This window comes from Halopseudomonas bauzanensis, assembly GCF_900114735.1.
GTDB classification, from domain to species: domain Bacteria; phylum Pseudomonadota; class Gammaproteobacteria; order Pseudomonadales; family Pseudomonadaceae; genus Halopseudomonas; species Halopseudomonas bauzanensis.
In genome coordinates this window covers 1,066,824-1,123,189 of sequence record NZ_FOUA01000001.1, presented here as the reverse complement: position 1 = coordinate 1,123,189, position 56,366 = coordinate 1,066,824, and the positions used below count along the sequence as shown (strand labels likewise).

Annotated in this window: 54 protein-coding genes and 1 pseudogene (2 of these 55 cut by a window edge); 23 read left to right on the top strand and 32 right to left on the bottom strand. The window is 62.0% G+C overall.

Going from position 1 to position 56,366, the window contains the following annotated elements; genetic code table 11:
- The 10 genes from trpE to BM267_RS05185 form a co-directional block, all read left to right on the top strand.
- On the top strand, positions 1-702 hold the 3' end of the coding sequence (gene trpE / locus BM267_RS05230; protein WP_036990160.1) for an anthranilate synthase component I. It extends 777 nt beyond the left edge of the window; 702 of the gene's 1,479 nt are visible here — the last part of the coding sequence; the start codon falls outside the window, past its left edge; it ends in the stop codon at positions 700-702.
- 10 nt (positions 703-712) lie between these two features.
- The gene (locus tag BM267_RS05225; RefSeq protein WP_074777551.1) at positions 713-1,309 is read left to right on the top strand and encodes an aminodeoxychorismate/anthranilate synthase component II; all 597 of its coding nucleotides are present in this window, start codon (positions 713-715) and stop codon (positions 1,307-1,309) included.
- Positions 1,310-1,329: 20 nt separating this feature from the next.
- A complete protein-coding gene (gene trpD, locus BM267_RS05220; protein WP_074777553.1) occupies positions 1,330-2,379 on the top strand; it encodes an anthranilate phosphoribosyltransferase in 1,050 nt (349 codons plus the stop codon).
- Positions 2,376-3,170, top strand: a complete 795-nt coding sequence (trpC, locus tag BM267_RS05215) for an indole-3-glycerol phosphate synthase TrpC (RefSeq protein ID WP_074777555.1) — start codon at positions 2,376-2,378, stop codon at positions 3,168-3,170. Before trpD ends, trpC begins: the two co-directional genes overlap by 4 nt.
- Positions 3,171-3,465: 295 nt before the next feature.
- Entirely contained in the window at positions 3,466-4,020 is a 555-nt protein-coding gene (locus tag BM267_RS05210; RefSeq protein WP_074778673.1) for a cytochrome b, read from the top strand.
- Between the two features lie 26 nt (positions 4,021-4,046).
- On the top strand, positions 4,047-4,622 hold the full coding sequence (locus tag BM267_RS05205) for a YceI family protein (protein WP_036989160.1): 576 nt from the start codon (positions 4,047-4,049) through the stop codon (positions 4,620-4,622).
- Between the two features lie 189 nt (positions 4,623-4,811).
- Positions 4,812-5,747, top strand: a complete 936-nt coding sequence (locus BM267_RS05200) for a siderophore ABC transporter substrate-binding protein (RefSeq protein ID WP_074777557.1) — start codon at positions 4,812-4,814, stop codon at positions 5,745-5,747.
- A 32-nt stretch (positions 5,748-5,779) separates the two neighbouring features.
- A complete protein-coding gene (locus BM267_RS05195; RefSeq protein WP_083392351.1) occupies positions 5,780-6,790 on the top strand; it encodes an iron chelate uptake ABC transporter family permease subunit in 1,011 nt (336 codons plus the stop codon).
- Complete coding sequence (locus BM267_RS05190) at positions 6,781-7,746, top strand: iron chelate uptake ABC transporter family permease subunit (protein ID WP_074777559.1); 966 nt, start codon at positions 6,781-6,783, stop codon at positions 7,744-7,746. Before BM267_RS05195 ends, BM267_RS05190 begins: the two co-directional genes overlap by 10 nt.
- The gene (locus tag BM267_RS05185; RefSeq protein WP_074777560.1) at positions 7,743-8,501 is read left to right on the top strand and encodes an iron ABC transporter ATP-binding protein; all 759 of its coding nucleotides are present in this window, start codon (positions 7,743-7,745) and stop codon (positions 8,499-8,501) included. The genes BM267_RS05190 and BM267_RS05185 overlap by 4 nt, the downstream gene beginning before the upstream one ends.
- A 36-nt stretch (positions 8,502-8,537) precedes the next feature.
- Here the strand turns inward: BM267_RS05185 and BM267_RS05180 are convergent, their stop codons facing one another.
- Positions 8,538-9,449 (bottom strand): LysR family transcriptional regulator, encoded by a 912-nt coding sequence (locus BM267_RS05180; protein ID WP_036989169.1) that lies wholly within the window; start codon positions 9,447-9,449, stop codon positions 8,538-8,540.
- 235 nt (positions 9,450-9,684) lie between these two features.
- On the opposite strand from BM267_RS05180, the gene BM267_RS05175 reads away from it, so the two are divergent.
- The gene (locus BM267_RS05175) at positions 9,685-10,869 is read left to right on the top strand and encodes an acyl-CoA dehydrogenase (protein ID WP_074777562.1); all 1,185 of its coding nucleotides are present in this window, start codon (positions 9,685-9,687) and stop codon (positions 10,867-10,869) included.
- Between the two features lie 47 nt (positions 10,870-10,916).
- Here BM267_RS05175 and BM267_RS05170 read toward each other — a convergent pair whose 3' ends face one another.
- From BM267_RS05170 to BM267_RS05160, 3 genes are all read right to left on the bottom strand, one after another.
- Entirely contained in the window at positions 10,917-11,717 is an 801-nt protein-coding gene (locus BM267_RS05170) for a universal stress protein (protein WP_074777564.1), read from the bottom strand.
- Positions 11,718-11,783: 66 nt separating this feature from the next.
- Positions 11,784-12,392, bottom strand: coding sequence for a DUF3617 family protein (locus BM267_RS05165; protein WP_074777566.1), 609 nt, complete (start codon positions 12,390-12,392; stop codon positions 11,784-11,786).
- Between the two features lie 85 nt (positions 12,393-12,477).
- Positions 12,478-13,242 (bottom strand): FCD domain-containing protein, encoded by a 765-nt coding sequence (locus BM267_RS05160; RefSeq protein ID WP_036989176.1) that lies wholly within the window; start codon positions 13,240-13,242, stop codon positions 12,478-12,480.
- Positions 13,243-13,448: 206 nt separating this feature from the next.
- On the opposite strand from BM267_RS05160, the gene BM267_RS05155 reads away from it, so the two are divergent.
- Genes BM267_RS05155 through BM267_RS05145 form a run of 3 tightly spaced genes read left to right on the top strand, consistent with a single transcriptional unit; the run spans position 13,449 to position 19,170 of the window.
- Entirely contained in the window at positions 13,449-15,143 is a 1,695-nt protein-coding gene (locus BM267_RS05155) for an L-lactate permease (protein ID WP_036989177.1), read from the top strand.
- A gap of 42 nt (positions 15,144-15,185) precedes the next feature.
- Positions 15,186-16,340 (top strand): FMN-dependent L-lactate dehydrogenase LldD, encoded by a 1,155-nt coding sequence (gene lldD, locus BM267_RS05150; protein ID WP_074777568.1) that lies wholly within the window; start codon positions 15,186-15,188, stop codon positions 16,338-16,340.
- Between the two features lie 13 nt (positions 16,341-16,353).
- Positions 16,354-19,170: an FAD-binding and (Fe-S)-binding domain-containing protein gene (locus BM267_RS05145; protein WP_074777570.1), complete on the top strand. Its 2,817-nt coding sequence runs from the start codon at positions 16,354-16,356 to the stop codon at positions 19,168-19,170.
- Between the two features lie 12 nt (positions 19,171-19,182).
- Here BM267_RS05145 and BM267_RS05140 read toward each other — a convergent pair whose 3' ends face one another.
- The 7 genes and pseudogenes from BM267_RS05140 to ahcY all read right to left on the bottom strand — a co-directional run bounded on the left by BM267_RS05140 (position 19,183) and on the right by ahcY (position 26,180).
- On the bottom strand, positions 19,183-19,836 hold the full coding sequence (locus BM267_RS05140; protein ID WP_074777573.1) for a lysophospholipid acyltransferase family protein: 654 nt from the start codon (positions 19,834-19,836) through the stop codon (positions 19,183-19,185).
- Between the two features lie 14 nt (positions 19,837-19,850).
- Positions 19,851-20,807 (bottom strand): phosphatidate cytidylyltransferase, encoded by a 957-nt coding sequence (locus tag BM267_RS05135; protein ID WP_218144697.1) that lies wholly within the window; start codon positions 20,805-20,807, stop codon positions 19,851-19,853.
- A 2-nt stretch (positions 20,808-20,809) separates the two neighbouring features.
- On the bottom strand, positions 20,810-21,466 hold the full coding sequence (locus BM267_RS05130) for a CDP-alcohol phosphatidyltransferase family protein (RefSeq protein ID WP_074777575.1): 657 nt from the start codon (positions 21,464-21,466) through the stop codon (positions 20,810-20,812).
- Positions 21,463-21,855 carry a hypothetical protein gene (locus BM267_RS05125; RefSeq protein ID WP_051610768.1) on the bottom strand — a complete coding sequence of 131 codons (393 nt, stop codon included), beginning with the start codon at positions 21,853-21,855 and terminating at the stop codon, positions 21,463-21,465. The genes BM267_RS05130 and BM267_RS05125 overlap by 4 nt, the downstream gene beginning before the upstream one ends.
- Positions 21,856-22,051: 196 nt before the next feature.
- Positions 22,052-23,506 (bottom strand): annotated as a pseudogene (locus tag BM267_RS05120) (DEAD/DEAH box helicase); the annotation flags it as partial.
- Between the two features lie 328 nt (positions 23,507-23,834).
- A complete protein-coding gene (metF, locus tag BM267_RS05115) occupies positions 23,835-24,674 on the bottom strand; it encodes a methylenetetrahydrofolate reductase [NAD(P)H] (protein WP_036989183.1) in 840 nt (279 codons plus the stop codon).
- Between the two features lie 99 nt (positions 24,675-24,773).
- Positions 24,774-26,180 carry an adenosylhomocysteinase gene (ahcY, locus tag BM267_RS05110; RefSeq protein ID WP_074777577.1) on the bottom strand — a complete coding sequence of 469 codons (1,407 nt, stop codon included), beginning with the start codon at positions 26,178-26,180 and terminating at the stop codon, positions 24,774-24,776.
- A gap of 72 nt (positions 26,181-26,252) precedes the next feature.
- On the opposite strand from ahcY, the gene BM267_RS05105 reads away from it, so the two are divergent.
- Entirely contained in the window at positions 26,253-26,714 is a 462-nt protein-coding gene (locus BM267_RS05105; RefSeq protein ID WP_074777579.1) for a c-type cytochrome, read from the top strand.
- Positions 26,715-26,737: 23 nt separating this feature from the next.
- On the opposite strand, the gene metK is transcribed toward BM267_RS05105, so the two are convergent.
- Both metK and BM267_RS05095 read right to left on the bottom strand, forming a co-directional pair.
- A complete protein-coding gene (gene metK / locus BM267_RS05100) occupies positions 26,738-27,928 on the bottom strand; it encodes a methionine adenosyltransferase (protein ID WP_036989185.1) in 1,191 nt (396 codons plus the stop codon).
- A 46-nt stretch (positions 27,929-27,974) separates the two neighbouring features.
- Positions 27,975-28,964 (bottom strand): ArsR/SmtB family transcription factor, encoded by a 990-nt coding sequence (locus tag BM267_RS05095; RefSeq protein ID WP_074777582.1) that lies wholly within the window; start codon positions 28,962-28,964, stop codon positions 27,975-27,977.
- Between the two features lie 229 nt (positions 28,965-29,193).
- Here BM267_RS05095 and tkt point away from each other — a divergent pair, with 229 nt between their 5' ends.
- From tkt to BM267_RS05065, 6 genes are all read left to right on the top strand, one after another.
- Entirely contained in the window at positions 29,194-31,191 is a 1,998-nt protein-coding gene (gene tkt / locus BM267_RS05090; protein ID WP_074777584.1) for a transketolase, read from the top strand.
- Between the two features lie 96 nt (positions 31,192-31,287).
- Positions 31,288-32,334, top strand: coding sequence for an erythrose-4-phosphate dehydrogenase (epd, locus tag BM267_RS05085; RefSeq protein ID WP_074777586.1), 1,047 nt, complete (start codon positions 31,288-31,290; stop codon positions 32,332-32,334).
- A 26-nt stretch (positions 32,335-32,360) separates the two neighbouring features.
- Positions 32,361-33,521, top strand: coding sequence for a phosphoglycerate kinase (locus tag BM267_RS05080; protein ID WP_074777588.1), 1,161 nt, complete (start codon positions 32,361-32,363; stop codon positions 33,519-33,521).
- A gap of 152 nt (positions 33,522-33,673) precedes the next feature.
- On the top strand, positions 33,674-34,738 hold the full coding sequence (fba, locus tag BM267_RS05075; RefSeq protein WP_036989190.1) for a class II fructose-bisphosphate aldolase: 1,065 nt from the start codon (positions 33,674-33,676) through the stop codon (positions 34,736-34,738).
- 51 nt (positions 34,739-34,789) lie between these two features.
- The gene (locus tag BM267_RS05070) at positions 34,790-35,056 is read left to right on the top strand and encodes a hypothetical protein (protein ID WP_036989191.1); all 267 of its coding nucleotides are present in this window, start codon (positions 34,790-34,792) and stop codon (positions 35,054-35,056) included.
- A 15-nt stretch (positions 35,057-35,071) separates the two neighbouring features.
- Positions 35,072-35,539, top strand: a complete 468-nt coding sequence (locus tag BM267_RS05065; RefSeq protein WP_074777591.1) for a hypothetical protein — start codon at positions 35,072-35,074, stop codon at positions 35,537-35,539.
- 574 nt (positions 35,540-36,113) lie between these two features.
- Here the strand turns inward: BM267_RS05065 and dbpA are convergent.
- Positions 36,114-37,493 carry an ATP-dependent RNA helicase DbpA gene (dbpA, locus tag BM267_RS05060; RefSeq protein WP_074777593.1) on the bottom strand — a complete coding sequence of 460 codons (1,380 nt, stop codon included), beginning with the start codon at positions 37,491-37,493 and terminating at the stop codon, positions 36,114-36,116.
- Between the two features lie 740 nt (positions 37,494-38,233).
- Here dbpA and lnt point away from each other — a divergent pair.
- Complete coding sequence (gene lnt, locus BM267_RS05055) at positions 38,234-39,901, top strand: apolipoprotein N-acyltransferase (protein WP_074777595.1); 1,668 nt, start codon at positions 38,234-38,236, stop codon at positions 39,899-39,901.
- Here the strand turns inward: lnt and BM267_RS05050 are convergent.
- The 4 genes from BM267_RS05050 to BM267_RS05040 all read right to left on the bottom strand — a co-directional run bounded on the left by BM267_RS05050 (position 39,849) and on the right by BM267_RS05040 (position 43,017).
- Complete coding sequence (locus BM267_RS05050; protein WP_083392355.1) at positions 39,849-41,069, bottom strand: BaiN/RdsA family NAD(P)/FAD-dependent oxidoreductase; 1,221 nt, start codon at positions 41,067-41,069, stop codon at positions 39,849-39,851. The two genes, lnt and BM267_RS05050, sit on opposite strands and share 53 nt — an antisense overlap.
- Before the next feature lie 81 nt (positions 41,070-41,150).
- Positions 41,151-41,324: a hypothetical protein gene (locus BM267_RS16780; protein ID WP_177173369.1), complete on the bottom strand. Its 174-nt coding sequence runs from the start codon at positions 41,322-41,324 to the stop codon at positions 41,151-41,153.
- Between the two features lie 14 nt (positions 41,325-41,338).
- Entirely contained in the window at positions 41,339-42,295 is a 957-nt protein-coding gene (locus tag BM267_RS05045; RefSeq protein WP_074777597.1) for a cation diffusion facilitator family transporter, read from the bottom strand.
- Positions 42,292-43,017, bottom strand: coding sequence for a transporter substrate-binding domain-containing protein (locus tag BM267_RS05040; protein WP_074777601.1), 726 nt, complete (start codon positions 43,015-43,017; stop codon positions 42,292-42,294). Before BM267_RS05040 ends, BM267_RS05045 begins: the two co-directional genes overlap by 4 nt.
- A 155-nt stretch (positions 43,018-43,172) precedes the next feature.
- On the opposite strand from BM267_RS05040, the gene BM267_RS05035 reads away from it, so the two are divergent.
- Entirely contained in the window at positions 43,173-43,889 is a 717-nt protein-coding gene (locus BM267_RS05035) for a YebC/PmpR family DNA-binding transcriptional regulator (protein ID WP_074777603.1), read from the top strand.
- A 3-nt stretch (positions 43,890-43,892) separates the two neighbouring features.
- Here the strand turns inward: BM267_RS05035 and BM267_RS05030 are convergent, their stop codons facing one another.
- From BM267_RS05030 to nosR, 14 genes are all read right to left on the bottom strand, one after another.
- On the bottom strand, positions 43,893-44,696 hold the full coding sequence (locus BM267_RS05030) for a metallophosphoesterase family protein (RefSeq protein WP_074777605.1): 804 nt from the start codon (positions 44,694-44,696) through the stop codon (positions 43,893-43,895).
- Positions 44,693-45,664 carry a diacylglycerol/lipid kinase family protein gene (locus BM267_RS05025; protein WP_074777607.1) on the bottom strand — a complete coding sequence of 324 codons (972 nt, stop codon included), beginning with the start codon at positions 45,662-45,664 and terminating at the stop codon, positions 44,693-44,695. Before BM267_RS05025 ends, BM267_RS05030 begins: the two co-directional genes overlap by 4 nt.
- 26 nt (positions 45,665-45,690) lie before the next feature.
- Positions 45,691-45,957: a DksA/TraR family C4-type zinc finger protein gene (locus BM267_RS05020; RefSeq protein ID WP_074777609.1), complete on the bottom strand. Its 267-nt coding sequence runs from the start codon at positions 45,955-45,957 to the stop codon at positions 45,691-45,693.
- Positions 45,958-45,972: 15 nt separating this feature from the next.
- Positions 45,973-47,619 carry an alpha-glucan family phosphorylase gene (gene glgP / locus BM267_RS05015; RefSeq protein ID WP_074777611.1) on the bottom strand — a complete coding sequence of 549 codons (1,647 nt, stop codon included), beginning with the start codon at positions 47,617-47,619 and terminating at the stop codon, positions 45,973-45,975.
- A 69-nt stretch (positions 47,620-47,688) separates the two neighbouring features.
- Positions 47,689-48,138, bottom strand: a complete 450-nt coding sequence (locus BM267_RS05010) for a hypothetical protein (RefSeq protein WP_074778677.1) — start codon at positions 48,136-48,138, stop codon at positions 47,689-47,691.
- A gap of 143 nt (positions 48,139-48,281) precedes the next feature.
- On the bottom strand, positions 48,282-48,527 hold the full coding sequence (locus BM267_RS05005) for a glutaredoxin family protein (RefSeq protein WP_074777613.1): 246 nt from the start codon (positions 48,525-48,527) through the stop codon (positions 48,282-48,284).
- Between the two features lie 81 nt (positions 48,528-48,608).
- A complete protein-coding gene (locus BM267_RS05000; protein ID WP_074777615.1) occupies positions 48,609-49,709 on the bottom strand; it encodes a methyl-accepting chemotaxis protein in 1,101 nt (366 codons plus the stop codon).
- 96 nt (positions 49,710-49,805) lie between these two features.
- The gene (gene tatA, locus BM267_RS04995; RefSeq protein ID WP_177173370.1) at positions 49,806-49,994 is read right to left on the bottom strand and encodes a twin-arginine translocase TatA/TatE family subunit; all 189 of its coding nucleotides are present in this window, start codon (positions 49,992-49,994) and stop codon (positions 49,806-49,808) included.
- Between the two features lie 61 nt (positions 49,995-50,055).
- On the bottom strand, positions 50,056-50,646 hold the full coding sequence (locus BM267_RS04990; protein ID WP_036989205.1) for a nitrous oxide reductase accessory protein NosL: 591 nt from the start codon (positions 50,644-50,646) through the stop codon (positions 50,056-50,058).
- A gap of 27 nt (positions 50,647-50,673) precedes the next feature.
- Entirely contained in the window at positions 50,674-51,501 is an 828-nt protein-coding gene (locus BM267_RS04985; RefSeq protein WP_036989206.1) for an ABC transporter permease, read from the bottom strand.
- Entirely contained in the window at positions 51,498-52,424 is a 927-nt protein-coding gene (locus tag BM267_RS04980) for an ABC transporter ATP-binding protein (RefSeq protein ID WP_036989207.1), read from the bottom strand. The genes BM267_RS04985 and BM267_RS04980 overlap by 4 nt, the downstream gene beginning before the upstream one ends.
- On the bottom strand, positions 52,424-53,725 hold the full coding sequence (locus tag BM267_RS04975) for a nitrous oxide reductase family maturation protein NosD (protein ID WP_407920262.1): 1,302 nt from the start codon (positions 53,723-53,725) through the stop codon (positions 52,424-52,426). Before BM267_RS04975 ends, BM267_RS04980 begins: the two co-directional genes overlap by 1 nt.
- 143 nt (positions 53,726-53,868) lie before the next feature.
- Positions 53,869-55,794, bottom strand: coding sequence for a TAT-dependent nitrous-oxide reductase (gene nosZ, locus BM267_RS04970; protein WP_074777617.1), 1,926 nt, complete (start codon positions 55,792-55,794; stop codon positions 53,869-53,871).
- 40 nt (positions 55,795-55,834) lie between these two features.
- A protein-coding gene (nosR, locus tag BM267_RS04965) for a transcriptional regulator NosR (RefSeq protein WP_083392356.1) crosses the window boundary here: on the bottom strand, positions 55,835-56,366 show its final stretch. Its footprint extends 1,637 nt past the window's final position; only the last 532 of its 2,169 coding nucleotides appear in the window; its start codon lies off the right edge, out of view — the gene reads right to left on this strand; its stop codon occupies positions 55,835-55,837.

The window sequence follows — 56,366 nt, the reverse complement described above, 5'->3', positions numbered from 1 at the left end:
ATTGACCTCTACCGCGCCCTGCGCAGCCAGAATCCAACGCCCTATCTGTACTTCTTCAACCTGGACGACTTCCATGTGGTCGGCAGTTCGCCCGAGGTGCTGGTGCGGGTGGAGGAGGGTGAGGTGACGGTGCGGCCGATCGCCGGTACCCGCCCGCGCGGAGCCACCGAAGAGGCTGACCTGGCGCTGGAGCAGGATCTGCTGTCCGACGCCAAGGAGCTGGCCGAGCATCTGATGCTGATCGACCTGGGGCGCAATGACGTGGGCCGGGTGGCTGCCATCGGCCAGGTGCAGGTGACCGAGAAGATGGTCATCGAGCGCTACTCCAATGTCATGCACATCGTTTCCAACGTCCGTGGCCGGTTGCGCCCCGAGTTGACCGCCATGGATGCCCTGCGTGCGATCCTGCCGGCGGGCACTTTGTCCGGTGCGCCGAAGATCCGCGCCATGGAAATCATTGACGAGCTGGAGCCGGTCAAGCGCGGCGTCTACGGTGGCGCGGTGGGTTACTGGGCATGGAATGGCAATATGGACACCGCGATCGCCATCCGCACCGCGGTGATCAAGCATGGTGAGCTGCATGTGCAGGCTGGCGGTGGCATCGTCGCCGACTCGGTGCCCGAGCTGGAATGGGAAGAAACCATCAACAAGCGTCGCGCGATGTTCCGCGCCGTGGCGCTGGCCGAACAATCGGCCGAGTGAGGAGCTGAGCATGTTATTGATGATCGACAATTACGACTCCTTCACCTGGAACGTGGTGCAGTACCTTGGTGAATTGGGTGCCGAGGTCAAGGTCGTGCGCAACGATGAGCTGAGCGTGGCGCAGATCGACGCGTTGCAGCCTGAGCGCATCGTGATATCGCCCGGCCCCTGCACGCCGAACGAAGCCGGTGTCTCGGTACCTGTTCTCCAGCACTTTGCCGGCAAACTGCCGATTCTGGGCATCTGCCTGGGCCATCAGAGCATCGGCCAGGCCTTCGGCGGCGAGGTGGTACGCGCCCGTGAAGCCATGCATGGCAAGACCAGCCCGGTCTACCATCGGGGCATGGGCGTATTCGTCGGGCTGGCCAATCCGTTGACCGTGACCCGCTACCATTCCCTGGTAGTGCAGCGTGATACCCTGCCCGATTGCCTGGAGATGACTGCCTGGACGCAACATGCAGACGGTACGGTGGATGAGATCATGGGTGTGCGCCATCGCCAGTACATGATCGAGGGGGTGCAATTTCATCCCGAGTCCATTCTCAGCGAACAGGGCCATGAACTGCTGGCCAACTTTCTCAAACAGCAGGGCGGAATGCGCAGCTGACGATTCAGGAGATTCTAACAATGGATATCACCACAGCGCTGGCCAGGGTTGTCGAACAGATCGACCTGTCCACCGAGGAAATGCAGGACGTGATGCGGCAGATCATGACCGGCCAGTGCACTGATGCGCAGATCGGCGGCATGCTGGTGGCGCTGCGCATGAAGAGTGAAAGCCTGGATGAAATCACCGGCGCGGCCCTGGCCATGCGTGAGCTGGCATCCAAGGTGGCGATTCCGGGGGATAACCTGGTCGATACCTGCGGTACCGGTGGTGATGGGGCAAACATTTTCAATGTGTCCTCGGCGGCGGCCTTTGTGGTGGCGGCTGCTGGCGGTCAGGTGGCCAAGCACGGCAACCGTGCGGTATCCGGCAAGAGCGGGAGCGCCGATCTGCTGGAGGCGGCGGGCATCAACCTGAACCTGACGCCGGAGCAAGTGGCGCGCTGTGTGGAGCATGTGGGCGTCGGCTTCATGTTTGCCCCGGCGCATCATGGGGCGATGAAGCATGCGGTCGGGCCGCGGCGCGAGCTGGGCATGCGCACCTTGTTCAATATGCTTGGGCCGATGACCAACCCGGCTGGGGTCAAGCATCAGGTGATCGGGGTATTCAGCAAGGCGCTGTGCCGGCCGATGGCCGAGGTGATGGGCCGCCTGGGCAGCCAGCATGTATTGATCGTGCATTCGCGCGATGGTCTGGATGAGATCAGCCTGGCCTCACCGACGCATATTGCCGAGCTGAAAGATGGCACGGTCACTGAGTATGAGGTGAGCCCGGAGGATCTGGGTATCAAGAGCCGCAGCCTGATCGGGCTGACCGTGGAAGGCCCGGAGGCATCGCTGAAGCTGATCCGTGATGCGCTGGGCAAGCGCGAGACCGAAGTCGGCGAGAAGGCGGCGGATATGATCATCCTGAATGCCGGTGCTGCGCTCTATGCAGCCGACGTGGCGAGTACCTTGAAAGAGGGTGTTGAGTTGGCCTCCGATGCACTCTATTCGGGCATGGCCCGGGAAAAGCTGGCCGAACTGGCGTCCTTCACTGAAATCTTTCGCGAGGAGGCGCTGCAGAAATGAGCCTGCCGACCATTCTGGAAAATATCGTTGCGCGCAAGTATGAAGAAGTGAAGGAAAACCGTGCGCGCATTTCAGTGGACGAGCTGCAACGGCTGGCCACCCGAGCTGATGCACCGCGCGGTTTTGCCCAGGCGCTGCGCCAGCGGGCGGCAGCGCAGCAGCCGGCGGTGATTGCCGAGGTGAAGAAGGCGTCGCCGAGCAAGGGGGTAATTCGCGCGAACTTCAACCCGGGGGAGATTGCGGTCAGTTACCAGCAGGGTGGTGCGGCTTGCCTGTCAGTACTGACCGATATCGATTTCTTCCAGGGTAGTACGGAGTATCTGCAGCAGGCTCGTGCGGCCTGCGATCTGCCGGTTATCCGCAAGGATTTCATGGTCGACCCCTATCAGGTGGTCGAAGCCCGGGCGATGGGCGCTGATTGCATTCTGCTGATTGTGGCTTCGCTGGAAGATGGGCAGATGGCTGAGTTGAATGCCGCTGCGGTCGAGCTGGGGATGGATGTGCTGGTTGAGGTGCATGACGGTGCCGAGCTGGACCGGGCGCTGCAACTGGATACGCCGTTGGTAGGTATCAATAACCGTAATCTGCATACCTTCGAGGTGTCCCTGGATACCACGCTGCAATTGCTGAGCCGTGTGCCGGCGGATCGTCTGGCGGTTACCGAGAGTGGCATTCTCACTCGTGCCGATGTGGAGTTGATGCTGGGCAATGATGTTTATGGTTTCCTGGTGGGCGAGGCGTTTATGCGGGCGTCTGATCCGGGGGCTGAGTTGAAGCGATTGTTTTTCTGATTGTTTGGTACACCCCTTGTTGCGGTTAGTCCGTGCAGCGATGCGCGGGCGACCAGCTCCTGCCCGGACCCGCTCTAGCCATCCATGGGCGCTCGTGTGGTGACCTTCCCTGGCCGCCACAGGGGCCGGTCGGAGGCTAGCCTCCCCCGGGGTGGTTGTTAGAGAAATGCAGGTATTCAGAGACGTTGTATTCAAGACGTATCTATAAATCAGATATTTCCTACCCAATATTTCCCCTTTTTGTTTTCCTGTGTCGATGTATGATCTTCGCATCATCGGTACCGGACATATTCAAATGCAACTGAGAAATTCACAGCAACGCTACGGCCTGGTGGCCATCGTGTTGCATTGGCTGGTGGCTCTGGCGGTGATCGGGCTGGCGATACTCGGCTTGTGGATGACTGACCTGAGTTACTACAGTCCCTATTACCGCAGCGCTCCGTTCTGGCACAAGAGTATCGGCATCACCCTGGCCGCCGTGCTGGTGTTGCGGCTGCTATGGCGCTGGGGCAATCCGCGTCCGGCGCATCTGCCCAATCATAAGCGCTGGGAAATCAGCGTGGCGGGTGTGGTGCATGGGCTGCTATACCTGATGCTGTTGGTTATCGTGCTCAGTGGTTATCTGATTTCTACGGCCACGGGGCAAGGTATCAGTGTCTTTGGCTGGTTTGAGATACCGGCTTCGATAACCGGTCTGCCCAGTCAGGCTGACCGCGCCGGAGCAGTGCATTACTGGGTAGCGATAGCGGTACTGGGATTGGCGGCGTTGCATGCGTTGGGCGCCCTGAAACATCATTTTCTTGATCGTGACGATACATTGCGCCGCATGCTGGGCATGCGAGCGCGGTAATTGACGGATTCATAGGAGAAACAGGTATGAAAAAGATTTTTGCTGGGGTCGCTCTGGGTGGTTTGATGGCTCTGTCCGGCTCGCTGTACGCAGCTGACTACCAGATCGACAAGGAAGGCCAGCATGCCTTCATCAACTTCAAGACCGGGCACATGGGTTTCAGCATGTTGCATGGCCGCTTCAACGATTTTGATGGCACCTTCAGCTGGGATGCGGAAAATCCGGAAAACAGCAAGGTGAACGTCACCATCAATACCGCCAGCGTGGACTCCAACCATGCCGAGCGTGACAAGCATTTGCGCAGCGATGACTTCCTGAATGTGGCCAAGCATCCCCAGGCCACCTTTGTTTCCACTGGCGTGGAAGTGACAGGTGAGAACACGGCCAAGGTCACCGGTGACTTCACCTTCAACGGCGTGACCAAGCCGGTGGTGATCGACGCCCGCTTCGTTGGCGAAGGTGATGATCCCTGGGGCGGCTACCGTGCCGGTTTCGAGGGCACCACCAGCATCAAGCTGGCGGACTATGACGTGTCCATGGATCTGGGGCCGGCCTCTGCGGTGGTCGAGCTGGATCTGACGATTGAAGGCATCCGCCAGTAAGATCGGCGCGATACTGGAAAGCGAGCCTGCGGGCTCGCTTTTTTTTGTCTGTTCGATTGCGCTGGCCAGACGCTTCCGCTAGCATCGTAAACAATAACTATTCTTAATAATCGGGGATCCCTGATCAGTGCCGACAGTGCTTTGTGACTGTTGCGGGCGCGGCTTGTGGGTCTGCAAAAAGGAGTTGTCATGCTGTCAGGTCTGTCCCGTTTTGCTGCTGTTTCGAGCGTGTGTCTGGCTTTGGCCATGGGCGCTGGTGCGTCTGTTGCTCATGCCGAGAGCATCGCTGTGACCCATTCCAGTGGCGAGACCCAGGTGCCAGTGCAGCCGCAGAAGGTGGTGGTACTCGACTGGTCAACGCTCGATACCCTGGCGCAGCTGGGCGTTACCGTCAGCGGCATTCCTTCTTCCAACCCGCCGGAAGTGCTCAAGCAGTATCGTGAGGGTGAATTCATTCGTGCTGGCAGTTTGTTCGAGCCGGACTTCGAGGTGCTGAAGAATGCCGAACCGGATCTGATCATTCTTGGGCGCCGGGCGCAGGGTAAGTACGCGGAAGTGTCCCGGTTCGGTACTAGCATTGACCTGACCCCTGATCCGAACGATCTGCTGGGAAGTGTCGAGCGCAACACGCTGTTGCTGGGTGAGGTGTTCGGCAAGCAGGAGAAGGCTGCCGAGCTGGTTGCCGAGTTGAAGTCTTCCGTGGCGCAGCTGCGTAGCCTGACGGCGGAGCAGGGCGACGGTCTGCTGTTGCTCACCACCGGTGGCAAGATGGCCGCCTTCGGCAAGGGTACCCGCTTCGGTCTGATCCACGATGTGTTTGGTGTCGAGCAGGCGGTAGCTGATCTCAAGACCGGCCGCCATGGCCAGGCGGTGTCCTTCGAGTTTCTGCTGGAGGCTGATCCCGATTGGCTGTTCGTGATGGACCGTGATGCCGCGATCGGCCGCGAGGGTACTGCTGCGGCGGAATTGATGGACAACGAACTGGTCGAGGCTACCACCGCCGGCAGCAAGGACCAGATCGTCTACCTGGACCCGGCCAGCTGGTATCTGCTGGATAACAGCGGTATCGGTGTGATGCAGAACAGTGTCGATGAACTGATTCAGGTATTCTCTGCGGCACGCTGAGTAGTCGCCCTTTCGCTGGCCAGGCAGGATGCATGTCACATTCCCTTTCTTCATCTCCAGGGGCGCCCGATAGGGGCGTCCTCTGGTTGTTTCTGCTGCTCGCGCTGGTGGTGGTGCTCGGGCTATGCAGCCTGAACGTCGGCGCCAGCCGCATGAACCTGTTGAATGTCCTTACCGCCGACCCGGATGACCGGATCTCGAAGATCCTCTTCGTCAGTCGACTGCCTCGTACCATTGCGCTGATTCTTGCTGGTGCGGCCCTGGCTGTGGCTGGGGCGATTCTGCAGATGATGGCGCGCAACCGGTTGGTGGATACCTCGACTACCGGCCCCATGGCTGCAGCGGCGCTGGGTATGCTGGTGCTGGCCATCGTGCTGCCCCAAGGCTTGCCATTGTGGGGGCGGTTCCTGGTGGTGAGCGCTTTTGCGGCCGGCGGCATTCTGCTGTTTCTTGGTGTATTGCAGCGCATGCCGCTGCGCTCGGCGTTGATCGTTCCCCTGGTTGGACTGGTCATGGCTGGGGTGGTGCATGCAGCCAGCGGGTTGATTGCCCATCACTTCGATCTATCGCAATCGCTGCGCGCCTGGAACAGTGGCGACTTCTCGGCGATCTTGCGTGGACGCTACGAGTTGCTGTGGGTCGCCGCCGGGCTGACGGTGGCGGCGATGGTGCTGGCGGATCGTTTTACCGTGATCGGCATGGGTCGGGATTTTGCCACCAATATCGGCGTGAACTACGGACTGTTGATGGCCGCTGGCGTAGCACTGGTAGCGATGATCGTCGGTAGCGTGGTGGTAACCGCCGGGGTGATTCCCTTCATCGGGCTGGTGGCGCCGAACCTGGTGCGGTTGATTGCCGGGGATAATCTGCGCCGTGCGGTGCCGCTGATGGCGCTGCTGGGTGCGGCGTTGCTGCTGGCGGCGGATTTGCTGGGGCGGCTGCTGATCCATCCCTACGAAGTACCCTCGTCCAACCTGCTGTCGATCATCGGCTGCGTGATTTTCCTTGCCGTGCTGCTGCAGGGGAGGGCGAAATGGTCCTGAATCTGTGGCGTCGTCCGGCCACTCGGGTGCTGTTGTTGGGCGTGCTGGCGGCGCTGTGCGTGATTGGCTTCATGACGGTGAATGTGCAGACCGATTGGGACTTCATCCTCGAATACCGCGGTAATCGGCTGCTGGCGCTGCTGCTCACCGCCGTTGCCATCGGCGTGTCCACCGTGCTGTTCCAGACCATCACCCACAGCCGCCTGTTGACGCCATCGCTGATGGGTTTTGATGTGCTCTATGTGCTGGTCAATACCCTGGCGCTGCTGGTGCTGGGCGGCGGTGCCCTGGCCGAGTGGGCGCCTGCGCTGCGCTTTGCGTTGCAGGTCGTGCTGATGGTGGCGTTGGCGCTGCTGTTGTTTCGCCTGCTGTTCTCCGGCTCGGTGCGCAGCCTGCATCTGATGATTCTGCTGGGTATGCTGGCCGGCATCCTGTTTCGTGAGTTGTCCGCACTGGGTGCGCGGGTGCTCGATCCGAGCGAGTTCGGCATCAGCACCAGCGTGGCGCAGGCCAGTTTCAGCCGGGTGAACACCGAACTGCTCGGCGCGGCGGCGATGGCTCTGGTGCTGGGTGGGTTACTGCTGTGGCGCTGGTGGCGTTGTCTGGATGTGCTGAGTCTGGGCCGGGATATCGCCATCAACCTGGGCGTGGCCCATGGTCGGGTGGTGCTCGGCATCATGGCGGTGATCGCGGTATTGGTATCGGTAGCTACGGTGCTGGTCGGGCCGACGTTGTTCTTCGGCTTGCTGATCGCCAATCTGGCCTACTGGTTCATCGGCTCCCAGCGCCATTGCTGGACCCTGCCGGCCAGCGTGCTGGCGGGCATCATCTGCCTGGTCGGGGGCCAGCTATTGCTGGAGCACCTGCTGGCCTCAACCCTGCCGCTGGCGCTGGTCATCGAGTTGGCCGGCGGCCTGCTGTTCATAGCGCTGCTGATGCGCGGAGTCAGACAATGATTGAAACCCGGGGTGTATCCAAACGCTATGGCGATGTGTTGGTCGTCGATGACGTCAGCCTGAGCATTCCCCGAGGTGGCTTCACCTCGATCATCGGCCCCAACGGTGCCGGCAAGTCGACACTGTTGTCGATGATCAGCCGGCTGACGCCGATGAGCGCTGGCTCTGTGCAGGTCGATGGCATGGATGTGACCCGCACACCGGGCAATGTGCTGGCGCGCCGGCTGTCGATCCTGCGCCAGGACAATCAGACGTCCCTGCGCCTGACCGTGCGGGATCTGGTCGCCTTCGGGCGCTTTCCCCACTCCGGCGGCCGGCTGACCGCCGAGGATCTGCGCCATGTGGACGAGGCTATGGACTATCTACGGCTGGGCGACTACCGGGACCGGCCGATCGACGAGTTGTCCGGCGGTCAGCGCCAGCGTGCCTATGTGGCCATGGTCATGTGCCAGGATACCGAGTACGTGTTGCTCGACGAACCGCTGAACAACATCGATATGCGCTTTGCCGTGGACATGATGCAGCTGCTGCGCCGCGCAGCCGACGAGAAGGGCAAGACGGTGGTGGTGGTGCTGCACGACATCAATTTTGCCTCGTGCTATTCGGATCACATCATTGCCATGCGCCAGGGCCGGCCAGCCTATCAAGGGTCGCCGCAGGAGATTATCCGCGACGAGGTGCTGCGGGACCTCTATGAGATGGATATCCAGGTCCACGAGGTCAACGGCCAGCGGGTCTGCACCTATTACCGCTGAGCTTGTGGAAGGGGGTCTACCAAGCCGGTCCGGACGTTACGAGACGGTGCCGACCGCTTGCCCATACGCCTGTGCTTCACCGATCACCCAGTCCCGGAACCCCTGCAGCGTCGCTGATTCGGCCTTGCGCTCGGGGATCACCAGATAATAGGCGTTGCTGCTGTCGAAACTGTGCGGACTGGCCACCGCCAGTCGGCCGCTGGCCAGCTCGTCGCGAATCAGAAAGGGGGGAATCAGTGCCACGCCCAGCCCGTGCATGGCGGCCTGGGCCAGCATGGAAAACAATTCCAGGCGAGTACCATTCAGGTCGTGCTCCACGCGCAAGCCAGCGGCGGCGAACCACTGGCGCCAGGCATAGGGGCGAGTGGATTGCTGCAGCAATGGCAGCCGGCTGATCTGCTCTGCGGTCAGCTCGACCTGCTCGCCCAGTAATGCGGGGCTGCACACCGGTACTGGCGATTCGTTCATCAGAAAATGCACCTCGGTACCGGACCACTCCCCATCACCAAAATAGATCGCTGCGTCGAACTCGGTATCGGCGAACAGGAAGGGACGGGTACGGTTGGTCATATTGATGGTCACGTGCGGATGTCGCACAAGGTACCGGTTCAGGCGTGGCAGCAGCCACTGGGTGCCGAAGGTGGGTACCAACGCCAGTTCCAGGGTCGCGGTACCATGGTTGCCCATCACCGACAGGGTGTCCCGCTCCACCGCGTCCAGGCGATTGGCGATGCGCCGACTATAGGTTTCGCCGGCCTCGGTCAGGCGTACGCCCCGGCGGGTGCGGCGGAACAACTGGATATCGAGAAAGCTCTCCAGGTTGGCAATCTGACGGCAGACGGCGCTCTGGGTCAATGCCAGCTCTTCGGCGGCCTTGGTGAAGCTTTCATGCCGGGCGGCAGACTCGAAACAGACCAGCGCCTGGGTCGGCGGTATCTTGCGACGCATGGGGGGCTCCTGTGAAACGGCGGCAAACCATTCGTGCCGAGGGCAAGCCGGCCGGGCCGGCGACATGGGTCTGTCGCGCTGCGCGAGATCGCTTGCACTCGGTAGCTTGATGCTTGTAGTTGATTGTTCGGAGTTCCAATCTAGCACAATGGATTGAAAAAAACGCGCTTGCCCCGTCGCCCTCTGCGGACTAGCCTTGCTTACAGTTCACACAACAATCACCGATGGAGTATCCATGGCCAATAGCAAAGCAAGTTTCAACTGGACAGATCCGCTGCTGCTGGACCAGCAGCTCACCGAAGAAGAGCGCATGGTGCGGGACTCGGCAGCGCAGTATTGTCAGGACAAGCTGATGCCGCGGGTACTCAACTCGTTCCGCAACGAGAATACCGATGCCAGCATCTTCCGCGAAATGGGCGAGTTGGGCTTGCTGGGTGCGACCATCCCTGCCGAATACGGCGGTAGCGGTCTGAACTACGTGTGCTACGGCCTGATCGCCCGTGAAGTGGAGCGTGTCGACTCCGGTTATCGCTCGATGATGAGTGTGCAGTCCTCGCTGGTGATGGTACCGATCAACGAGTTCGGCTCCGAGGAGCAGAAGCAGAAGTACCTACCGAAACTGGCCAGCGGCGAATATATCGGCTGCTTCGGTCTTACCGAGCCTAACCACGGTTCCGATCCGGGGTCCATGGTCACCCGGGCGCGCAAGGTCGACGGCGGCTACCGTCTCAAGGGCGCCAAGATGTGGATCACCAACAGCCCGATCGCCGATGTGTTCGTGGTCTGGGCCAAGACCGAAGACGATGTCATCCGCGGCTTCATCCTCGAGAAAGGTTGGGAAGGTCTGAGTGCGCCGGCGATCAAGGGCAAGGTCGGCCTGCGTACTTCTATCACCGGTGAAATCGTGATGGACGATGTCTTCGTACCGGAAGAGAACCTGCTGCCCGGTGTGACTGGTCTGCGCGGGCCCTTCACCTGCCTCAATTCAGCTCGCTATGGCATCGCCTGGGGCGCTTTGGGTGCGGCGGAGTTCTGCTGGCACACCGCGCGCCAGTACACCCTGGATCGCACACAGTTCGGCCGTCCGCTGGCCCAGACCCAGCTGGTACAGAAGAAGCTGGCAGACATGCAGACCGAGATCACCCTGGGTTTGCAAGGTTGCCTGCGGCTGGGCCGGATGAAGGATGAGGGCACCGCTGCGGTGGAGATTACCTCGATCATGAAGCGCAACTCCTGCGGCAAATCGCTGGATATCGCCCGGGTGGCGCGGGACATGCTCGGTGGCAACGGTATCTCCGACGAGTACGGCGTGATCCGCCATGTGGTGAACCTGGAGGTGGTGAACACATACGAAGGTACTCACGATGTGCACGCGCTGATTCTCGGCCGGGCGCAGACCGGATTGCAGGCATTCTTCTGAGGTTGATCGTTACCTTGGCAACGGCCCCGTGAGGGGCCGTTGTCGTTTCAGAGCGCGGTATTGACGGGAACCAACAGGACCGGTTGCTCACTTTCCCGGGCGACGCCCTCGGCGGTACTGCCGATCATCAGGTCGTGAATCGGTGTGGTACCGCGTTTACCGAGGATGACCAGAGATACTCGCTCGGCGGCGGCGGCCTTGACTATTTCGCGTACGGCCGAGCCCTTCACCTGACGGGCGACCACCAGCTCATGGCGGCGGGTGAGGTCCTCGATCTGCTCGTTGATGACAGCGGTATTGTCTACCTCGTCGGTTTCCACCCAGAGTACCAGCCCGTGCCGACCGCCGGTGAGGAAGCGTTCGAACACACGCTGGGCGACCTGGGCTGGGCGCGAGCCGTCGGTTGCCAGCAGGACCGGGGCGCTGGGTTCCGTGACAGGGCCACTGGCCGGTAGGATCAGCAGCGGCAGGTGGGTAATGCGGGCCAGGTTCAGGGTGACATTGCCATAGAACAGGGCTCGTCCAGCGGAATGACTCTGGTTGAGAACGATGATGCCGTCGGCCTTGTGTCGGCGCGCGGCTTCGTGCAGTTCGCTGGCGGCGAAGCCGCTGCGCACTTCGTAATCTACCGTGATGCCAAACTCGCCGGAAAGCTGGCGCGCCAGGTCACCGAGATGGCTGGCGGCTGAGGCTGCACTGTCCTCCACGTGCATTCGCCGGGTGGTGTCCACCACATGCACCAGGGTGAGCCGCTGTACCGCAGTCAGCTGCAGCATTGGCGGTAGCCGCTCGCAGGTCTTCTGCCAGCTTTCCGAATAATCGAAAGCGAGAATACAATGATTGAGCATGGACATTCTCCCGTCGTGATATGGGTTCCAGTCTAGCCCACTGCCGACAGCCGTGACGGTGGGCAATCAAAAGGATAGCCGCTCCCGGGGGGGAACCGCGCCGCAATCCGGTTGGGTCCAGCGGGAGATCTCCTGCAGCTGGATGCTGACGGGGTTGCCCGCTGCGGCTTCGCTGATGTCTGCATCGAGCTGCACATTGCCACGCCCGAGAAAGGAAGAGCGGATCTCGTAACTACTGATGATTTCGAGATGGCCGCGCATGTCACCATCGAAGCCGTGTTCGGCCTGACAACGACCATGGATATTCAAGGTGGAGCGGTCCACCGGGTGCACTGTCAGCTCGCACTCGGGCACGTCGCGCTGAATCTCCTGCTGCAGGGTTTCCAGTCGGACCAGTTCCACTGCCTGCTGGGGAGTGAGGCACTCCATTTCGACGGTCGGATTGCTGCGACTGATGGCAGCTTCATCCAGCAGTGCCCGACGTTGGGCGGCGGTGTCTTGGGGTAATTTCTGCTGAGCCTCTTGCAGCGTCTGCAGGCGCTCCTCCTTGTCGATCAGGACGCGTTTTTCGATGCGCCACAGACCTGCCTCCGGCGTGGGACTCAATTCATAGGCGTGAGCGGACAGGGCGAGCGGAACCAGCAGCATGAGCGCGGATGGGGCGCCTTTCTTCATCGAAATCTCCTGTCAGATGAACGGTCCTTCATTTGGGATTAATCACTATAGCCGCTCCGGTGGAAATCGCCCGGGATTGAGGGGTTCAGTGTTTCTCGCGTCGTTTAGCTCGGCTGCGGCGTTGCTCCTCCTGTTGGCGTTCGGCCAGTACTTCACGTACGAAATCGATATGCTCGCTGGCATGACGCCGGGCATCCTCGGCGCGGCCCTCGATGATTGCTTCCAGCAACTCCTGGTGTTGGCGCATCAGCATGGTGCGGGTGCTCGGGCGCAGGGCATACATGCCACCAATATTGGTCACCACGTTGCGCTTGAGTAGATCGAACAGACCACGAATGGTATGCAACAAGATGATGTTGTGACTGGCCTCGGCAATGGCCAGGTGAAAGCGCGCATCCGCGGCACCTTCCTCGGCCCGGCTGCCACCTTCCCGAGCGTAGCAGGCCTGTAGTACTTCGTAAGCCTCACGCAGATGCTGATGATCTACTTCGGTAGCGCGCAGCGCGGCGAAATAGGCGCAATCGGCTTCCAGCGTATGGCGAAACTCCAGCAGGTCCCGGTGGGCCTCGGGGCGGCCTTCGAGCAGGTCGAGCAGCGGGTCGCTGAAGCTGGAGCCCAGGGATTCGGTGACATAATTGCCTCCCCCCTGGCGGCTGACCAGCAGACCGCGGGCCGCCAGTTTCTGGATCGCCTCGCGCAAGGAAGGTCGGGAAACGCCGAACTGTTCAGCCAGTTGGCGTTCCGCTGGCAATCGTTCCCCCGGCTTCAATATGCCGTCGAGCATCATGGACTCCAGCTGTTCAACGATATTGTCTGACAGCCGGCGTTGTTGGATCTGGCCAACCTCCATCGTTCGCTCCTATTGGTCTGACCAATGATTCCAGAAGTATGCCGGCTAAACGCCGTCTCGAAAAGTTTTTCTCCGGTAATAAGACGAAGGTATAGGAAATTCTGTTTGACATGCTGACGGTGCTTTTTTACGCTGATCGACATCGCCGGATAATTGGTATGACCAATTTACCCGAAGCCTTTCCAATAACAATGACGGAATACTGTATGTCTTCTGCACTTCTCGCTGTGCTGGCCTTTGCTCCTATTCTCCTGGCCGGTGTCTTGCTTATCGGGCTGCGCTGGTCAGCCAGGACCGCGATGCCGGTGGTCTACGGTGCCACTGTGTTGATCGCGCTGTTCGGCTGGGATATGAGCTTCAACCGCGTGCTGTCTTCGAGCTTGCAGGGGCTAATCATTACCCTCAGCCTGCTGTGGATTATTTTCGGCGCCATTCTGCTGCTCAATACCCTTAAATATTCCGGTGGCATCGCCGCCATTCGTTCCGGCTTCGCGGTTATCAGCCCCGACCCGCGCATTCAGGTGGTGATCATCTGCTGGCTGTTTGGCTGCTTTATCGAGGGAGCTTCCGGCTTCGGTACACCGGCGGCGATAGTCGCACCTCTTCTGGTGGCGATGGGCTTTCCGGCAATGGCGGCGGTGTTGATGGGCATGTTGTTGCAGAGCACGCCGGTGTCCTTCGGTGCGGTGGGCACGCCGATTATTGTCGGGGTTACCGCCGGGGTAGATAACGTGGCGCTCGGCGAGGCGCTGGCGGTTCATGGCTACGCCTGGACCGATTACATGCAGTGGGTAGCGGTGAAGGTGGCCATTATCCATGCCATGGTGGGCGTTGTTATGCCGGCACTGATGGTGCTGATGCTGACCCGCTATTTCGGTCGGGACAAGAGCTGGAAGGCCGGCTGGGAGGCAGTGCCCTTTGCCCTTTTCGCCGGGTTGGCCTTCGTGCTGCCCTATGTGTTGACCAGTATCTTTCTCGGGCCGGAATTCCCTTCGCTGCTGGGCGGGCTGGTAGGTCTGTCGATAGTGACCCTGGCGGCTCGGGCCGGCTTTCTGGTGCCGAAGAACCGCTGGCAGTTCGCCGACCGCAAGGACTGGCCGTTGAGCTGGATGGGCACCATCGAGATGCGTGCCGAGGACCTCGGCAACCGGCCGATGAGTAGCCTGCGGGCCTGGATTCCCTATGTGCTGGTGGGTATTTTGCTGGTGGTCAGCCGGGTGTTCCCGGAGGTGACCGCGGCGCTGAAGAGTGTTGCGCTCACCTTCACCGGCATTCTCGGTGAGGCGGGCATCAATGCCGGCCTCGATCCGTTGTACCTGCCGGGTGGTGTGCTGGTGGCGGTGGTGCTGGCAACCTTCTTCATTCACCGCATGCGTCTGAGTGAGCTCGGCCGGGCGGCGCGCGAATCCGGGGGTGTGTTGCTCAGCGCCGGCTTCGTGTTGCTGTTCACGGTGCCGATGGTGCGCATTCTGATCAACTCGGGGGTCAACGGCGCTGACCTGCCGAGCATGCCGGTTGCCCTGGCGCACTTTGTTGCCGATAACGTGGGTGGAATCTATCCGCTGTTCGCTCCGGCCATCGGTGCGCTGGGGGCGTTCCTGGCGGGTTCCAATACCGTGTCCAACATGATGTTCAGCCAGTTCCAATACGGCGTGGCCACCAATCTGGGGCTGTCCACGGTGCTGGTGATCGCTGCCCAGGCAGTGGGCGCCGCCGCCGGCAACATGGTGGCAATTCATAATGTGGTAGCCGCTTCGGCTACAGTGGGTATGCTGGGGCGTGAGGGCCTGACCCTGCGCAAGACCATCTGGCCGACACTCTATTACGTGACCCTGGCCGGCGTCCTTACCCTGATCGGCTGTTATGTACTGGGCCTGACCGACCCTGTGCCCCTGGGTTGATGGCGGCGCTCACCACTTACGATACAACATGGGATTAACACGATGATCATTTCTGCCTCTACCGATTACCGCGCCGCTGCTCAGCGCCGGCTGCCGCCCTTCCTGTTCCACTATCTCGATGGCGGCGCCTATGCCGAGCACACGCTCAAGCGCAACGTCGCGGACCTTGCCGACATCGCGTTGCGCCAACGGGTGCTGAAGAACATGTCCGAGCTGAGCCTGGAAACCCGACTGTTCGATGAGACCCTGGCCATGCCGGTGGCATTGGCGCCGGTGGGTCTGGCCGGTATGTACGCTCGCCGGGGTGAAGTGCAGGCGGCGCAGGCAGCGGCAGCCAAGGGCATTCCCTTTACGCTGTCCACCGTATCGGTATGTGCGATCGAGGAAGTGGCCCCGGCGATTGACCGTCCCATGTGGTTCCAGTTGTACGTGCTGCGCGACCGCGGCTTCATGAAGAACGCCCTGGAGCGAGCCAAGGCTGCAGGGGTAACCACCCTGGTATTCACCGTGGACATGCCGGTACCCGGCGCCCGCTACCGCGATGCCCATTCCGGCATGAGCGGTGCCAATGGTCCTATGCGCCGGGTGCTGCAGGCAATGACGCATCCGCGCTGGGCGCTGGATGTGGGCCTGCTGGGCCGGCCGCATGACCTGGGCAATATTTCTACCTATCGCGGCAACCCGACCGGGCTGGCCGACTATATCGGCTGGCTGGGTGCCAACTTCGATCCTTCGATCAGTTGGAAGGACCTGGAATGGATCCGCGAGTTCTGGGATGGCCCCATGGTGATCAAGGGCATTCTCGACCCCCAGGATGCCAGGGATGCGGTGAGTTTTGGCGCCGACGGCATCGTGGTGTCCAACCACGGCGGCCGCCAACTGGATGGTGTGCTATCCAGCGCCCGCGCGCTGCCGGCCATCGCCGATGCGGTCAAGGGGCAGATCAAGATTCTCGCCGACTCCGGTATCCGCAGTGGGCTGGATGTGGTGCGCATGCTGGCTCTGGGTGCCGATTGCACCCTGATCGGCCGGGCCTTCATCTACGCTCTGGCGGTGCATGGCGGGGCGGGAGTGACCAATCTGCTGGAGCTGATTGAAAAGGAAATGCGGGTGGCCATGGTGCTGACTGGCGCCAAGTCGATCAGCGAGATCAGTCCCGAGCTGCTGGCGCGCGAGCTGGCGCACCTGACGCAATAACGACGGAGCGCCGATGAGCCTGCCCGCTGACTTTCTGATTGCCGTTCGCCAGTTGATTCCTGCTCAGCGGTTGTTCGACGATCCGCTGTCGACCCTGGCATTCGGGACCGATGCCAGTTTCTACCGATTGATTCCCCAGTTGGTGGTAAGGGTCGAGGCGGAGGACGAGGTGGTTGCCCTGTTGCAGCTGGCCACGCGGTTTGACGTGCCGGTGACCTTCCGCGCTGCGGGTACCAGCCTGTCCGGGCAGGCGCTCAGCGACTCGGTATTGATTGTGCTCGGCGATCAGTGGAATGGCCGTGAGATTCTCGATGGCGGCGAGCGCATCCGCCTGCAGCCGGGCGTGATCGGCGCCAACGCCAATGCTGCGCTGGCACCGCTGCAGCGCAAGATCGGTCCTGATCCGGCATCGATCAATGCGGCGAAGATTGGCGGTATCCTCGCCAACAACTCCAGCGGCATGTGCTGCGGCACTGCCCAGAACAGCTACCACACGCTGGCCGGGTTGCGCCTGGTGCTGGCCGACGGCAGCGTGCTGGATACCGAGGACACAGTCAGCGTGGCCGCGTTTCGCCACAGCCATGCCGCGCTGCTGGAGCAACTGGCGGAACTGGGCCGGCAGACCCGTGCCGATACCGCGCTGGCCGAGCGCATTCGCCATAAATACCGACTGAAAAATACCACTGGGTTGTCGCTCAATGCGCTGGTGGATTTCGACGAGCCGCTGGAAATTCTCAGTCATCTCATGGTGGGCTCCGAGGGCACCCTGGGGTTCATCAGTTCGGTGACCTATCACACCGTGCCCGAGCATCCGCACAAGGCCACCGCGTTGTTGGTATTCCCCGATGTGGAGACCTGCTGCCGGGCGGTGCCGGTGCTCAAGCGCCAGCCAGTGGCTGCGGTGGAACTGCTCGATCGCCGCAGCCTGCGCTCGGTGCAGAATATGCAGGGCATGCCGGCCTGGGTACGCGAGCTGTCCGTCAATGCCTGTGCGCTGCTGGTGGAAACCCGAGCCGCCAGTCCCTCTCTACTGGACGAACAGATCGGCCAGATCTTGCACGCCCTTGCCGATTTTCCCCGGGAGAAGCAGGTCGATTTCAGTACCGATCCGCAGGTGTGCAACCAGCTATGGCGCATCCGCAAAGACACCTTTCCGGCGGTCGGCGCAGTGCGCCCGGTCGGGACCACGGTGATCATCGAGGATGTGACCTTCCCGGTCGAGGCGCTGGCCGAGGGCGTCAATCGCCTGCTCGAGCTGTTCGACCGTCACGGCTATACCGAGGCGATCATCTTCGGTCATGCGCTGGAGGGCAACCTGCATTTTGTCTTCACCCAGGGGTTCGACGATCCGGCTCAGGTGGCGCGATATGAAGCTTTTATGGGGGATGTGGCGCAACTGGTGGCGGTGGAATTCGGCGGCGCGCTGAAGGCCGAGCACGGCACCGGACGCAACATGGCGCCCTTTGTCGAGCTGGAGTGGGGCGCCGATGCCTATGCGTTGATGTGGCAAATCAAGCGGTTGCTCGATCCGACCGGCATTCTCAACCCTGACGTGGTCCTGTCCGAGAACCCGCGCATCCATCTGCAGAATCTCAAGCCGCTGCCGGCCGCCGACGCCATCGTCGACAAGTGCATCGAATGTGGTTTCTGCGAGCCGGTGTGTCCGTCCAACGGCCTGACCCTGACGCCGCGCCAGCGCATCGTTATCTGGCGCGACATTCAGGCGAAAAAGCGTGCGGGCATCGATACCCGTGAGCTGGAGCAAGCCTACCAACAGCAAGGCATCGACAGCTGCGCTGCCACCGGCCTATGCGCCCAGCGCTGCCCGGTCGGCATCAATACCGGCGACCTGGTGCGCCAACTGCGCACCGGGCAGGCGCGGCAGGTCGGGCGAGCCGACTGGCTGGCCGGGCATTTCGCTACTGCGCTCAAGGGCGCGCGGCTGACCTTGACTGCGGCGGGTACCGCGCGGCGGCTGCTCGGCACACCGCGATTGCAGCGCCTCAGCCGGAGCGCGCAGCGGTTGTCCGGCGGCCGCCTGCCGCAGTGGACGCCCGCCATGCCACAGGCAGTGAAGTGGGTCGATATCCCAGCGTCCATGGCCAGCGACAAGCCCCGGGTGGTTTACCTGCCGGCCTGCGTATCGCGGGTGATGGGGCCGGCAGCGGGCAGCGGCGAGCAGATGTCCCTGTTCGACAAGACCCGCGCGCTGTTGGCAAAGGCCGGCTTCGAGGTGATCCTGCCCGCCGGACTGGACGATCTCTGCTGCGGCCAGCCGTTCGCCTCCAAGGGTTACCCGGAGCAGGCCGAGCGCAAGCGTGGAGAGCTGCTGGCTGCCTTGATGCAGGCCAGCGAGCAGGGCCGCTATCCGGTCTACTGCGATACCAGTCCCTGCACCCTGCGGCTGCTGCAGGGCGAGCCGGATACGCGCCTGCAGTTGCATGACCCGGTGCGCTTCATCCGTGAGCATCTGCTTGACCGGCTGGAATTCCAGCCCGTCGATACCCCGGTGGCGGTGCACGTGACCTGCAGCACCCAGCATCTTGGCGAGGCCGACGCATTACTTGCCATCGCCCGGCGCTGCAGTACTCAGGTGGTGGTGCCCGAAGGCATCCACTGCTGCGGCTTCGCCGGCGACAAGGGCTTCACCCTGCCGCAGTTGAACAGCCATGCGCTGCGCACACTCAAGAGCGCGGTAGGGAGTTGCGAACAGGGAGTATCCACCAGCCGGACCTGCGAGATCGGTCTGAGCAGCCACAGTGGCATTGATTATCAGGGGTTGGTGTATCTGGTGGATCGAGTGACGCGGGCGCGGACTCCGGCGGTGTGATGACCGCCTTGGCTAGCCTTCCTGCTTCTTGCTCCGGGTAATGCATTGCGTCAGCAGGTCTTCCAGCGCCGTTTGCAGCTCGTTCATGAACGCGTCGCAGTCTTCTCCCGGCTCCAGTGGATCGCCGACCACGGCATCGCAGTTGAAAGGCACTATCATCGACCCGCCTCTGGGTAATGCCTTGCCCAGACCGTGCAGGGCAACCGGTGTGACACGGGTGCCGGGCTGGCTGCGAGCCAGATGGTAGATGCCCTTGCGCAGGGGTTGCAGTTGCTCCGGATCGCCCCGGCTGCCCTCGGGGAACAGCAGCAGGATCTGATCATCGGCCAATGCCCGCTGACACAGTTCGAAGACCTTGTCCTTGCCTACCTCGCCCTGGCGATCCAGCGGAATGATGCCGATCAGGTTGAGCGATAGCCAGGCGGTGAAGCGATTGCGCAGGAAGTAGTCCGCCGCGGCCACCGGGCGCACACGATGCAAGGTGGTCAGTGGGTAGAGTGACATCAACACCAGCGTATCGAGATGGCTGTTGTGATTGGCGGCCAGGATGGCCGGTCCGTGAACGGGCAGTTTTTCCCGCTGCAGCAAGTTGAGCCCCAGCATCAGATACACCACCGGGCGGACGATCAACAGAAAGAACAATACTTTTGGCAGCGCTTTGATCATGGCTTCTAGCTCGCTCAATACGCTGTATATCGCAGGAAGTGGAAAAACAGCGGGGCGGTATACATCAGGCTGTCGATGCGATCGAGAATACCGCCATGCCCTGGAATCAACTGACCGGTGTCCTTGATCAGCAGATCACGCTTGACCGCTGAAATGGTGAGATCACCGACGAAACCCGCTATACCTATCAGTAACCCTGCAAGCAATCCCAGGGGCCAATGCAATGGAGTCAGCCACGGAGCCAACAGGCCGCCGAGCAGGGTGGTGGTGGCAATACCGCCAAGGAAACCTTCCCATGTCTTGTTCGGGCTGATGCCGGGGACGATCTTGCGGCGTCCGAAGGTCTTGCCCCAGATGTACTGGGCAACATCGTTGAACTGAGTGAGGAATACCAGGTACAGCACCAGGCCGACACCGCCGCCGGCCGGGTTGGTCTCTGCCGGCAGCATCAACAGATAGGCGACATGGCTGATCGCGAATACCGTTGTCATTACCGCCCATTGATAGGATGCCACTGCGCGAATGAAGCCCTTGGTCTCACCCAGCAGCAACAATCCGAAGGGTATCAGCAGGAAAAGATAAACCGGAATGAAGATGGTGAACATGCCGTACCAGTCGGTGGCGATCCAGTAGTAATGCACCGGCACCAGCAGATAGAGCGCCAGGATCAATCGCCGATCCGTCAGGCGCACCGGCAGAATCGAGAAGAACTCGCGCAGGGCGATGAAGCTGAGGATGGTGAAAAAGATCAGCGAGGCGGTATGACCGATGACCAGTGCAGTGAATACCACCAGCACCATGATCCACCAGGACCTGATCCGCTGCTGCAACTCGATATGGGTTCCAGCGGGCAAGCGGCTGACCAGCAGCCGCTGGATGATTGAAGCGAGCACCAGCAGCGCCAGCACCAGCACCATCGCGGTAAGCGTGTTGGGCGTCAGCTCCAGCATGAATGGCAGGCCGAGATCCATCTTCAAGCTCCGGTATTCAGTTGACGGTAGGCGCCGAATAGCCGGCGCAGGTAAGTCAAGGCGCTGCCGACGACCAGGACAATGAGGGCCAGCCACAGCAGCTCACCATGGCCATCCCAGAGGAACTGCAGTGCCGAAGCCAGGCAGGCCAGGGTGAGCAAGGCCATGCGTTGCTGCTTGGCCATCGGCCCGCGGAAGTCTGCCGGCAGCCCCAGTGAAGCGCCCAGCACGCGGATATAGGCTGTCAGCACTGCGAGCAATGCACCGAGCCATGCCAGCCAGATGGCGGAGGGGTATTCGGGTACGGCGAAGCCGCAGGCGACGATCAGCAGCGGGTCAGCGATGCGGTCGGGTACATCATTGAATAGTTCCCCGGCCGGAGTCTGCTTGCCGCCCTCCATCGCCACCATGCCATCGAACAGATTGCAGAGCAGGCGACATTGGATCATCAGCGCGGCGCATATCAAACTGACTACCTGGTAGGCATCGCCGGTATGCCCTGCGGCGACTAGCGCGACGGCCCCAGCGGCGGCAAATATCACACTGCATACAGAGATCTGATTCGGTGTCACGTTGCGCTGGCTGAGCCAGGCGGCGATGCGATTGACCGTCCTCTGGTCGCGGATCTTCAGTGGACGCCGATTACTGGCTTCGCTCATGGGCTGGGCTCGCTGGAGGGGGTGGGAGACGGAGATTGGTATGCCAGTCGCAGGGTCAGATAGATACAGAAAATGAGGGCGGTGCAACTGGGTGGGGCAATGGTGAGCCACAGGTTCGGTGTCTGGCTGAGCCAGTGAAGCAGATACAGCGCACTGGTGCTTACCGATACCACCAGCAGTGGGGGCAACGAGATTGCCAGTGGGCGAGACGAGATTCGGTGAAAGAGTCGTGTGACGATGGCAGCCATCAGCAGGGTGATGATGGCACTGGCAGCGCCCTGCAGCAGGCCGGCCAATAATGCATGAGCAGGGTCACTGGTCTGGTTGGCCAGCCAGGCCCAACTGCCCCAGAGCAGGAACGCCAATCCGGCGGTAATCATGTTGTGCATGGTGGGCGTGACATCAGTCCGTGAGTCAGGCCGCAAGGATAGGCTGCGCCCGGCGGTGAGGCGAGCGAAGGATCTGCTTATTGTGGACTAGCTCACATTCCGGCAACGCAGCGGAGAGGGGTGATCAGGAATCCGGAGCCGTGAATCGGCTCCGGACCTCGTCCTGATAGCTTGGGTCTCAGCTACCCAGCAGCGCCGGCTTTTCCCGCTGGCTGCGCTGGCGGTTTTCTTTGGGTGCATCCGGTACGGCGCGATTGCCCATAGCCTGCAGGCGACGTTCGCGGGCGACGGCATCTTCCGGCTCGGCAATACCCGGACGGGCCTGCTGCGGGCGGCGCGGCTTGTTATTGCTACCGCCGTTGCTGCTGCGCGGCTTGTCATTACGACCGCCCTGGCCGCGGGGCTGTCCGCCAGCATTGTTGCTACGACGCTGGTTGCGGCCATTGGCCGGGGCAGCGCCACGTGGGCGCTCCGGACGGTCGCTGTTGAGCTCGGCCTGGGCCGGCGGGACAAAACCCTCCAGGCTGCCTTCCTCGAATTTCTGCCGCGTCAGGCGTTCGATGGCCTTGAGCAGCTTCTCCTCGTCGGGGCTGACCAGCGAGACTGCCTCGCCGCTGCGACCGGCACGGCCGGTACGGCCGATACGGTGCACGTAGTCTTCCGAGACGTTGGGCAGCTCGAAGTTGACCACATGGGGCAACTGGTCGATATCCAGGCCGCGGGCGGCAATATCGGTGGCAACCAGCACCCGGATCTTGTTGGCCTTGAAGTCGGCCAGTGCCTTGGTGCGTGCGCTCTGGCTCTTGTTGCCGTGAATGGCTGCAGCGGGCAGGCCATTCTTGTCCAGATACTCGGCCAGGCGGTTGGCGCCGTGCTTGGTGCGGGTGAAGACCAGCACCTGTTCCCAGGCGCCCATGGTGATCAAATGAGCTACCAGCGCGCGCTTGTGACCGGCTTGTACGCGGTAGACGCGCTGCTCGATACGCTCGACGGTAGTGTTCAGCGGGGTGACCTGAATGCGCGCCGGGTTGTGCAGCAGGCGGTTGGTCAGCTCGGTGATTTCGGCCGAGAAGGTGGCGGAGAACAGCAGGTTCTGGCGCTTGGCCGGCAGCTTGGCGATGACCTTCTTCACGTCATGAATGAAGCCCATGTCGAGCATGCGGTCGGCTTCGTCCAGGACAAAGAACTCGACGGCGGACAGATCGACCGCGCGCTGGCCGACCAGATCCAGCAGGCGACCGGGGCAGGCCACCAGGATATCCAGACCCGGGGCGATGGCCTTCATCTGCGGGTTGGCGCCGACACCGCCGAAGATGCAGGCGCTGTGCAGCTGCAGCTCGGTGGCGTAGGAGCGGATGTTGTCGTGCACCTGGGCTGCCAGTTCACGGGTCGGCGTCAATACCAACGCGCGGACCTTGCGCGGGACGCGCTTGTAGTCAGCGGGGCGCTGGCCGTTGGGGAACAGCAGTTCCAGAATCGGCAGTGAAAAACCGGCGGTCTTGCCGGTACCGGTCTGGGCGGCGACCATCAGGTCGCGGCCTTCCAGAACGGCCGGGATGGCCTGGGTCTGGACGGGAGTGGGGGTGGTATAACCAGTGGCAGCCACGGCGCGCACCAGCGCGTCGGACAGGCCGAGAGAGGCAAAGGACATTCAGATAAACCCTGTGATGGCCGTTTGCGAACAAGGACTGTCCGTGCGGCCGAAAATGAAGAGGCTGGAGTGTAACAGAAATGAACCAGTCTCGCAGAAAAAAGCTTCCCGGCGGTCGCCGGAGGCGCTGGAACAAGCCGGAGATATATCGCCCAGCGAGGCGGCCTGGAGCGGCGCTGGCCGAGGCCGAACGCAGCCCGCTTGGGAAACAACACCGTCCGACGGAGGGGCGGGTGCCATCCCGGCCAGGGGTGTTCCAGGCGGCCGGGATGGAACTCGACACTCCAATAGCAGATATGGAGAGTGTGTTTCTATATCGGCTGTTGGGTTACAGATTATCCAGAATCGCCAGGCTTGGTTGCGCCTGATTCAGCGTATAGAAGTGCAGGCTCGGTGCGCCGCCGTCGAGCAGGCGTTGGCACATGTCGCTGATCACTTCAGTACCGAAGGCCGCAATACTGGCGCTGTCATCGCCGTAGGATTCCAGCTGCTTGCGGATCCAGCGCGGGATTTCCGCACCGCAGGCATCGGAGAAACGCGACAGGCTGGTGTAGTTGGTGATCGGCATGATGCCGGGCACGATCGGCAGATCCACGCCGGCCTTGCGCACCCGGTCGACGAAATGGAAGTAGCAGTCGGCATTGAAGAAATACTGGGTAATCGCGCTGTCGGCGCCGGCCTTGGCCTTGCGTACGAAGTTCTCCAGATCCGCTTCGAAATTGCGTGCCTGTGGGTGCGCCTCGGGGTAGGCGGCGACCTCGATGATGAAATGGTCACCGGTTTCCTCGCGGATGAACTCGACCAGCTCGTTGGCGTAGCGCAGCTCACCGGAGGCGCGGCCCATACCGGAGGGCAGGTCGCCACGCAGCGCAACGATACGGCGGATGCCGGCTTCGCGGTATTCGGTAAGCAACTGACGCAGGTCTGCCTTGCTGTCGCCCACGCAGGACAGGTGTGGCGCGGTCGGGACCTTTACCTGCTGATCCAGCTGCAGCACGGTATTGATGGTGCGGTCGCGGGTGGAGCCACCGGCGCCGTAGGTCACCGAGAAGAACTCGGGTTGCTGGTCGGCCAGTACATGGGCCGCCGCGATCAGCTTCTCGTGACCGGCTTCGGTCTTGGTCGGGAAGAACTCGAAGCTGACGGGAATCTCTTTGCTGGTCGTCATGACTCGTCTCTTATCAAACTCATCTGGTAGGAGCCTCGCCTCGCTGCGATAGCGGATTGCCGATCGCAGCGAGGCGCAACGCCTGACTTGCCGCTGTGCTTAGTAGCGATAGGTATCCGGCTTGAACGGGCCATTGACCGGTACGCCGATATAATCGGCCTGGACCTGGGTCATCTGGGTGACCACGCCGCCGAAACCCTTGACCATTTCCAGCGCCACTTCCTCATCCAGCTCCTTGGGCAGTACTTCCACGCGCAGCAGCTCGGCTTTGGCCGCGGTATCCAGGCCGGCGTAGCCCTGCTTGAACAGGTGGATCTGCGCCAGTACCTGGTTGGCGAAGGAGCCGTCCATGATGCGGCTGGGGTGGCCGGTGGCGTTACCCAGGTTGACCAGGCGACCTTCGGCCAGCAGGATCAGGTAGTCATCGTTGGCCGGGTCGAAGTTGTCCTTGCCGGTGCGGTGGATCTTGTGCACCTGCGGCTTGACCTCTTCCCAGTGCCAGTGCTGGCGAGTGAAGGCAGTGTCGATCTCGTTGTCGAAGTGACCGATGTTGCACACCACGGCACGCTTCTTCAGCGCCTTGAGCATGTTGGCGTCACAGACGTTGACGTTACCGGTGGTGGTGACGATCAGGTCGGTGTTGCCCAGCAGCTCGCGGTTGATGCAGGCTTCGGTGCCATCGTTGATGCCATTGATGTAGGGCGACACCACTTCGTAGCCGTCCATGCACGCCTGCATGGCGCAGATCGGATCGGCCTCGGCGACGCGCACGATCATGCCTTCCTGGCGCAGGGACTGGGACGACCCCTTGCCCACGTCGCCATAACCGATGACCAGTGCCTTCTTGCCGGACAGCAGGTGGTCGGTGGCGCGCTTGATGGCATCGTTCAGGCTGTGACGGCAGCCGTACTTGTTGTCGTTCTTGCTCTTGGTGACCGAGTCATTGACGTTGATCGCCGGCACCTTGAGGGTGCCTTTCTTCAGCATGTCGAGCAGGCGGTGGACGCCGGTGGTGGTTTCTTCGGTGACACCGTGCACGCTTTCCAGCACCTGGGGGAATTTCTCGTGCAGGATCAGGGTCAGGTCGCCGCCGTCATCCAGCACCATATTGGCATTCCACGGCTGGCCATCCTTGAGGATGGTCTGCTCGATGCACCATTCGTATTCTTCCTCGGTTTCGCCCTTCCAGGCGAATACCGGCACGCCGGCTGCGGCAATGGCGGCGGCGGCGTGGTCCTGGGTGGAGAAGATGTTGCACGAGGACCAGCGCACTTCGGCGCCCAGCTCGACCAGGGTCTCGATCAGCACCGCGGTCTGGATGGTCATGTGGATGCAGCCGAGGATGCGCGCACCCTTGAGCGGCTGCTCACCGGCATACTTGCGACGCATGGCCATCAGCGCCGGCATCTCGGATTCGGCAATGATAATCTCGCGGCGGCCGTAATCGGCCAGGCTGATATCAGCCACCTTGTAGTCGGTGAAATTGCTCTGGATAACTGCGCTCATACTTTTCTCCAATCAGTTTCAGGTGGAAGACGCGTTAAGATAGCGCCCTCAATGTTCCAAAGGGATGTCACGATGTTTGCTGTTCCAAACCCCAAAATTCTGTTGTTGGCCGCCCTCGGCCTGGCCCTGGTCGGCTGCGCTGACGAGGCCGACCCCAACTCGCCGGAAGGCAAGCGTCAGGCGGCCTTCAAGGACTTTCTCAGTCACAGCGAGCCGATGGGCGGCATGCTGCGTGATCGCCTGCCCTTCGATGGCGACGCCTTCGCCGCCCATGCCCAGGCCCTGGCTGCCTCCGTCGAAGCGCCCTGGGCGCATTTCCCCGAACCGGGGGAAACCGAGCAGAAGCACGCTGCTCTGCCTGAGGTCTGGACTGACCCCGCAGGCTTTGCCCAGGCCATTGACCGCTATCGCGATGCAGTAGCCGAGCTGGCGGAGGTCACTGCGCAGGGCGTCGAAACGCCTGAACAAGTGACCGAGGCCTTCAGCGCCGTGCAGCAGAGCTGCAAGGGCTGTCACGATAACTTCCGGCGTTAACTCCTGACGTTGACCTGCTGCGGTCAGACCTTCGCGTCAGCCCGCAGCGCCTCGGCCTTGTCCGTCTTCTCCCAGGGGAAGGCGGTGAAGGTGTCATTGCCCACCGTCATCTCGAACGGGTTGCGGCCGAAGTGGCCGTAGGCCGCAGTGGCGCGGTACATCGGGTGCAGCAGGTCGAGCATGCGAGTGATCGCATAGGGCCGCAGGTCGAAGTGCTCGCGCACCAGCTTGATGATCTGCTCATCGCTGATCTTGCCGGTACCGAAGGTATTGACCGAGACCGACGTCGGCTGCGCTACACCGATGGCGTAGGACACCTGGATCTCGCAGCGCTCGGCCAGGCCCGCGGCAACGATGTTCTTGGCGACGTAGCGACCGGCATAGGCGGCGCTGCGATCGACCTTGGACGGGTCCTTGCCGGAGAAGGCGCCACCACCATGGCGGGCCATGCCGCCGTAGGTGTCGACGATGATCTTGCGGCCGGTCAGGCCACAGTCGCCCACCGGCCCGCCGATGACGAACTTGCCGGTCGGGTTGATGTGGTACTGGGTGTCGGCATGCAGCAGCTCGGCCGGAATCACGTGCTTGATGATGGTCTCCATCACCGCTTCGCGCAGGTCGGCCTGCTCGATTTCCGGATTGTGCTGGGTCGACAGCACGATGGCGTCGATGCCGACTACCTTGCCGTTGTCATAGCGGCAGGTGACCTGGGATTTGGCATCCGGGCGCAGCCAGTTCAGCGTACCGTTCTTGCGCACTTCGGCCTGGCGCTCGACCAGTCGGTGAGCAAAAGTGATCGGTGCGGGCATCAGCACATCGGTCTCGTTGCTGGCATAGCCGAACATCAGGCCCTGGTCGCCGGCACCCTGGTCTTCCGGCTTCTGCCGGTCGACGCCCTGGGCGATGTCGGGTGACTGCTTGCCGATGATGTTGATCACGCCACAGGTATCGGCGTCGTAACCGACCTCGGAGGAGGTGTAGCCGATATCCTTGATCACGCCGCGCACCAGATCTTCCAGGTCGACCCAGGCGCTGGTGGTGATTTCACCACCGACGATGGCAACCCCGGTTTTCACCATGGTTTCGCAGGCCACGCGGGCAAATTTGTCCTCGGCGAGAATGGCATCCAGCACAGCGTCGGAAATCTGGTCGGCCAGCTTGTCCGGATGGCCTTCGGAGACCGATTCGGAGGTGAAAATCGAGTATTCGCTCATGGTCACAGCCCTTTCGTTGACAGGGGGCGGGTAGCGCGATGACGGATCATCGGGCACCCTTGGTAAATTGTTGCAGCTGAATCTGGAAGCCGTTGCGCAGCCCCAGGTACAGACTGCTGCCGAGCTCCAGTCCGGCACTGCCGGCCCAGCGGGCCAGATCGTCCTGATCGAAGCCCAGCCAGAGGTCGCCACAGGTCTCCCGGACCCAGCTCTGGTCGTGACTGCACAGCTCGGTCAGCACCAGAGTGCCGCCGGGCTTGAGCAGGTCGGCGAAGCGCCGCAGCGCCTCGGCCGGTGCCGGCATATGGTGCAGCACCATATTGCATACCAGGCAATCGGCGGCCGGCAGTTCCTGCGGCAGCAACGCATCGGCCAGCAGGCAATCGACATTGTCCAGGCCCGCCTCGGCACATTGTTGGCGGGCTCGTTCCAGCATAGCCGGTGCATTGTCCAGTGCCAGCACCCGGCCGAAGCGGCTGGCCAGGTCCGGCAGGAAACCGCCTTCACCGGGCCCCACTTCGATGGCCAGTTCAGTGGCTGGCAGCACCAGGCTATCGATCAGCCCCAACAGCGATTCGCGATACAGACCGAAATGCGCGATCAGGTCCTGCTGGGCCGGGGTACCATCGGCAAAGCGGGCGAAGAACTGTCGGGAGACCTCGCCGCGCTGGCTATGCACTGCGGCAATCGCCTGGGTCAGCGCCGGTTCCAGGGGCAGTGCGTCCAGCCCGTTCAGCAACTGCTCATGTAAATGTCGCCAGTGGCTGGCAGCATCCGGCAGGCTGCGCCGATAGAAAATCGAGTTGCCTTCCCGGCGGGTGCGCACCAGGCCGGCATTGGCCAGTACCTTCAGGTGATGGCTGATACCCGACTGGCGCATGCCGAAGATCTGGGCCAGCTCCAGTACGCCAAAGGAATCGCTGCGCAGCGCCCGCAGGATATCCAGCCGCAGCTGGTCACCGGCAGCCTTGCAGAAGGCAGCCAGTTGTTCGGTAGCTGTATCGTCGAGGGGCGCAAGCCGTACTGGTTCGTTCATGGTGGAGCAGTGTAGTGAAGCCCCCGGCTGATCGCAATATCTATATCAAAATATTTTGATATAGATGCTCCGGCAGGGCCATTCGTCTCGCAACAGCGGTGTTTGCACCACGGAGTCGGGGTTTTCATTGCCCGTTGCGGCAGTTTGGGCGAAAATGCCGGCCTTTCTTTCCCGGCCAGCCGACCTTGATCCCGGTTCGCCCTCTGCCTTGAAATCACAGGAGTAGTTCATGCCCAGTCGTCGTGACCGAGCCAATGCCATTCGTGCCCTCAGCATGGATGCGGTGCAGAAAGCCAACAGCGGCCACCCGGGTGCGCCCATGGGGATGGCGGATATCGCCGAGGTGCTGTGGCGTGACTTCATGAAGCACAACCCGGCCAACCCGAACTGGGCCGACCGCGACCGCTTCGTGCTGTCCAACGGTCACGGCTCGATGCTGATCTACTCGCTGCTGCACCTGACCGGCTATGACCTGTCGATCGATGACCTGAAGAATTTCCGCCAATTGCACAGCAAGACGCCCGGTCATCCGGAGCTGGGCTATACGCCGGGTGTGGAAACCACTACCGGCCCGCTGGGCCAGGGCATCGCCAACGCGGTGGGTTTCGCTCTGGCGGAAAAGATCATGGCTGCCCAGTTCAACCGGCCCGGTCACAATATCGTCGATCACGACACCTACGTGTTCCTCGGTGATGGCTGCATGATGGAAGGCATCTCCCACGAAGTCTGCTCGCTGGCCGGTACCCTGGGCCTGAGCAAGCTGACCGCCTTCTATGATGACAACGGCATTTCCATCGATGGCGAAGTACACGGCTGGTTCACCGACGACACCCCGCGCCGCTTCGAGTCCTACGGCTGGCAGGTGATCCGCAATGTCAACGGCCATGATGCCGACGAAATCAAAACCGCTATCGAGACCGCCCGCAAGAGCGACAAGCCGACCCTGATCTGCTGCAAGACCATCATCGGCTTCGGCTCGCCGAACAAGCAGGGCAAGGAGTCCTCCCACGGCGCGGCCCTGGGTGATGCGGAAATTGCCCTGACCCGCGAAGCGCTGGGTTGGAGCCACGGCCCGTTCGAGATCCCCGCCGACATCTATGCCGAGTGGGATGCCAAGGACGCCGGTAACCAGGCCGAGCAGCAGTGGAATGAGAAATTTGCCGCCTACCAGGCCGAGTTCCCCGAACTGGCTGCCGAGTTCACCCGGCGCATGGCCGGCGAGCTGCCGGCGGACTTCGACGAAAAAGCTTCGGCCTACATCCGCGCCGTGGCCGAGAAGGGCGAGAACATCGCCAGCCGCAAGGCCAGTCAGAACTGCCTGAACGCTTTTGGCCCCATGCTGCCGGAGCTGCTCGGCGGCTCGGCTGACCTGGCCGGCTCCAACCTGACCCTGTGGGATGGCTGCAAGCCGGTGGTCGAAGAGGACGCCTCGGGCAACTACATGTACTACGGCGTACGTGAATTCGGCATGGCGGCGATCATGAACGGTGTGGCGCTGCACGGTGGCCTGGTGCCCTATGGTGCGACCTTCCTGATGTTCATGGAATACGCGCGCAACGCGGTGCGCATGTCGGCATTGATGCGCCAGCGCGTCATCTATGTATTCACCCACGACTCCATCGGTCTGGGCGAAGATGGCCCAACCCACCAGCCGGTCGAGCAACTGACCAGCCTGCGCACCACGCCGAACCTGGATACCTGGCGTCCGGCCGATACCGTCGAGTCGGCGGTGGCCTGGAAGCATGCGCTGCAGCGCAACGACGGCCCCAGCGCGTTGATCTTCTCGCGCCAGAACCTGCCGTGCCATATCCGCGACAACGAAACCGAGGCGGCCATTGCACGCGGCGGTTACGTGCTCAAGGGCTGTGCCGGCGAGCCGGAACTGATCCTGATCGCCACCGGCTCGGAAGTTGGTCTGGCTGTTCAGGTCTGGGAAAAGCTCACCGAGCAGGGCCGTCAGGTTCGCGTGGTGTCCATGCCTTGCACCAGCGTGTTCGATCAGCAGGACGCCGAGTATCGTCAGGCCGTACTGCCGCTGGAAGTAGGCGCACGCGTCGCCATCGAGGCGGCCCACGCCGATTACTGGTACAAGTACGTTGGCCTGGATGGTCGCATCGTCGGCATGCACAGCTATGGCGAGTCGGCGCCGGCGGGTGCGCTGTTCGAAGAGTTCGGCTTTACTGTCGACAACGTGCTGGCGGTGGCTGAAGAGCTGCTGGAAGATTGATCACAGCGGCAAGTGACCAGCGGCAGGTGACAAGTTGAAGGTACCCAGCTTGTCGCCTGCCGCTGGTGGCTTGCAGCTGCAACCGAGCTGCTGACCATGTCCTCGAGTCACCGTCCCCTGCGCATTGCCCTCAACGGTTACGGCCGTATCGGACGCTGTGTGCTGCGTGCACTGCATGAACGCGGTGGCAGCGACATGCAGATTGTCGCCCTGAACGATCTGGCCGACCAGGCCAGTATCGAGTACCTGACCCGTTTCGATTCCACCCATGGGCGCTTTCCCGGCGAGGTGCGGGTCGATGGGGATTGTCTGCATATCAATGGCCAGTGCGTGCAGGTGCTCTGTGCACCCCGTCCCGAGGATATCGACTGGCAGGCATTGGAGCTCGATCTGTTGCTGGAATGCTCGGGGCAGTACACCTCCCGTGCCGACGCCGAGCGATTCCTCCAGGCCGGCGCGCCGCGTGTCCTGTTCTCCCAGCCGATGGCCGGCGCCGGGGCAGTGGACACCACGCTGGTTTATGGCATCAACCACCAGACGCTGGATCCGGCCGCGCGGCTGGTCTCCAACGCCTCCTGCACCACCAACGCCAGCGTACCGGTGCTGCGGCTGCTCAACGAGTTGATCGGGCTGGAATATATCTCCATCACCACTATCCACTCGGCAATGAACGATCAGCCGGTGATTGACGCCTATCATCACACCGACCTGCGTCGTACGCGCTCGGCATTCCAGTCGGTGATTCCGGTTTCCACCGGATTGGCCCGCGGAATAGAGCGGCTGTTGCCGGAGTTGGCCGGACGTGTTGAAGCCAAGGCGATCCGCGTGCCGACGGTCAACGTCTCGGCGCTGGATATCACTTTGCAGACCTCACGCGATACCAGTGCGGCGGAAGTGAACCGTCTGCTCAAATCCGCGTCAGAGTCTGAGTATCGCGGGCTGCTTGATTACACCGAACTGCAGCATGCCAGTTGCGATTTCAACCACGACCCGCATTCGGCGATCGTCGACGGCAGCCAGACCCGGGTGGCCGGGCCACGGCTGGTCAATCTGCTGGTGTGGTTCGACAACGAATGGGGATTTGCCAACCGGATGCTGGACGTGGCGGATTACTGGTTGCAGCTGGCCAACCGGAATAACTGATCAACATTATCGACAAGGAACTCTGCATGACCGTATTGACCATGAAAGAGCTGGATCTCAAGGGCCAGCGGGTATTGATCCGTGAAGACCTGAACGTGCCGGTCAAGGACGGCCAGGTCAAGAGTGATGCGCGCATTCTCGCGGCCCTGCCGACCATCCGGCTGGCGCTGGAGAAAGGCGCGGCGGTAATGGTCTGCTCGCACCTGGGGCGCCCTGAGGAGGGCGTGTTCAGCGAGACGGACAGCCTGGCACCGGTAGCCGATTACCTGAGCAAGGCGTTGGGCCGTGAAGTGCCGCTGGTACGTGACTATCTGGGTGGCGTCGCGGTGCAGCCGGGCGAGGTGGTGCTGCTGGAGAACGTCCGTTTCAATAACGGCGAGAAAAAGAATACCGATGAACTGGCGCAGCAGTATGCCGCGCTGTGCGATGTGTTCGTCATGGATGCCTTCGGTACCGCCCACCGGGCCCAGGGCTCCACCCATGGCGTGGCCAAGTTTGCCAAGGTTGCCTGTGCCGGCCCGCTGCTGGCCGCCGAGCTGGACGCGCTGGCCAAGGCGTTGGACAAGCCGGCCCAGCCCATGGCGGCCATCGTCGCCGGCTCCAAGGTATCCACCAAGCTGGATGTGCTCAACGCCCTGGCGGACAAGTGCGACCAGCTGATCGTTGGCGGCGGCATTGCCAACACCTTCCTCGCTGCTGCCGGGTTGCCGGTGGGCAAGTCGCTGTATGAAGCCGATCTGGTGGACACGGCCAAGGCCATCGCCGCCAAGGTCAGCGTGCCGCTGCCGGTGGATGTAGTGGTCGCCAAGGCCTTTGCCGAAGACGCCGAAGCCACCGTCAAGCTGGTAGCCGAAGTTACCGAGGACGACATGATCCTGGATATCGGCCCGCAGACCGCCGCCCAGTTCGCCGAGCTGCTCAAGTCTTCCGGCACCATTCTGTGGAACGGTCCGGTTGGCGTGTTCGAGTTCGATCAGTTCGGTGAAGGTACCAAGGCGCTGGCATTGGCCATTGCCGAAAGCCAGGCCTTCTCGATTGCCGGTGGTGGCGATACCCTGGCAGCGATCGACAAGTATGGCGTCGCCGAGCGCATTTCCTATATTTCCACCGGTGGTGGAGCTTTCCTCGAATTTGTCGAAGGCAAGGTGCTGCCCGCGGTCGAGATCCTGCAGCAGAGAGCGCGCTGAGCGCAGTAGCAAGCGTCAGTTTTTGCACGATAACAGGCGCTCGGCGACAGGCCGGGTGCCATGAGTTGAAGCCAGGTGAGTAAACTGTCAGCCTTGACCGACTGTTTGCCGCTTACCGCTTTACCCAGACATCATTTACGGAGAGAAAGACCATGGCTTTGATCAGCATGCGCCAGTTGCTGGACCACGCCGCCGAGCACGGTTACGGCGTCCCGGCCTTCAACGTCAACAACCTGGAGCAGATGCGCGCCATCATGGAAGCGGCCGACAAGACCGACTCCCCAGTGATCGTGCAGGCCTCCGCCGGTGCCCGCAAATACGCCGGCGCGCCTTTCCTGCGCCACCTCATCCTCGCCGCTATCGAAGAATTTCCGCACATTCCGGTGTGCATGCATCAGGATCACGGCACCAGCCCGGCGGTATGCCAGCGCTCCATTCAACTGGGCTTCTCCTCGGTGATGATGGATGGCTCCCTGGGTGAAGACGGCAAGACCCCGACCGACTATGACTACAACGTCGACGTGACCCGCCGTACCGTGGAAATGGCTCACGCCTGCGGTGTGTCGGTGGAAGGCGAGCTGGGTTGCCTGGGCAGCCTGGAAACCGGGCAGGCCGGAGAAGAAGACGGTATCGGCGCCGAAGGTACCCTGGATCACAGCCAGATGCTGACCGATCCCGAGGAAGCCGCCGATTTCGTCAAGCAGACCAAGGTGGATGCCCTGGCCATTGCCATCGGCACCAGCCACGGCGCCTACAAGTTCACCAAGCCGCCGACAGGCGACATCCTGGCGATCGATCGCATCAAGGAAATCCACAAGCGCATCCCCAATACCCACCTGGTGATGCATGGCTCCTCCTCGGTGCCGCAGGAGTGGCTGGCGATCATCAACGAGTACGGTGGCGACATCAAGGAAACCTACGGTGTGCCGGTCGAGGAAATCGTCGAGGGCATCAAGCACGGCGTGCGCAAGGTGAACATCGATACCGACCTGCGTCTGGCCTCCACCGGTGCCATGCGTCGTCATATGGCGCTGCATCCCAGCGAGTTCGATCCGCGCAAGTTCTTCGCCGAAACGGTCAAGGCCATGCGTGATGTCTGCATCGCCCGTTACGAAGCCTTCGGCACTGCCGGACATGCCTCCAGCATCAAGCCGATCAACCTGGAAACCATGTTCCAGCGCTACGCCAGCGGCGAGCTGGATCCCAAGGTCAACTGATCCGTACCGGCGCCGGACACCCGTCCGGCGCCCTCTTCGCGAGTCCGACACATGCATTCATCCGATGATGCGGCCGACGATGCTTTCGCCCATGAAAAACTGGTCGAGGCGATCGAGAACCAGCTGGCTGGAGGCGAACCACCGGCGGCCCAGGCCACATTGAACAAATTGACCCTGGTTGGCTATGAGCGCGAGGAGATCCTGAGCCTGATGGCCCAGGTGCTGGCGCATCACATCAACCTCATGCTGGAGCAGGATGCGCCCTTCGACCTGCAGGCCTACGAACAGTCCCTGCGCAACCTGCCGGATCTGCCCTGACAAGGAATAGACACAATGTCACCGGTTGCTGTACTGCGAATCATCGCTTTCTATCTGCTGGCCGTCCTGGTGGCGACCATTCTCGGCTGCCTGGTCCAGGCGCAGATTCAGTTGGCGGGTATGCCGCCGACTGAGGTGCCGGTCAGCCTGACTGACCGACTGGCCAGCGTCTGGCCGGACCTGCTGGATTTCGTCAAGGCATTCGCCCTGCTGGTGGCGGTGGCATTTGTCTGCCTGCTGCCGGTGGCCGCTGGCCTGGCGCGCATCTTCCGGCCCTGGCGCTGGCTGCTGTTTGCTCTGGCTGGTGCTGGCGGCGTCTGGGCAGGCTTCAAGCTCAGCCAGCTGTCTCTGCCGGGCTTCATCGCCACGCCTGAGCAGAGCTGGGGATTGGCCGCGCTGCTGGTCGCTGCGGCCATTGGCAGCTGGCTGTTCGGTCAGTTGACCCGTCCCAAAGCCAGACGCGGATTGCGCGTCCTGGGCTGAACCGCCGGGAGCTCCGAGTCTGCTGGGAGCATCCGCCGCACTTCGTGCACAGTCTCCTGGAAGGTCGATGGCGACCCCGTCGACGGCGACCCGGTCGACCGCGACCCGGTCGAGTTCCATCTCGACCAGCGGCCCTGCCGGTAACTGATTTGTAGCGGATTGGCTCTGTACCGGGTTTGGGGGCTGTATGTGTCCGTGGCATCGTTGGTTGCCGGTGGCAGTGCTCAGACATGGGGACACGTTCGGTGTCTGACGGCAGTGGGCAGGTAAGTCTGGGGCACGTTCGGTGTTCGACGGCACTGGGCAGTTGCCCTTGGCGAACACGCACCCGTGCCGTCCGTGGCGCTCGTGTGCGGCCGTCCATGGCCGCACACGGTTCGCCAAAGGAAACTGCCCAGCACCGTCCTGTAACCTGGGTATGGCTGAGAGGAAAACCGTCAGAATTGAGAGTATTGGCTGCAACTATAGCTGTGACTCAGGTGTGGTCCTCCTGGGAAACGTCGAGCACCAGCTCGATGAGCACCCCATCCGGCCATCGCCCGACTGTCGCCGGACACGGCCCTCCATACTGCGCCTACAGCAATCTTATCTTGAACCGCCGCCCCTTGATCTTGCCTTCCTCCAGCCGCTCCAGCGCGGTATTCGCCAGCTCCCAACGCACTGCTACCAGTGCCTGAAAGTCACTGATGCTGATCTTGCCGATGGCGTCGCCAGGCAGGCCGGCATCGCCAGTGAGTGCGCCAAGCAGATCGCCGGGGCGTACCTTGTCCTTGCGTCCGCCGGCTATCGCCAGGGTACGCATCGGCGCCAGCAGCGGCTTGTCGAGACGCTCGGGCAACTGATCCAGCTCACACCAGGGCAGGGGCTCACCGAGCTTCTGCTCGATACTGCGCGCTCGTCCCTGTTCCGCTGGCGCGACCAGGCTCAGGGCCAGACCGGGCTGGCCGGCACGGCCGCTGCGGCCAATGCGATGAGTATGCACGGCCGGGTCGGGTGACAGCTCGGCATTGATCACCGCGGCAACCCCTTCCACGTCGATCCCGCGGGCTGCCACATCGGTAGCCACCAGCACGCTACAGCTCTGGTTGGCAAACAGCGCCAGCACCTGATCGCGTTCGCGCTGTTCCATGTCGCCATGCAGGGCCTGGGCGCTCACGCCATTGCTCGACAGCAATTGCTGCAACTGCTGACATTGCTGACGGGTATGGCAAAAGACGATGCAGGGTTGCGGCCGTTCATCGGCCAGCAGACGCAATACCGCCGGTAGCCGCTCCTCGGCGCTGACTTCATAGAAGCGCTGGCGGATCGGGTTGCGGACTTCAACGTCTTCGATTACCACCTGTTGTGGCTCGCGCAGAAAGCGTCCAGCCAGCTGTTCGATGCCTGGTGGATAGGTGGCGGAGAACAGCAGGGTCTGGCGCCGCTCGGGGGTAGCCTGGATGATCTCGCTGATACTGTCGATGAAGCCCATGTCGAGCATGCGGTCGGCTTCGTCCAGCACCAGGCAGTTGAGCTTGTCCAGACTCAAGGTGCCGCGTTCCAGATGGTCCTTGACCCGTCCCGGCGTGCCAACGATCACATGGACACCTTGTTCCAGCGAGGCCGCCTGGGGGCCGAATGGCGTGCCGCCGCACAGGGTGATGATCTTGATGTTGGGAATGCCCCCCGCCAGCGTGCGCAGCGCCGTGGCGGTCTGTCCGGCGAGCTCCCGGGTCGGACTCAGCACCAATGCCTGGCAGCCGAAAAAAGCCGGATTGAGCGGTGCCAGCAGGCCGATGCCGAAGGCGGCGGTCTTGCCACTGCCGGTGCGCGAGCGGGCAATCAGATCCTGCCCCGCGAGAATGATCGGCAGTGCGGCAGATTGCACTGGCGTCATGCTCTGATAGCCCAGGCGGTCGATAGTGGCAAGCAGGGAAGGGGGCAGCGGGAGAGAGGAAAAAGCGCTTGTAGTCACGGTAGCGGCCTGCTGAGGATGGGCGCCACAGTGTAACAGAAGCGGGGAGACGCCCGGTCAGTTCCTGATTCGCGACTTGCGGAATCCGCCATGGGTGACGAAGGATCCGGTGTCGCCGAGTAACCAGAAGCGGGTTGCGCGATAACAGGCCTGCAGCCGCGAGACATGATAACTCCGCACTTTGTGGTAGGCCCAGCTCCAGCTGCGTTTCGACTTACTCATATTCTACTGTTGCCGTTTTCATGATCGGCTGAGCCGATACCGGTGACAAAATGGCCTTGGCAGGCGGTGATGAAAAACGGATCATTCTCTTGCTCGGTAACGTCCATATATAAGCCTTTCTTCCGTGCTCGTCGGCCTGCCACAGCCCTGACAATGGCGTTTGAGAGAATTCGGCGGCATTGGTTCCCGGTTTTATTCCGGGTTGGCGCAATTCGATATGGTGGCATTTTGCTCGGCGAGGCGCTCCGCCCCGTCTGATAACCAACCAGGCCCAGCCGTTACGGCGCCTGACGGAATGATGCTGATATGGGCGGCAGGGTGCCATGGTTCCCGCTACTTATCTTCGTCAAATGTGGACCACATCAAGCTTTCGTCATCCGGGGTGGCCAAAGGATGTTCTCTCGTTATGGCACGACGTAGTATCGAGCGTCGAAAGACGGTAACCCGAATAGGGTATTGTCCGTGATGAAGCTCACGCTCTAGGGTGCGAGCAGGCCCTCAATCCAAAAGCTGCGCTGATGTCCGATTCCACTTCAGATTTTCTGGCTGCGGATGCCCATACCCAACGGCGAAATGCACCGCTGGCGCGGATGATGTATCGCCTGCTGTTCGCCGCGCTCAGCGGCTTTCTGCTCTGTGTGCCCTGGTTGAGTATCAACCTGTATTGGGTCGGCTGGTTTGCCTGGGTGCCTTTACTGTTTGCCCTGCGCGATACCCGCCCCATGATGGCGCTGTTGCTCGGCTGGCTGGCCGGTACTCTCTGTTTTGCCGGCGGCAGCTACTGGCTGGCCGGCTTCATGGTCAACCTCAAACAGATCAGCCCCCTGTCGAGCACGCTGCTGGCCTTGCTGTTCTGGTGCTATATCGGGCTGGTCATCGGTCTGGGTTGTGCTCTCTACCGCTGGCTGGTTCGGCGCCTGGATGGCTGGGATCTGCTCGTTTTTCCTGCCGTCATGGTCTCGGTAATGGCGCTCTACCCGATGCTGTTCAAGACCCATTTCGCCGATGGCCAGGTCAGTTTCCTGCCGGCTCTGCAGGCCATCGATATCACCGGTGCGCCGGGACTGGATGCGATGATGATGCTGTTCAGCGTGCTGGTCTATCGCATGCTGACGCCGCGACGCTTGCCCCAGACGCCATACTCCCGGCTGGCCCAGGGGTTGGCTTGGGGGCTGTTGGCAGTGTGGCTGGGATATGGCTACATCAGCCTCTACGAGTGGGATAGGCGTATGCAGCAATGGGATACGCGGCGGATCGGGCTGGTACAACCCAACGATGCCATCACCCTGGATATTCCCGCGCCGGCGGTCGGCTTCACCCGGGAATCCCCGCCGGAAATGCTTGCCACCGAACGGCTGGTGGCGGCCGGCGCGCAATGGGTGGCCTGGCCCGAGGCGCGCTACAAGGGGTATTTCGACGATTACAGCGTACGTGACAGCTACGCCCGGGCGATTGCCCGGCACGGTGTGCCGTTGATCTTCCATGATGTCGAGCGGCGCTGGGTAGATGCCCAGCGCGTCAGCTTCAACACGGTAGCGTTACTGGACGGGCAGGGCGAGATGACGGCGCAATACCGCAAGATGTTGCGGATGCCGTTCGGTGAATATCTGCCCGAGCCCTGGTCGTGGCCGGTGCTCAAGGGGCTGGCCGATCTGGTATTCGGTGAGTTCCTGCGGCCGCTCGGTGCCGGCAGCGAGCACACCGCCTTTGATCTGAATGGCATGCGCGTAGTGCCGAAGGTTTGCTATGAGGCAGCCTTCCCCGGGTTTGTTGCCGACGCGATCAGTTCTGACGGGGCCGGCAAAATGTTGCTGTTCCTGTCCCAGGATAACTGGTTCGGCGAAACATCCCAGCCGTTCCATCACGGCAACATGTCGATTCTGCGCGGGGTTGAGAATCGTGTGCCGATGGCGCATCTGATCAATAACGGGCCGTCGCTGGTGTCCGCGCCCAATGGTCGCCGGCTGGCCAGCAGCGTGGCTTTCAACCGGGCTGAGCTGCTGGCCGATGTGCCCTTTTCCGAGCAGGCCGGCGGCAGCTTTTACAGCCGCCACCCGCAGCTGTTCCTGAACCTGATCTATGGCGTGGTGATAATGTTGATCATATCGGCGCTGTGGCGTGGTCGCTCGTGGGTCAGACGGCGAGGCCGGCGCTGTAGCCAGAAGACCAGGCCCACTGGAAATTGAAGCCGCCCAGATGGCCACTGACATCCAGCACCTCACCTACGAAGTACAGCCCCGGACAATCCCGGGCCTCCATGGTTTTCGAACTGACCGCCTCGGTGGCCACTCCGCCGAGGGTCACCTCGGCAGTGCGATAGCCTTCGGTCGCAGAGGGCTTCAACAGCCACTGGTGCAATTGGTCGGCCACGGTGCGCAGCTGCCGGTCGCTGTAATCGGCCAGCGGTCTGGCTGGTGCATCGGGCCACCATAGCTGTTGCAGTTCGGTCACCAGCGCCCGCCCCAACCGCTGGGCCAGCAACGTCTTCAACAACTGCTTGCCCTGTTGTTGTTTGGCCTCACGCAACCAGTGAAAGGCATCAAGGCCGGGCAGCAGATCGATGATCAGCGTGTCGCCGGGATGCCAGTAGCTGGAGATTTGCAAGATCGCCGGCCCGCTGATACCCCGGTGAGTGAACAGCATGTTTTCGGTAAAGCTCTGGTCATTGCAGCTGGCGGTGACTTCAAGCGCCAGGCCGGACAATCGCTCGCAGACGGCCTTCATGTTATCGCTGAACATGAACGGCACCAGGCCGGCGCGGCGTGGGACGAGGGGCAAGCCGAACTGGCTGGCGATCTCGTAGCCGATGCCGCTACCGCCCAGGGTAGGAATCGACAGGGCGCCGGTGGCCACCACCAGGGACTGGCAGTCCAGCCGGAACGGCTGCTGCCCCTGTCGGCCAAGGAGCCGGTAGCGCAGGTTGTGCGATTCCAGCGTCTGCACCTCGGCTATTTCGCAATGGGTACGGATCTCCACGCCGGCCTGCTGGCATTCGTCGAGCAGCATGTCGAGAATGTCCCGCGCGGACTGTCGGCAGAACAGTTGACTGTGCCGGCGCTCCTCATAATCGATGCCGTAGCGCTCCACCATGCCGATGAAGTCCCATTGGGTGTAGCGTTTCAGCGCCGCCTTGCAGAAATGCGGGTTGTCGGAGAGGAAGTTGTCTGCTTCGACCTGATAATTGGTGAAATTGCAGCGTCCGCCGCCGGACATGAGGATCTTCTTGCCAACCTTGTTGGCCCGTTCCAGCACCAGGACCCGACGTCCACGCTGGGCGGCTGTGGCGGCGCACATCAAGCCGGAGGCGCCGGCGCCGAGAATGATCACGTCATGGGAAGCGCCTGGGGATTGCACGGAGGAACTGACCTGCTCTGCTGGGTGAAGGACGGCATCGGCATGGGGTGACCCTGCCGGCGCGCATGATAGCACGCAGCCTCAGACCGCAGCAGCAGCCGAATTGGCTACAGCAATGCCTTCTTGCGCCACGCCGGTAACGGCCGGGTCCGGCGGGCCGGGGATACCGGCGCGCTGGGCGCGGCGAACGGCCGGCACCACCAGAATGTCGAGCTGGTGGAGGGCGATTGCAGGCGTGAGGGCGTAGGGTTCCACATGACAGGATTCTCTCAGCGTTCTATGGTTTCCAGCGGCATCACGATCAAATCGTAGAGCCGCCAATCGAGGGTGCAGGCCTGTTCGGCTATTTCCTGTACCCGGCGTGCCACATTGGTTTGACCGGGGGCCAGCACCACGAATATTTCGCCACCGATGATGTGACCCTCTTCACGCAGCCGGGAGGCTACATCCTGGATGTCCGGCTCGCGCAACAGCAGCTCGGCAATCTTTTCCTCCAGCCCCAGGGGCTGGTTGCCGACGATTTCGGTAGGGCGTTGATCCATCAGGTTGAACATGGCCTTGCGCACATGGGTGATGCCATCCTTCAGCACATCCAGCGAGATGACCGCGGCGGCGACCGCATCGGCCCACCAGAAACCCAGGCCGATGCCGATAATGCCGATGATGGCGGCCGCTGAGGTCATCCAATCGGCCTTGTTCATGTCGGCATCGGCATACAGGGTGCTTTCATGCAACGCCTTGGCCAGCGGCATCTTCATGTGCCCGAGGATTACCGGCGCAATCATCGCGTACACCAGCGCGGCGATCATGACCCAGCCGGCCCAGATCTGGTACTGCCAGTCGAATAGCTGGAAATGACCGATGCTCGGGTGCTCGCGCTTGAACAGCGACATGCTGGAATCGATCAGCATGAACAGGCCGAACATGACGATGGCCACCGACGCCGCCAGGAAGGCCAGCAGAATGGCGCGGCTGTAACCGTAAGGGTGGTTTTCGTCCGGATCCCGCCGGCGTATCCGCATCGCCAGCAGAAAGGCGGCTGGCGGCACGAAGGCCAGCAGATCCTCGAACAGCGCCATTTTCATGGCCTGGGACGAACCCATGGTCAGGTACATGGCGATGACGATGGTCAGCGAGAAGAACATGGAAATCCATTCCAGTCGGATGGTGCGGCGCAGCAGCCGTTCCTTGTCTGCGGGCAGATCATAACCCTGGCGGATCTTCACGGCTGCGCCTCCTGCCACAGGCGTGTGGCGAGCTGTTGTTCATCACGATTGCGGAACAGGAAACGTTCCAGCTCCATCAGCAGGGCGTTTTCCCCGGGCGGGGTCAGCAACACATGCTTGTGCTTGGCCAGTTCGATCTCGGAAGGGTTGAGCCCCAGTCCGCTGAGCCGCCACTGGGGTGCGGCCACCGGGTTGGGACTGTCGACCAGGGTTTCGCGCACATCGCTGATGGCGTTTTGCTTGAGCAACAGCGGGGTCAGGTTGGTGTCCGGCAGTATCGAGATCGTCTGGCCGTCGATGGCGGTGGGCGGTGCCTCCGCGCTGCCGATCAGGACCCGCTCGGTGTAATAGGGAAAGGTATTGCCGACTTCGGTCTTCCAGGGGTTGGCAGCAGTGAAGCCGCCGATCAGCAGATCCAGCTCGAACGATTTCAGGGCTTCGATCTGCTCTTCCACACCGCCGGTGCGCCAGTCGACGGTCATGCCTCGTTCCCGGGCAAATTCCGTTACCAGCTGACTTTCCAGGCCGGCGGGAGCCGCCGGATCGGTTATCTCGGCCCAGGGCGGGTTGGCCACCACGCCGACTTTCAGCGTGCCGCGCTCGATGGCGGTGGTCAGGGAATCGCGTGGGTCGGCCGGCCAGCGGTCACAACCTTGCAGCATCAGAATCAGCAGTATCAGGCTCAACGGCAACGCCGACCTGATCAACCCAGCAAAAGGCATGATGGATCTCGATGTTTGACAGGATGTTACAAGGTCAGACTGGGGCCAACGGCTTGGGTTCCAGCTTTATCTGCGGGACCGGCGGGTAAAAAACCATCAACTTCCCGATCAACTGGCGTAAAATCCGCCTTTTCTGAATTGATCGGGGCTGCACGATGGGACGCGCTTACCAAAACCGCAAAGAATCCATGGCCAAAACGGCCGATGCCAAAACCAAGATCTACAGCAAGTACGCCCGTGAGATCTATGTTTCCGCCAAGTCCGGCGGTGTCGACCCCAACGGCAACCTGAGCCTGCGCGGGCTGATCGAGCGTGCGAAGAAAGACCAGGTGCCGGGCCATGTTATTGATAAGGCCATCGACAAGGCCAAGGGTGGTGGTGGCGAGGATTTCGCCGTGGCCCGCTATGAAGGTTTCGGCCCGGGCAACTGTATCGTCATCGTCGATTGCCTGACCGATAATCCCAACCGCACCATTGCCGACGTGCGCCACTGCTTCACCAAGACCAAGTGCAAGATGGGCACCCCCGGCAGCGTCAGCCACATGTTCGATCATTGCGCGATCCTCGCGTTCAGGGGCGATGATGAGGAAGCGGTGCTGGAAGCCTTGATGATGGCGGACGTGGACGTGACCGATATCGAGAACGAGAACGGGATCATCACGGTGTTCACCCCGAACACCGAGTATGCCAAGGCGCGTCAGGCGCTGACCGATACCCTGGGTGAGATCGAATTCGAGGTGGACGAGATTCAGTTTCTGCCCCAGACCTCGACACCGATCAGCGAAGAGGACATGCCGATGTTCGAACGCTTCATCGATATGCTCAACGATGTGGAAGACGTACAGAACATCTACCACAACGCCGAGGTGTGATGTTCAGTCGCTGCCGTCCAGCGGCAGCGACTGCTGTTCCACCGCCAGAAAGCGCGTCTGTTCGAAGGCATAGTCCCAGCGTGTGACCTGGCACCAGCGCTGACCGCTGACCGCCCCGTATTCGATGAAGTTGACCGAGTTGGGAATGCTGCCGCGCACCCGCTGCGATACCCCGGTGCCGGCCTGCAGCGCCCAGGCCCGACGCTGACCGCTGCCGGTGAGCGGCATCCGGTAGGGCAGATGGATATGCCCGGCCAGCAGCAGATCCATTCCCGCATCGACCCAGGCCGGCACTGCCTGCTCGCGCCCGATCAACAGGTTGGCCAGGTCCGATGGCTGAATTGCGCAGACCGGATGATGCAGCATGACCACCCGCAGCTGATCCGGCCGGGCCTGCTGCAGTTGTTGCGCTACCCGCTGGATCTGCCGGTTGGATACCTCTCCGTTCTTGTGCCGCGCCGCGCGTGTGCTGTTGACGCCGATGACCAGCAGGTCGGCCCGTGAAAGCTGGGGCGCCAGTGACTCGCCGAACACCCGCCGATAGTTGCCATAGGGATCGAGCAGCCGCAGCGGCAGGTTGAACAGTGGCAGGTCATGGTTACCGGGGATCGCCAGCACCGGCGCCGGCAGTTGGCGAACGAAGGCATCGGCCGCGGCGAACTGGCTACGCCGTGCGCGCTGGGTGATATCGCCGCTGAGCAGGCACAGGCTCGGCTGCTGCTCTTCGGCCAACTGCAGCAGCGCCTGGACCACCGCCGGGTCTTCGGTGCCGAAGTGCAGGTCCGACAGATGCAGGATTCTGCTCATGGGTGGTCCGGTGGTGGAGCAGCACGGGGAATCAGCAGCGGCAACGACTGGGCGGCGATGCTGAATTCCAGCGGCGTGCGCATGCGGAAGATTTCCCCATCCATGGCGACCTTGACCAGCCGGGGGCCCCGGCCGAGGTGTACGGTCATGCGCTCGAAACCGATGCTGGAGACCTGCTCCGCCTCGCCCATGCGGCTCAGCAGCCCCCTCAGCAACAGACCATACAGCGCCAGCGTGCCCACCGGCCGCGACGCCAGGGCGACCAGATGGTCGCTATCCGCCGGCAACTGCGGATCGATGCCGATGTGTTCCAGTTGCAGCGGGTTGTTGCAGACCACCAGGGTCGGCGTGCGCAATTGCCGGTGCCGGCCGGCATAATCCAGTTGGATATGCAGCTGCCGGTGCGCCCGGGCCAGGGTCATCAGTGCCGACCACAGGGCCACCAGGCGGCTGCGGCCATATCGCTGCTTGTAGGCTTCACGATCTTCCAGCAGCCGGGGATACAGTCCGAGACTGGCATTGACCAGGAAATAGCGACCATTGAGCCGGCCCAGGCTGATATGGGTCAGCCGCGCATCGAACAATTGTTGCAGTGCCTGTTCAAGGTCCTGGGAAATGCCGTGGGCGCGGCCGAAATAGTTGAAGGTGCCCTGTGGCAGTACGCCGAAAGGCACCTGCTGGCCGACCACCGCCTGACAGACCGCATGCAGGGTGCCGTCACCCCCCACGGCGATCACCGCCCCGGCCTGTTCCCGGGCCAGTTGCACGGCCCGTTCGGCAGCGCGCTGCAGCTCGCTGCCCCGATCCACCAACAGCAGCTGGCAACGGCGGCCGGCTTGTTCGCAGGCGGTCTGAATGGTCGTCTGGATCTGGGTGCTGTCATGTTTGCCCGAGCCGGCATTCATCACCATGAACAGCGGCTCGCGGCCGGTCAGCGATACCCTCGGTTGGTCCTGATCAGGGGTCATGGATGATGCCTTGTGCTGTGGACTCATCAACGGAGCTGGCTGTCCTTGCTGCCGCGGCGGTTGTAGCCGCCAGCCTCCTGCTGCTCGCGATCCCGGGCCGCCTGACAGGGCACACACAACCGTACTCCCGGCACGGCTTTCCGGCGTGCCTCGGGGATGGCTTCACCGCATTCCTCGCAGTGGCTGCGGCTCTCACCCGCCGGCAGCCTGCTGCGGGCCCGCTCGACCGCATCATTGATGGTGTCGTCGATCTGATCCTGTACCGCACCGTCCTGCGCCCAGCCCGTTGCCATGTTCGCCTCCGGAGCTCATTGCTCATACATTGTCCGATAATACTCGTCTGCCATCCGATCGGAATCGAAGCGGGGCAGCACATCGCGCATGCCCTGTTTCACCAGCGCCAGCCAGCGCTCATGCTGGTCGTAATACCAGGGGCGGACCTGATGTTCGAGGATGTTCATCAACTGAGAATAGTCCACCGCATCCTGCCCGGCGGCATCCAGCGTGGGATCGGCATCGGGTATCAGCAGGCAATTGTGCCCGTCGCGGGCGAACTCGGGCACCCAGCCATCGCTGACCGACAGGTTCACCGCGCCATTCATCGCTGCGGTCATGCCGCTGGTGCCGGATGCCTCGCGCAGCCGCCGGGGGGTGTTCAACCACACATCCGCCCCCTGTTTGAGCAACCGTGACAACTGGAGTTCATAGCCGGTCAGCACCGCGCAGCGTGCGGTCTTGTAGGACAGCCGTATCAGCCGATTGAACAGCTCGATGGCGGCCTGATCGAAGGGGAAGGGCTTGCCGGCCCAGATCAGCTGCACCGGGCGCTCGCTCTGCTCGATCAGCCGGGCAAAGCGGTAGAGATCATGCAGCAGCAGATCGGCCCGCTTGTAGGCAGCGAAGCGCCTGGCCCAGACGATGGTCAGCACCTCGGGGTCGAACAGTTTGCCGGTCTGGTCCGCCACCACCTGGAACAGCTGGCGCTTGAGCTCCCGTTTGCGGCGGACCAGGGCAGCGTCATCATCCTGCGCCAGTGCCTGACGCAAAACCTCGTCCTGCCAGAACCGCGCATTCTGGGCATTGGTCACCGAGCTGATCGGGCAGATCCCCGGCTCGTCGCCCCACATGCGATTGGCGACTTCCCCGTGCAGCCGCGAGACGCCATTGGCTCGACCGGCGAGGCGCAGGGCTGCCAGGGTGTGACTGAAACGCGGACCACGCATGCCGGTCTGCTCGGCAACCTGCGCCTCGGACAGCGCGCCAAAAAAGCCCATCTGCCGCAGAAAATCCAGCTCGTGTTCGGGATTGCCGGCCTTCTCGGGAGTATGGGTGGTAAAGACGACGCGGCGACGCACCGCCTGGCTATCCTGCAGCCGCGTCATCAGATGAAATGCCAGCGGCAGGCCATGGGATTCATTCAGGTGGTAGACATCCGCGCCACCGAGTCGCTCCACCACCTGGGCGCCACCCAGCCCCAGCACGATGCTCTGGGCGATGCGGGTGGACGGCTCGGTGTCATACAGGCGGTGGGTGATGGTCTGCGCCAGGTAGTCATTCTCGGGAATGTCGGTGGTCAGCAGATAGAGGGGAGCGGTACCGAAGACCTCCGGCGGCAACAGCAGGGCCTTGACCCAGACCGGGTGACCATTGACGGTGACTGAAACGCAGATGCCGGTGTCGACCAGGAACGGGTAGTACTTCTTCTGGAACTGCACGCGCATGCTCTGATCGTCATGGCGGACCTGATCGTAATAGCCGTTCTTCCACAGCATGCCGATGCCGATCAGGTTCTGCCGCAGATCGAAGGCGCTGCGCATATGGGAGCCGGCGAGAAATCCCAACCCGCCCGAATAGATCTTCAGTGGCTGATCGATGGCGTACTCCATGGAGAAATACGCCACACGCTTGCGGTACTGCGGGTCGGGCTCCCAGGGGAGTGGCCATGGCTGTGTCATGCAGAGGGTCCCATCGCGATAGCCGGCGGGTCTTCATCGTCAGGCCCGCGCAACCCCCGGTTGCAATGCTCAGGCCATGCAGGCGCGCTCGACCTGGCCGGCAAACAGGCGCGCATCCGCCAGCGCATGATGCGGCACTTCCAGCATGTCGTCCCCGCTGACCGGGGTAGTGGCAATGGCGCGCATGCGCACATTCAATGGTAGCCCATCGGCGCCCAGCAGCCAGTCCAGCAGCGGTCGGTCCCAGTGGGGCGAGGCGGTGAGGATCTCCACCGGGGCGATGGCGGCGAGGAAGGACTGCAGACGCTGGCGCGCCTTGCTGGTGGTCAGGCCGTGGGATTGCAGGTCGAGTTTGGGCAGCACGGTGTCGCGGACGAACCCCGAACAGTCATCCACCTCCCAGTTATCGATCAGCTCCAGGTACAGCTCGCGACCGTCATTGGTCACGAGCGCCAGGCTGATCAATCGCGCATGACTGGCGAGACTGGTGAACTCCATATCCAGATATGCTCTGAGCATATTTTTGTTCTCCCTGTAGGTGTCGCTGATGCGGCGCATTCAGCGAAGCTGACCCCCGAGAGCATCAATCATCTGAAACCCAAAGGCAATAGGCCACTCGTCGGGTTTGTTCACTGGCGAGATAGTTGGCGCGGTCGCCTCTATCACTCCGCCTCCGGCTGTTCACCGAAATGCGCCACCAGCTCGTCGTAACCGCCGATACGCTGGCTGTCGAGGAAGATCTGCGGGGTGGTATCGACCCCTTGTTCCTCCTTGAACAGTTGCTCCTCGGTGGCATCGGCGAACACATGTACCCGGTACGGTATCCGGTGCTTGTCCAGCAGTGCCGTGGCCTTGGCGGCAAAGGGGCAGCCTTCTTTCTGGTAGGTATAATTCTGTGTGTCGTTCATCTCTGCTCTCCGTTGGATCCTGTACTTCTTGGAGGGCCGGGGTGGGCAAAGATTCGCTCTTTTATTGCTGCGGCGGCGCGCTCAGGCGCTGGCCTGGCGGCGCTCGAAGGCCGTCATCACCTCCGCGACGATGCGCATCACGGCCAGGTTGGCTTCTTCCATCTCGCCGAGATGCTGCACGGCAGTCTCCAGCGAGCCCTCGTTGAAACAGCGCATGGCCGCGAGCCCCTCGCTGTGTACCGCGGTATGCGGCCGTTCGATCTCCCGGAAGTGCTGGAATTGCTGGATGCTCTGGCTGCCGTCGCCGTAGTACCACCTGCCGAAGCGGCATTCGCGCTCGCTGGGCAGAGCCGGCAAGGGCGCGCCGCGCTGGCCCAGCAGGTGGTTGTAGACCACGAACTTGAGTGACAGCTCATCCAGGTTGGCCAGTTCAACCCCGGCGCGGAAGGCCGAGGTCTCGATGCCGCGTTGCATTTCCCCAGCCAGACCGTGCAACACGTCCATGCCGGCCACGGCATCTTGGGTGGTGCGGCTGAAGTCCTCGGCCAGCGCGCCCTGGGACTGGATGTACTGCTGCACCGCGCCGGTGATGTGCTGCAGCTCATCGATCCGGGCGACGATGTCGCTGGTAGCCTGGGCAGTGCGCTCAGCCAAGTGGCGGATCTCGCTGGCCACCACAGCAAAACCGCGCCCGGCGTCACCGGCGCGGGCGGCTTCGATGGCGGCGTTGAGGGCGAGCAGATTGGTCTGGCTGGCGATGCCGCCGATGAGATCGACGATGCCGTTGATCTCCGCGGAGTGTTCGGACAGCGTCTCGACCTGGTTCGAGGCGCCGATCAGCCCGCTTTCCATGGCGGTCGCCTTGTGGCGCAGCTCATCGAAGCGCTGCTGGTTGCTCAGCGCGGCGCTGGCTACCTGGGCGGCATGCTCGCGGTCGCGATTGAGCTGACCGGCCAGATATTCGAAGGAGTCGCCGAGGTGGGTGACCGAGGTGCTGAAGCGGATAAGGTTGCCGGAGACGTGGCGGTAGTAGCGCAGCTGGCGCTGATCACCCTGCTCGCGCTCGGCCAGTTGCCGTTCCAGTTGGGCGATATGGCAGGCCTGTCTGGCCACTTCGGCTTCCAGCCGTTGCTTGTCCTGTTGCAGAGCCTGTACTTCGTCGTTCTTGCTGCGCCACCACATGGTCACCTCTGCCGATCGATTCCTTTCCTGCTATATCGGCCGAGGTAACCATGACATGAGCCATAGTGGCAATTTGTCGCGGCTCGCTGGTAGCCATTATTGCTGGCTCTTGAGCTTTTCCGCCTCCAGTGCCTGGGGACTGTTTTCGCCGTCGTTGACCGCCTTGCGGAAGCCGCTGATGGCGCTACCGACGTCGTTACCCAGTCCGCGCAGGCGCTTGGTGCCGAACAGCGTGACCACGATCAGCAGAATGATCAGAAGTTGCCAGATACTGATGCCCATCATCTCGAGTTACTCCCTTACCGTGTTGGCCGGCCACGATGGCCGGCGTGGTTGTCTTGGTTGGTCACTGCAGGTCGCCCTGCATCATGTCGCCCATATCGTGCATATCGCCCTGCTGTATCATGTCGTGCATGTCACCGTGCTGCGCCGCTGCAGCCTGCTGCAGAAATTCCTGGTCGATCTCGTCGAAGTGCAGCACCGTACCGTTGTGCTCCGCGGCCAATGCCTCGGCGGCAGCCTGGTCGGCGAAGGACGCGAGGGACGCACCCATGGCGCCCTTCAGTGGCGTGCCGGATACGTACCAGGCTTTCCGGGCGTCGATCAGATGGCCGTCGTCGGGCTGATCCCACTGACTCTGGCCCATGTCATGCACATAGAGTCGGGCATCCAGAATGCGGTTCTCCGGTTGCAGCCACCAGCTCAGCATTTCCGCAGTGGAGCAGAATTTCTTCACCTCATTGCGCTCCACTGCCTGGCCTTTGGGGCCGGGGAAGTCCGCGATGATCATCCCGCACACGTGGCACTCATCGGCCTCGTGAAAGGCGACCGGGTCCAGCTTCACCGGCGCCTCCTCCTGTTCACCGCAGGCGGTGAGGGTGAGCGCGAACAGCATCAGCAGAGCGGTGCGTAGGCCAGATTTGTAACTCATGTTCATGACAGTTTTCCTATTCTGGTTTTCTGATCAGGCGGCACGGCGCCGAAATGCAATATAGGCCAATAGCAGCGCCAGGCCGGCCCATGCCAGCAGGCACAGCCAGAGCAGGGCGCCACCGATGGGCAGATCCTCGCCCAGCGACAGTACGCCGATGGCATTGGCGCCGTCGAAGCCGGACAGGTTGATCAGCCGGTAGATGTCAGTCGGGTTGAGCAGCAACAGCCAGGGCAGCAGGTCGGGATTGAACTCGCCTTCGCTGAATACCAGCAGTGCCAGCAGCGCCAGATCGAACACCAGCACAAACAGAAACCACACGCCCAGGGCCATGCCGGCGGCGCTGGATTTCTCACTGACCATGCTGCTCAGCAGATAGGCCAGCGCCAGGAAGGCCCAACCCAGCAGAGTCGAGGACAGCATGAAGCGGCCGAATGCCCAGACCAGCAGGCCGACCTCGATATCCTCGACCAGCAGGGCGATGGCCACCGCCGCGCAACCGAAACCGATCAGCACCGCCAGCGCCAGGATCAGGCCGTGGCCGACGAACTTGCCGAGCAGGATCTGGCCGCGGCCGATGGGGTAGGTCATCAGCAACATCAGGGTGCCGCCCTCGTCCTCGCCGACGATGGCGTCATAGGCCAACAGCAGGGCGATTAGCGGCATCAGAAAGGTCGCCAGGCTGGCCAGGCTGGCGATGGTCGCCGGGATCGAGGTAAAGCCCAACTGCCCCGAGGCCGCCGCGCCGAGCCAGGCGATGCCCACCGCCAGCGCCGCAAACAGCAGGCTGATCGCCAGCAACCAGCGGTTGCGCAGACCGTCGCTCAGTTCCTTGCGGGCAATATTCCAGATCTGATTCATGCCTTGCCCTCCGCGGCCTGCGCCTGCTTTGCACGGTCGGTGTAGTAACGGTACAGATCCTCCAGCGAGGGTTGGATGATCTCGATATCGCTGGGCTGGTCCTGCTCCAGCAATTGGCGCAGCAGGGCGATCTTGCCGCTGCTGCTGCCGACCAGCTCGATACTGTCGCTGCCCAGCGGCCGTGGGGTCTGGCCCTCTGCGCCCAGGCTCTGCAGTAATTGCTCCCGATGCTGCAGGCCGCTGGCGCGAATACGTGACGGCAGACCGGCTTCGCTGCGCAGGCTGGTCAGGGTGCCGCTGGCTTCCAGCTGACCACCGGCAAGGATGGCAGCGCGGTTGATGTGGGCTTCCACCCCTGGCAGCACGTGGGAGCAGAGCACCACGCTGGTGCCTTGCTGGCGCAGGGTATCGATGAGGATGTACAGATCCTGGGTGGCGATCGGGTCCAGCCCCACGGTGGGTTCATCGAGCAGCAGCAGCTGCGGGTTGCCGAGCAGTGCCTGGGCCAGTCCCAGACGCTGGCGCATCCCCTTGGAATAGGTCTTGACCCGTCGGTCGACGGCATGGGCCAGCCCGACCTGTTCCAGCAGATCATCGGCCTGCTGGCCGGCGGCGCCCTTGATGCGGGCGAAGTGATGCAGGGTCTCGCGGCCGGTCAGCTGCGGGTAGAACATCACGTTCTCCGGCAGATAACCAAGCTGGCGGCGGATGTCCGGGGTGTTCGGCGTGCCGCCCAGTACCTGCACCTGCCCCTCGGTGGGCGTAAGCAGGCCGAGGATGAGTTTCATGGTGGTGGTTTTGCCGGCGCCATTGTGCCCGAACAGGCCCAGCACTTCGCCCGGCGCCAGTTGCAGATCCAATTGGCGCAGCGCGGTCACCTTGCCGTAACGTTTGCTGACGCCGCGAATTTCAACCGCATTCATCAAGGGGATTCCTGTGTTCGTTGAGTCAGATGGGTGGTGGGCAACTGCATCAGCGGATGACTGTCCTGCACGCCCTGCATCTTGATGACCGGGAAGGCCCGCTGTACCCAGCGCAGCAACTGAATGGCCGGGCTGTTCATCAGCAGCCGCACCTGCGGGTACATCCACAGCAGGCGGTCGACGTTGTCGTTGGGCTCATAGGGGACGTCGCCCAGGCCGTCCTCGTTGCGATCCCAGCCCAGGTAATCGCTCCAGTAGTTGCCGCGGCCCTCGACCGACCATTCCTGGGTGCGGGTGGCGACGTACTTGACCTGCTGCTCGTTGTCGATAAAGGCATTGCTGCTGATCTTGTTGTTTTCCGACCCGGCGGTGAGATGGATACCCAGGTTGCTGCGTTCGAAATGGTTGCTCTCGATGGTGTTGAACAACGAGTTGTAGATGAATAGCGCCTTGCCTTCGCCGCCCTTGATCATGCTGTCGTCGCCGGTCTGGCCACGCTGGACGTTGGACACGACGTTGTTGCTGATCGTGGAATAGGTGATGAAGTTCATCAGGATGCCGTAGTTGCGGTCATCCTCGGAGCGGTTGTTCTCGACCGTCAGCATGCGGCTCTGCATCAGCGCGTAGCCAGTGCGGGTGCGGCGGGTGGTGTTGTCGATCACCCGGTTGCTTTGGGAGAACATGTAATGGATGCCGAAGCGCAGGTCCTCCATCAGGTTGCCCTGAATGAGGTTGTTGTTCGAGTTGCCCAGGTAGATGCCGTCGCGGGTATTCAACACGCGATTGTCGATAACGGTGGCCTCGTTGGTATTGATCAGGTGGATACCGTTGCCACGGTCCTGGGAGCGTAGCTTGGGATCGCCCTCGACCAGATTGCCCTCGACTCGCAGGTTGCGGGTACTGTCGGACCAGATACCGAATCCCTGGCCGTCCAGATGGTTATTGCGCAGTACCACGTCCTTGGCCGTCTGTTCGACGAAGATGGCCGCGTTCATGTCGGTCAGGTTGTGTCCCCAGTTGCGCAAATCGCAATTCTCGATGGTGACATCGCTCGCGCTGATGGTCAGGACGTTGCCCTGGCCTGCCGACTGGAGCACCGCGCCCTCCGCACAGCGCAGGGTGATGGGCTGGTCGATGACGAACGGGCCGACATGGTCGCCGGCGGGAACTACCCAGCCATTGGCGTCAGCTTGTAATGGCAGTGCGGTAATAGGCTGGGGAGCAGCATGAGCGGTGGCGCCGAGGCCGCACAACATCACGAATGCCGAGAGGCGCCAGCGTATGGCCTGATGCATGAACAATGCGGTTTCCTTGATACCGGTTGAAATTGCCCTGTTTGTACGGCGGTTGCCCGGTCCGGGTAATGCGCGAACCTCATGCCAGTTCGCGCATTGCTCCCTGTGGCAGGATGCCCGGAGCGTCGGTGAACGCACCGGGCAGCGCATCACGCCGGCTCGACCAGCATGCGACCACACATTTCCATGTGCAGGGCATGGCAGAACCAGCTGCAGTAGTACCAATACACCCCGGCCTGGTCGGCGGTGAAGGTAATCGACGAGGTCTGTTGCGGGCTGATCTCCATGCTCACACCATGGTTGACCATGACGAAGCCGTGGGATACGTCCTCGATCTGGTCAATGTTGGTGATGATCACGGTGACTTCGTCGCCCTGCTTGACGGTGAACTCGTTGATACCGAAGGACGGTGCCATCGACACCATGTACACCCGGACCTTGTTGCCGTCGCGGATGATCTTGCTGTCGCTGGTCAGGTTGATGCCATCGGCCTCGGCCATCTTCACGGTATCGGCGAAGAAGGGGTCGTTGCGGTCCCAGATCTTCTTAGTGCGGATCTGATCGCGGCGCGCCATGATGCAGTCGTGCGGTTCGGCGAAGGTGGGGCCGTCGTGCACCAGGATCATTTCCTCACCGGAGATGTCGATCAGCTGGTCGTTTTCGGGATGCAGCGGGCCGGTTGGCAGGAAGCGGTCCTTGGAGAACTTGCTCAGGACCACCAGCCACTGGCCATCGGCTTCGGAGGTTTCGGTCAGTGATGCGTGGGTATGGCCCGGCTGATAATGCACATCCAGCTTCTGCTTGATGTAATTGACGCTTTCACCATTGTAGGCCTGGATCGCTTCTTCGATATTCCACTTGACCACCTGGCTGTCGATGAACAGGGTGGTGTAGCCGTTGCCGCGGCCGTCGAAGGTCGTGTGCAGCGGCCCCAGACCCAGTTCGGGCTCACCGACAATGACCTCGCGCGGATCTTCGAACTTGTTGGCAAACAGGTCAGGCAGCTTGTCGATGGCAATGATCGAGGCGGTGGGCGACAGCTTGCCGGCGGCGATGAAGTACTTGCCGTCAGGAGAGGTATTCAGGCCGTGGGGGTTCTTCGGTACTGGAATGTAGCGAGTGACCTTGCTGTCCTGGCCATCCTTCTTGCGGCCGTCGAGCACCGGCACCTTGGAGTCGCCCAAAGTGATGAAGTTGCCGGCCTTCAGTTCAGCTTCGATGGCCTCCACGTCGAATACCACCACCCAGTCGCGCTCATTGCGCATGGTGCCGCCCAGATCCAGCGCCTTTTCCGAGTTGTAGCAGGTGGAGGCGGCGAAACGACCGGTGTAATCGGCGTCGGTATTGTCGAGGTTGCCATCGACGATGACCTGCCAGGCCACTTCCATGGTTTCCGCGTCGATCGCGTTGTACATGGTATAGCTGTTCTCGTCATCCATGGCGAAATTCTTGCCATCGTTCGGATGCGGGATGATGAACTCGGCGTTACAGAACACGTATTTGGTGTGCGGCACCTTCTGCAGGCGCAGACCGTGGATGGCCTGCACGTTGGGCACGGTGGTGATCTTGTCCGTTTTCATGATGTCCAGACGGATACGCGCCACACGGCTGTTGGCCTTGTCGTTGATGAACAGGTATTTGCCGTCGTACTTGCCATCGGTCATGGACAGGTGCGGGTGGTGGCAGTCACCATTGAGAAACTTCGCGCTGTCGCCCAATATGGCACGGCTCTCGTTGGTCAGACCCCAGCCGGTGGCGGAATCGACGTTGAATACCGGGATACGCATCAGCTCGCGCATGGAGGGCACACCGAAGACCCGCACTTCACCCTGGTGGCCGCCGGACCAGAAACCGTAATAGGTATCCAGCTCGCCGGGCCCGACATGAATTTTCGCCTGCGCCTTTTTCTGGGCGTCGCTGACCGCTTGGGCCCAGGTTTCGCGGCTCATCACCGCCCCGCCGAAGGCAGTGGCCGCTACCGCCGCCCCGGTCATCGCGCTGGCGCCGAGAAAGCCGCGCCGGCTCAGTCCTTTGGATTCCGGGTTGGCCGGAAGGTTGTTGGGGTTGTCGCTCATGTTCAGCTCCTTATTGGGCCATCTTCGTTGACCTTGCGGGTCAGGGTTCGACTACTTGCACCACCGGAATCAACTGCTCGTCCGGCGCTTTCTTTCCACGTGTCTTGCGCTTGTTCTTGAGGATCAGCGGAGGACACTTGTTCTCGTTGTGATAGGTCATCTGACAATCGAGGCAGTAATGGCACTCGTTGTGGTTGATGTGTCCATCGGGGTGAATCGCCTGGATCTCACACTCCTTGGCGCACAGCTGGCAGGGGTTGCCGCACTCCTTGCGACGCTTGAGCCAGTCGAACAGGCGCACCCGGCTGGTGACCGACAGGGCCGCGCCCAGCGGGCAGATATAGCGGCAGAACACCTTGCGGGTGAAGATGTTGATCACCAGCAGAATCACCGCGTACAGCACGAACCACCATTGGCGATCGAACTTCAGGGTGATGGCGGTCTTGAAGGGCTCCACCTCGGCGGCCTTCTCGGCCATCATCATCGATTCCAGCGAGATGCCGAACAGCACCAGCAGGATGATGTACTTGATGGCCCACAGTCGTTCATGTACGGCAAAAGGCAGCTCGTAC

What these genes read in the sequence shown, in the direction of transcription:
- BM267_RS05225 (WP_074777551.1), top strand. Translation starts at nt 713, where the DNA reads ATGTTATTGATGATCGACAATTACGACTCCTTCACCTGGAACGTGGTG.
- trpD (WP_074777553.1), top strand. Translation starts at nt 1,330, where the DNA reads ATGGATATCACCACAGCGCTGGCCAGGGTTGTCGAACAGATCGACCTG.
- trpC (WP_074777555.1), top strand. Translation starts at nt 2,376, where the DNA reads ATGAGCCTGCCGACCATTCTGGAAAATATCGTTGCGCGCAAGTATGAA.
- BM267_RS05210 (WP_074778673.1), top strand. Translation starts at nt 3,466, where the DNA reads ATGCAACTGAGAAATTCACAGCAACGCTACGGCCTGGTGGCCATCGTG.
- BM267_RS05205 (WP_036989160.1), top strand. Translation starts at nt 4,047, where the DNA reads ATGAAAAAGATTTTTGCTGGGGTCGCTCTGGGTGGTTTGATGGCTCTG.
- BM267_RS05200 (WP_074777557.1), top strand. Translation starts at nt 4,812, where the DNA reads ATGCTGTCAGGTCTGTCCCGTTTTGCTGCTGTTTCGAGCGTGTGTCTG.
- BM267_RS05195 (WP_083392351.1), top strand. Translation starts at nt 5,780, where the DNA reads ATGTCACATTCCCTTTCTTCATCTCCAGGGGCGCCCGATAGGGGCGTC.
- BM267_RS05190 (WP_074777559.1), top strand. Translation starts at nt 6,781, where the DNA reads ATGGTCCTGAATCTGTGGCGTCGTCCGGCCACTCGGGTGCTGTTGTTG.
- BM267_RS05185 (WP_074777560.1), top strand. Translation starts at nt 7,743, where the DNA reads ATGATTGAAACCCGGGGTGTATCCAAACGCTATGGCGATGTGTTGGTC.
- BM267_RS05180 (WP_036989169.1), bottom strand. Translation starts at nt 9,449, where the DNA reads ATGCGTCGCAAGATACCGCCGACCCAGGCGCTGGTCTGTTTCGAGTCT.
- BM267_RS05175 (WP_074777562.1), top strand. Translation starts at nt 9,685, where the DNA reads ATGGCCAATAGCAAAGCAAGTTTCAACTGGACAGATCCGCTGCTGCTG.
- BM267_RS05170 (WP_074777564.1), bottom strand. Translation starts at nt 11,717, where the DNA reads ATGCTCAATCATTGTATTCTCGCTTTCGATTATTCGGAAAGCTGGCAG.
- BM267_RS05165 (WP_074777566.1), bottom strand. Translation starts at nt 12,392, where the DNA reads ATGAAGAAAGGCGCCCCATCCGCGCTCATGCTGCTGGTTCCGCTCGCC.
- BM267_RS05160 (WP_036989176.1), bottom strand. Translation starts at nt 13,242, where the DNA reads ATGGAGGTTGGCCAGATCCAACAACGCCGGCTGTCAGACAATATCGTT.
- BM267_RS05155 (WP_036989177.1), top strand. Translation starts at nt 13,449, where the DNA reads ATGTCTTCTGCACTTCTCGCTGTGCTGGCCTTTGCTCCTATTCTCCTG.
- lldD (WP_074777568.1), top strand. Translation starts at nt 15,186, where the DNA reads ATGATCATTTCTGCCTCTACCGATTACCGCGCCGCTGCTCAGCGCCGG.
- BM267_RS05145 (WP_074777570.1), top strand. Translation starts at nt 16,354, where the DNA reads ATGAGCCTGCCCGCTGACTTTCTGATTGCCGTTCGCCAGTTGATTCCT.
- BM267_RS05140 (WP_074777573.1), bottom strand. Translation starts at nt 19,836, where the DNA reads ATGATCAAAGCGCTGCCAAAAGTATTGTTCTTTCTGTTGATCGTCCGC.
- BM267_RS05135 (WP_218144697.1), bottom strand. Translation starts at nt 20,807, where the DNA reads ATGGATCTCGGCCTGCCATTCATGCTGGAGCTGACGCCCAACACGCTT.
- BM267_RS05130 (WP_074777575.1), bottom strand. Translation starts at nt 21,466, where the DNA reads ATGAGCGAAGCCAGTAATCGGCGTCCACTGAAGATCCGCGACCAGAGG.
- BM267_RS05125 (WP_051610768.1), bottom strand. Translation starts at nt 21,855, where the DNA reads ATGCACAACATGATTACCGCCGGATTGGCGTTCCTGCTCTGGGGCAGT.
- metF (WP_036989183.1), bottom strand. Translation starts at nt 24,674, where the DNA reads ATGACGACCAGCAAAGAGATTCCCGTCAGCTTCGAGTTCTTCCCGACC.
- ahcY (WP_074777577.1), bottom strand. Translation starts at nt 26,180, where the DNA reads ATGAGCGCAGTTATCCAGAGCAATTTCACCGACTACAAGGTGGCTGAT.
- BM267_RS05105 (WP_074777579.1), top strand. Translation starts at nt 26,253, where the DNA reads ATGTTTGCTGTTCCAAACCCCAAAATTCTGTTGTTGGCCGCCCTCGGC.
- metK (WP_036989185.1), bottom strand. Translation starts at nt 27,928, where the DNA reads ATGAGCGAATACTCGATTTTCACCTCCGAATCGGTCTCCGAAGGCCAT.
- BM267_RS05095 (WP_074777582.1), bottom strand. Translation starts at nt 28,964, where the DNA reads ATGAACGAACCAGTACGGCTTGCGCCCCTCGACGATACAGCTACCGAA.
- tkt (WP_074777584.1), top strand. Translation starts at nt 29,194, where the DNA reads ATGCCCAGTCGTCGTGACCGAGCCAATGCCATTCGTGCCCTCAGCATG.
- epd (WP_074777586.1), top strand. Translation starts at nt 31,288, where the DNA reads ATGTCCTCGAGTCACCGTCCCCTGCGCATTGCCCTCAACGGTTACGGC.
- BM267_RS05080 (WP_074777588.1), top strand. Translation starts at nt 32,361, where the DNA reads ATGACCGTATTGACCATGAAAGAGCTGGATCTCAAGGGCCAGCGGGTA.
- fba (WP_036989190.1), top strand. Translation starts at nt 33,674, where the DNA reads ATGGCTTTGATCAGCATGCGCCAGTTGCTGGACCACGCCGCCGAGCAC.
- BM267_RS05070 (WP_036989191.1), top strand. Translation starts at nt 34,790, where the DNA reads ATGCATTCATCCGATGATGCGGCCGACGATGCTTTCGCCCATGAAAAA.
- BM267_RS05065 (WP_074777591.1), top strand. Translation starts at nt 35,072, where the DNA reads ATGTCACCGGTTGCTGTACTGCGAATCATCGCTTTCTATCTGCTGGCC.
- lnt (WP_074777595.1), top strand. Translation starts at nt 38,234, where the DNA reads ATGTCCGATTCCACTTCAGATTTTCTGGCTGCGGATGCCCATACCCAA.
- BM267_RS05040 (WP_074777601.1), bottom strand. Translation starts at nt 43,017, where the DNA reads ATGCCTTTTGCTGGGTTGATCAGGTCGGCGTTGCCGTTGAGCCTGATA.
- BM267_RS05035 (WP_074777603.1), top strand. Translation starts at nt 43,173, where the DNA reads ATGGGACGCGCTTACCAAAACCGCAAAGAATCCATGGCCAAAACGGCC.
- BM267_RS05030 (WP_074777605.1), bottom strand. Translation starts at nt 44,696, where the DNA reads ATGAGCAGAATCCTGCATCTGTCGGACCTGCACTTCGGCACCGAAGAC.
- BM267_RS05025 (WP_074777607.1), bottom strand. Translation starts at nt 45,664, where the DNA reads ATGACCCCTGATCAGGACCAACCGAGGGTATCGCTGACCGGCCGCGAG.
- BM267_RS05020 (WP_074777609.1), bottom strand. Translation starts at nt 45,957, where the DNA reads ATGGCAACGGGCTGGGCGCAGGACGGTGCGGTACAGGATCAGATCGAC.
- glgP (WP_074777611.1), bottom strand. Translation starts at nt 47,619, where the DNA reads ATGACACAGCCATGGCCACTCCCCTGGGAGCCCGACCCGCAGTACCGC.
- BM267_RS05010 (WP_074778677.1), bottom strand. Translation starts at nt 48,138, where the DNA reads ATGCTCAGAGCATATCTGGATATGGAGTTCACCAGTCTCGCCAGTCAT.
- BM267_RS05005 (WP_074777613.1), bottom strand. Translation starts at nt 48,527, where the DNA reads ATGAACGACACACAGAATTATACCTACCAGAAAGAAGGCTGCCCCTTT.
- BM267_RS05000 (WP_074777615.1), bottom strand. Translation starts at nt 49,709, where the DNA reads ATGTGGTGGCGCAGCAAGAACGACGAAGTACAGGCTCTGCAACAGGAC.
- tatA (WP_177173370.1), bottom strand. Translation starts at nt 49,994, where the DNA reads ATGATGGGCATCAGTATCTGGCAACTTCTGATCATTCTGCTGATCGTG.
- BM267_RS04990 (WP_036989205.1), bottom strand. Translation starts at nt 50,646, where the DNA reads ATGAACATGAGTTACAAATCTGGCCTACGCACCGCTCTGCTGATGCTG.
- BM267_RS04985 (WP_036989206.1), bottom strand. Translation starts at nt 51,501, where the DNA reads ATGAATCAGATCTGGAATATTGCCCGCAAGGAACTGAGCGACGGTCTG.
- BM267_RS04980 (WP_036989207.1), bottom strand. Translation starts at nt 52,424, where the DNA reads ATGAATGCGGTTGAAATTCGCGGCGTCAGCAAACGTTACGGCAAGGTG.
- nosZ (WP_074777617.1), bottom strand. Translation starts at nt 55,794, where the DNA reads ATGAGCGACAACCCCAACAACCTTCCGGCCAACCCGGAATCCAAAGGA.